The 56,003-nt window shown below is 68.9% G+C and carries 54 protein-coding genes and 2 pseudogenes (2 of these 56 running past the window's edge); 29 read left to right on the top strand and 27 right to left on the bottom strand.

What is annotated here, in order from left to right; translation table 11 throughout:
- A protein-coding gene (locus tag LKO27_RS09135) for a DUF2254 domain-containing protein (protein ID WP_227737085.1) crosses the window boundary here: on the top strand, positions 1-678 show its 3' portion. The gene continues 636 nt to the left of window position 1, outside the view; 678 of the gene's 1,314 nt are visible here — the last part of the coding sequence; its start codon lies off the left edge, out of view; the stop codon is at positions 676-678.
- Between the two features lie 10 nt (positions 679-688).
- Here LKO27_RS09135 and greA read toward each other — a convergent pair whose 3' ends face one another.
- Together greA and LKO27_RS09125 are read right to left on the bottom strand one after the other, a co-directional pair.
- Complete coding sequence (greA, locus tag LKO27_RS09130) at positions 689-1,189, bottom strand: transcription elongation factor GreA (protein ID WP_227737084.1); 501 nt, start codon at positions 1,187-1,189, stop codon at positions 689-691.
- Positions 1,190-1,223: 34 nt separating this feature from the next.
- Positions 1,224-1,640, bottom strand: a complete 417-nt coding sequence (locus tag LKO27_RS09125; protein WP_227737083.1) for a DUF4307 domain-containing protein — start codon at positions 1,638-1,640, stop codon at positions 1,224-1,226.
- Between the two features lie 61 nt (positions 1,641-1,701).
- On the opposite strand from LKO27_RS09125, the gene mca reads away from it, so the two are divergent.
- Positions 1,702-2,604: a mycothiol conjugate amidase Mca gene (gene mca, locus LKO27_RS09120; protein WP_227737082.1), complete on the top strand. Its 903-nt coding sequence runs from the start codon at positions 1,702-1,704 to the stop codon at positions 2,602-2,604.
- Positions 2,605-2,721: 117 nt separating this feature from the next.
- Here mca and LKO27_RS09115 read toward each other — a convergent pair.
- Positions 2,722-3,075, bottom strand: a pseudogene (locus LKO27_RS09115) (rhomboid family intramembrane serine protease); the annotation flags it as partial.
- Positions 3,076-3,198: 123 nt separating this feature from the next.
- On the opposite strand from LKO27_RS09115, the gene LKO27_RS09110 reads away from it, so the two are divergent.
- Positions 3,199-5,211: a thioredoxin domain-containing protein gene (locus LKO27_RS09110; RefSeq protein WP_227737081.1), complete on the top strand. Its 2,013-nt coding sequence runs from the start codon at positions 3,199-3,201 to the stop codon at positions 5,209-5,211.
- A 22-nt stretch (positions 5,212-5,233) separates the two neighbouring features.
- Here LKO27_RS09110 and LKO27_RS09105 read toward each other — a convergent pair whose 3' ends face one another.
- On the bottom strand, positions 5,234-6,028 hold the full coding sequence (locus tag LKO27_RS09105; protein ID WP_227737080.1) for an ABC transporter permease: 795 nt from the start codon (positions 6,026-6,028) through the stop codon (positions 5,234-5,236).
- Positions 6,025-7,023 (bottom strand): ATP-binding cassette domain-containing protein, encoded by a 999-nt coding sequence (locus tag LKO27_RS09100; protein WP_370629965.1) that lies wholly within the window; start codon positions 7,021-7,023, stop codon positions 6,025-6,027. The genes LKO27_RS09105 and LKO27_RS09100 overlap by 4 nt, the downstream gene beginning before the upstream one ends.
- Before the next feature lie 70 nt (positions 7,024-7,093).
- Here LKO27_RS09100 and LKO27_RS09095 point away from each other — a divergent pair, with 70 nt between their 5' ends.
- Positions 7,094-8,044, top strand: coding sequence for a YafY family protein (locus LKO27_RS09095; protein WP_227737079.1), 951 nt, complete (start codon positions 7,094-7,096; stop codon positions 8,042-8,044).
- Positions 8,045-8,060: 16 nt separating this feature from the next.
- Here LKO27_RS09095 and LKO27_RS09090 read toward each other — a convergent pair whose 3' ends face one another.
- Positions 8,061-9,407 (bottom strand): PhoH family protein, encoded by a 1,347-nt coding sequence (locus tag LKO27_RS09090; RefSeq protein WP_227737078.1) that lies wholly within the window; start codon positions 9,405-9,407, stop codon positions 8,061-8,063.
- Positions 9,408-9,589: 182 nt separating this feature from the next.
- Between LKO27_RS09090 and LKO27_RS09085 the strand changes: the two genes are divergently transcribed.
- The gene (locus tag LKO27_RS09085; RefSeq protein WP_227737077.1) at positions 9,590-10,744 is read left to right on the top strand and encodes an acyl-CoA dehydrogenase family protein; all 1,155 of its coding nucleotides are present in this window, start codon (positions 9,590-9,592) and stop codon (positions 10,742-10,744) included.
- Here LKO27_RS09085 and LKO27_RS09080 read toward each other — a convergent pair.
- Together LKO27_RS09080 and LKO27_RS09075 are read right to left on the bottom strand one after the other, a co-directional pair.
- Positions 10,731-11,390, bottom strand: coding sequence for a PIG-L deacetylase family protein (locus LKO27_RS09080; RefSeq protein ID WP_227737076.1), 660 nt, complete (start codon positions 11,388-11,390; stop codon positions 10,731-10,733). The genes LKO27_RS09085 and LKO27_RS09080 overlap by 14 nt on opposite strands.
- Positions 11,391-11,434: 44 nt before the next feature.
- Positions 11,435-12,088, bottom strand: coding sequence for a hemolysin III family protein (locus LKO27_RS09075; RefSeq protein WP_227737075.1), 654 nt, complete (start codon positions 12,086-12,088; stop codon positions 11,435-11,437).
- A gap of 70 nt (positions 12,089-12,158) precedes the next feature.
- Here LKO27_RS09075 and LKO27_RS09070 point away from each other — a divergent pair, with 70 nt between their 5' ends.
- Together LKO27_RS09070 and LKO27_RS09065 are read left to right on the top strand one after the other, a co-directional pair.
- A complete protein-coding gene (locus LKO27_RS09070; RefSeq protein ID WP_227737074.1) occupies positions 12,159-12,959 on the top strand; it encodes an isoprenyl transferase in 801 nt (266 codons plus the stop codon).
- A gap of 19 nt (positions 12,960-12,978) precedes the next feature.
- Positions 12,979-13,530 (top strand): DUF4245 domain-containing protein, encoded by a 552-nt coding sequence (locus LKO27_RS09065; RefSeq protein WP_227737073.1) that lies wholly within the window; start codon positions 12,979-12,981, stop codon positions 13,528-13,530.
- On the opposite strand, the gene LKO27_RS09060 is transcribed toward LKO27_RS09065, so the two are convergent.
- Positions 13,531-13,725, bottom strand: coding sequence for an exodeoxyribonuclease VII small subunit (locus LKO27_RS09060; RefSeq protein ID WP_227737072.1), 195 nt, complete (start codon positions 13,723-13,725; stop codon positions 13,531-13,533). It lies immediately after the preceding gene.
- Positions 13,718-14,941, bottom strand: a complete 1,224-nt coding sequence (gene xseA, locus LKO27_RS09055) for an exodeoxyribonuclease VII large subunit (RefSeq protein ID WP_227737265.1) — start codon at positions 14,939-14,941, stop codon at positions 13,718-13,720. The genes LKO27_RS09060 and xseA overlap by 8 nt, the downstream gene beginning before the upstream one ends.
- Before the next feature lie 40 nt (positions 14,942-14,981).
- Between xseA and LKO27_RS09050 the strand changes: the two genes are divergently transcribed.
- Positions 14,982-15,956 (top strand): 4-hydroxy-3-methylbut-2-enyl diphosphate reductase, encoded by a 975-nt coding sequence (locus tag LKO27_RS09050; RefSeq protein WP_227737071.1) that lies wholly within the window; start codon positions 14,982-14,984, stop codon positions 15,954-15,956.
- A gap of 5 nt (positions 15,957-15,961) precedes the next feature.
- On the opposite strand, the gene ilvA is transcribed toward LKO27_RS09050, so the two are convergent.
- The 5 genes from ilvA to LKO27_RS09025 all read right to left on the bottom strand — a co-directional run bounded on the left by ilvA (position 15,962) and on the right by LKO27_RS09025 (position 21,464).
- Positions 15,962-17,230, bottom strand: a complete 1,269-nt coding sequence (ilvA, locus tag LKO27_RS09045) for a threonine ammonia-lyase IlvA (RefSeq protein ID WP_227737070.1) — start codon at positions 17,228-17,230, stop codon at positions 15,962-15,964.
- Positions 17,227-18,759: a DNA recombination protein RmuC gene (gene rmuC / locus LKO27_RS09040; RefSeq protein ID WP_227737069.1), complete on the bottom strand. Its 1,533-nt coding sequence runs from the start codon at positions 18,757-18,759 to the stop codon at positions 17,227-17,229. The genes ilvA and rmuC overlap by 4 nt, the downstream gene beginning before the upstream one ends.
- A gap of 69 nt (positions 18,760-18,828) precedes the next feature.
- Positions 18,829-19,584 carry a DUF6576 domain-containing protein gene (locus LKO27_RS09035; RefSeq protein WP_227737068.1) on the bottom strand — a complete coding sequence of 252 codons (756 nt, stop codon included), beginning with the start codon at positions 19,582-19,584 and terminating at the stop codon, positions 18,829-18,831.
- 118 nt (positions 19,585-19,702) lie between these two features.
- Positions 19,703-20,830 (bottom strand): L,D-transpeptidase family protein, encoded by a 1,128-nt coding sequence (locus LKO27_RS15585; protein ID WP_227737067.1) that lies wholly within the window; start codon positions 20,828-20,830, stop codon positions 19,703-19,705.
- 43 nt (positions 20,831-20,873) lie between these two features.
- Entirely contained in the window at positions 20,874-21,464 is a 591-nt protein-coding gene (locus LKO27_RS09025) for a dienelactone hydrolase family protein (RefSeq protein ID WP_227737066.1), read from the bottom strand.
- Between the two features lie 94 nt (positions 21,465-21,558).
- Between LKO27_RS09025 and LKO27_RS09020 the strand changes: the two genes are divergently transcribed.
- The 5 genes from LKO27_RS09020 to LKO27_RS09000 all read left to right on the top strand — a co-directional run bounded on the left by LKO27_RS09020 (position 21,559) and on the right by LKO27_RS09000 (position 26,209).
- A complete protein-coding gene (locus LKO27_RS09020) occupies positions 21,559-22,323 on the top strand; it encodes an enoyl-CoA hydratase/isomerase family protein (RefSeq protein WP_227737065.1) in 765 nt (254 codons plus the stop codon).
- Positions 22,320-23,153, top strand: coding sequence for an NAD(P)-dependent oxidoreductase (locus LKO27_RS09015; protein WP_227737064.1), 834 nt, complete (start codon positions 22,320-22,322; stop codon positions 23,151-23,153). Before LKO27_RS09020 ends, LKO27_RS09015 begins: the two co-directional genes overlap by 4 nt.
- Positions 23,154-23,191: 38 nt before the next feature.
- Positions 23,192-24,451, top strand: a complete 1,260-nt coding sequence (locus tag LKO27_RS09010; RefSeq protein ID WP_227737063.1) for a M18 family aminopeptidase — start codon at positions 23,192-23,194, stop codon at positions 24,449-24,451.
- Positions 24,452-24,470: 19 nt separating this feature from the next.
- Complete coding sequence (gene ychF, locus LKO27_RS09005) at positions 24,471-25,544, top strand: redox-regulated ATPase YchF (RefSeq protein WP_227737062.1); 1,074 nt, start codon at positions 24,471-24,473, stop codon at positions 25,542-25,544.
- A gap of 101 nt (positions 25,545-25,645) precedes the next feature.
- Positions 25,646-26,209 carry a hypothetical protein gene (locus tag LKO27_RS09000; RefSeq protein WP_227737061.1) on the top strand — a complete coding sequence of 188 codons (564 nt, stop codon included), beginning with the start codon at positions 25,646-25,648 and terminating at the stop codon, positions 26,207-26,209.
- Positions 26,210-26,220: 11 nt separating this feature from the next.
- Here the strand turns inward: LKO27_RS09000 and LKO27_RS08995 are convergent, their stop codons facing one another.
- Positions 26,221-27,501, bottom strand: coding sequence for a glycosyltransferase (locus LKO27_RS08995; RefSeq protein ID WP_227737060.1), 1,281 nt, complete (start codon positions 27,499-27,501; stop codon positions 26,221-26,223).
- Positions 27,502-27,560: 59 nt separating this feature from the next.
- On the opposite strand from LKO27_RS08995, the gene LKO27_RS08990 reads away from it, so the two are divergent.
- The 4 genes from LKO27_RS08990 to LKO27_RS08975 are packed head-to-tail and all read left to right on the top strand — an operon-like array spanning position 27,561 to position 30,573.
- A complete protein-coding gene (locus tag LKO27_RS08990) occupies positions 27,561-27,764 on the top strand; it encodes a DUF6191 domain-containing protein (RefSeq protein ID WP_227737059.1) in 204 nt (67 codons plus the stop codon).
- Positions 27,761-28,390, top strand: coding sequence for a cation transporter (locus tag LKO27_RS08985; RefSeq protein ID WP_227737058.1), 630 nt, complete (start codon positions 27,761-27,763; stop codon positions 28,388-28,390). The genes LKO27_RS08990 and LKO27_RS08985 overlap by 4 nt, the downstream gene beginning before the upstream one ends.
- Positions 28,391-28,434: 44 nt before the next feature.
- Entirely contained in the window at positions 28,435-29,724 is a 1,290-nt protein-coding gene (locus LKO27_RS08980) for a DUF222 domain-containing protein (protein ID WP_227737057.1), read from the top strand.
- 27 nt (positions 29,725-29,751) lie between these two features.
- The gene (locus LKO27_RS08975; RefSeq protein ID WP_227737056.1) at positions 29,752-30,573 is read left to right on the top strand and encodes a sulfurtransferase; all 822 of its coding nucleotides are present in this window, start codon (positions 29,752-29,754) and stop codon (positions 30,571-30,573) included.
- Here LKO27_RS08975 and LKO27_RS08970 read toward each other — a convergent pair.
- Positions 30,570-32,489 carry a cation:proton antiporter gene (locus LKO27_RS08970; RefSeq protein WP_227737055.1) on the bottom strand — a complete coding sequence of 640 codons (1,920 nt, stop codon included), beginning with the start codon at positions 32,487-32,489 and terminating at the stop codon, positions 30,570-30,572. The genes LKO27_RS08975 and LKO27_RS08970 overlap by 4 nt on opposite strands.
- 94 nt (positions 32,490-32,583) lie before the next feature.
- Here LKO27_RS08970 and LKO27_RS08965 point away from each other — a divergent pair, with 94 nt between their 5' ends.
- Together LKO27_RS08965 and LKO27_RS08960 are read left to right on the top strand one after the other, a co-directional pair.
- A complete protein-coding gene (locus LKO27_RS08965) occupies positions 32,584-33,780 on the top strand; it encodes an amidohydrolase (RefSeq protein WP_227737054.1) in 1,197 nt (398 codons plus the stop codon).
- Positions 33,777-34,790, top strand: coding sequence for an LLM class flavin-dependent oxidoreductase (locus LKO27_RS08960; protein WP_227737053.1), 1,014 nt, complete (start codon positions 33,777-33,779; stop codon positions 34,788-34,790). The genes LKO27_RS08965 and LKO27_RS08960 overlap by 4 nt, the downstream gene beginning before the upstream one ends.
- An 8-nt stretch (positions 34,791-34,798) precedes the next feature.
- Here LKO27_RS08960 and LKO27_RS08955 read toward each other — a convergent pair whose 3' ends face one another.
- The 3 genes from LKO27_RS08955 to LKO27_RS08945 all read right to left on the bottom strand — a co-directional run bounded on the left by LKO27_RS08955 (position 34,799) and on the right by LKO27_RS08945 (position 39,265).
- Entirely contained in the window at positions 34,799-35,800 is a 1,002-nt protein-coding gene (locus tag LKO27_RS08955) for a deaminase (protein WP_304650891.1), read from the bottom strand.
- Positions 35,801-36,119: 319 nt separating this feature from the next.
- A complete protein-coding gene (locus LKO27_RS08950) occupies positions 36,120-36,683 on the bottom strand; it encodes a winged helix-turn-helix domain-containing protein (protein ID WP_227737052.1) in 564 nt (187 codons plus the stop codon).
- Between the two features lie 50 nt (positions 36,684-36,733).
- Entirely contained in the window at positions 36,734-39,265 is a 2,532-nt protein-coding gene (locus tag LKO27_RS08945) for an RNA helicase (RefSeq protein WP_227737051.1), read from the bottom strand.
- A 30-nt stretch (positions 39,266-39,295) separates the two neighbouring features.
- On the opposite strand from LKO27_RS08945, the gene LKO27_RS08940 reads away from it, so the two are divergent.
- Positions 39,296-40,081 carry a phosphotransferase gene (locus LKO27_RS08940; RefSeq protein WP_227737050.1) on the top strand — a complete coding sequence of 262 codons (786 nt, stop codon included), beginning with the start codon at positions 39,296-39,298 and terminating at the stop codon, positions 40,079-40,081.
- Here the strand turns inward: LKO27_RS08940 and LKO27_RS08935 are convergent.
- Positions 40,074-41,093: a cation diffusion facilitator family transporter gene (locus tag LKO27_RS08935; protein WP_227737049.1), complete on the bottom strand. Its 1,020-nt coding sequence runs from the start codon at positions 41,091-41,093 to the stop codon at positions 40,074-40,076. The genes LKO27_RS08940 and LKO27_RS08935 overlap by 8 nt on opposite strands.
- A gap of 56 nt (positions 41,094-41,149) precedes the next feature.
- Between LKO27_RS08935 and LKO27_RS08930 the strand changes: the two genes are divergently transcribed.
- Positions 41,150-41,608: an ABC transporter substrate-binding protein gene (locus LKO27_RS08930; RefSeq protein ID WP_227737048.1), complete on the top strand. Its 459-nt coding sequence runs from the start codon at positions 41,150-41,152 to the stop codon at positions 41,606-41,608.
- Positions 41,605-42,582: a cation diffusion facilitator family transporter gene (locus LKO27_RS08925; RefSeq protein WP_227737047.1), complete on the top strand. Its 978-nt coding sequence runs from the start codon at positions 41,605-41,607 to the stop codon at positions 42,580-42,582. Before LKO27_RS08930 ends, LKO27_RS08925 begins: the two co-directional genes overlap by 4 nt.
- Positions 42,583-42,609: 27 nt before the next feature.
- On the opposite strand, the gene LKO27_RS08920 is transcribed toward LKO27_RS08925, so the two are convergent.
- The 4 genes and pseudogenes from LKO27_RS08920 to LKO27_RS08905 form a co-directional block, all read right to left on the bottom strand.
- Positions 42,610-43,926 (bottom strand): TRAP transporter large permease, encoded by a 1,317-nt coding sequence (locus LKO27_RS08920; protein WP_227737046.1) that lies wholly within the window; start codon positions 43,924-43,926, stop codon positions 42,610-42,612.
- Position 43,927: 1 nt separating this feature from the next.
- Complete coding sequence (locus LKO27_RS08915; RefSeq protein WP_227737045.1) at positions 43,928-44,461, bottom strand: TRAP transporter small permease; 534 nt, start codon at positions 44,459-44,461, stop codon at positions 43,928-43,930.
- Between the two features lie 219 nt (positions 44,462-44,680).
- Positions 44,681-45,582 (bottom strand): annotated as a pseudogene (locus LKO27_RS08910) (TRAP transporter substrate-binding protein).
- Between the two features lie 338 nt (positions 45,583-45,920).
- Positions 45,921-46,487 (bottom strand): protein-L-isoaspartate O-methyltransferase, encoded by a 567-nt coding sequence (locus tag LKO27_RS08905; protein WP_227737043.1) that lies wholly within the window; start codon positions 46,485-46,487, stop codon positions 45,921-45,923.
- Between the two features lie 75 nt (positions 46,488-46,562).
- Here LKO27_RS08905 and LKO27_RS08900 point away from each other — a divergent pair, with 75 nt between their 5' ends.
- Entirely contained in the window at positions 46,563-47,855 is a 1,293-nt protein-coding gene (locus LKO27_RS08900; RefSeq protein ID WP_227737040.1) for an MFS transporter, read from the top strand.
- Here LKO27_RS08900 and LKO27_RS08895 read toward each other — a convergent pair.
- Entirely contained in the window at positions 47,830-48,675 is an 846-nt protein-coding gene (locus LKO27_RS08895; RefSeq protein WP_227737039.1) for a hypothetical protein, read from the bottom strand. The genes LKO27_RS08900 and LKO27_RS08895 overlap by 26 nt on opposite strands.
- Positions 48,676-48,712: 37 nt before the next feature.
- On the opposite strand from LKO27_RS08895, the gene LKO27_RS08890 reads away from it, so the two are divergent.
- From LKO27_RS08890 to LKO27_RS08865, 6 genes are all read left to right on the top strand, one after another.
- A complete protein-coding gene (locus LKO27_RS08890) occupies positions 48,713-49,243 on the top strand; it encodes a GNAT family N-acetyltransferase (RefSeq protein WP_227737038.1) in 531 nt (176 codons plus the stop codon).
- A gap of 106 nt (positions 49,244-49,349) precedes the next feature.
- Positions 49,350-50,741, top strand: a complete 1,392-nt coding sequence (locus LKO27_RS08885) for an alkaline phosphatase PhoX (protein WP_227737037.1) — start codon at positions 49,350-49,352, stop codon at positions 50,739-50,741.
- 54 nt (positions 50,742-50,795) lie between these two features.
- Positions 50,796-51,260, top strand: coding sequence for a phosphoribosyltransferase (locus LKO27_RS08880; protein ID WP_227737036.1), 465 nt, complete (start codon positions 50,796-50,798; stop codon positions 51,258-51,260).
- Positions 51,253-51,465: a hypothetical protein gene (locus LKO27_RS08875; protein ID WP_227737282.1), complete on the top strand. Its 213-nt coding sequence runs from the start codon at positions 51,253-51,255 to the stop codon at positions 51,463-51,465. The genes LKO27_RS08880 and LKO27_RS08875 overlap by 8 nt, the downstream gene beginning before the upstream one ends.
- 87 nt (positions 51,466-51,552) lie before the next feature.
- Positions 51,553-53,610 carry a transketolase gene (tkt, locus tag LKO27_RS08870; RefSeq protein ID WP_227737035.1) on the top strand — a complete coding sequence of 686 codons (2,058 nt, stop codon included), beginning with the start codon at positions 51,553-51,555 and terminating at the stop codon, positions 53,608-53,610.
- Positions 53,611-53,642: 32 nt separating this feature from the next.
- The gene (locus LKO27_RS08865; RefSeq protein WP_227737034.1) at positions 53,643-55,331 is read left to right on the top strand and encodes a S49 family peptidase; all 1,689 of its coding nucleotides are present in this window, start codon (positions 53,643-53,645) and stop codon (positions 55,329-55,331) included.
- Between the two features lie 3 nt (positions 55,332-55,334).
- Here LKO27_RS08865 and LKO27_RS08860 read toward each other — a convergent pair whose 3' ends face one another.
- Positions 55,335-56,003, bottom strand: the 3' portion of a protein-coding gene (locus LKO27_RS08860) for an MFS transporter (protein WP_227737033.1). The gene runs 534 nt beyond the window's last position; 669 of the gene's 1,203 nt are visible here — the last part of the coding sequence; its start codon lies beyond the right edge, outside the window; the stop codon is at positions 55,335-55,337.

The raw sequence follows: 56,003 nt of genomic DNA, 5'->3' as shown, positions 1-56,003 counted from the left end.
CGCTCCGGGTATCTCACTGAGGTGGATGCGCGGGACCTCGCAGACGACGCCGCCCGGGCCGGGTCCGCGGTGCGGCTTCTGAAGCGGGTGGGAGACCAGGTCATGGCCGATGAGCCGCTGGCCCTCGTGTGGCCACGGGACGCGGTGGAGGCGATGCAGCCGAGCGTCCGTGACCACGTCCACGTCGGTGCGTCGCGCACCACGGAGCAGGACGTCCGGTTCGCTGAACAGCAGGTTGTGGAACTGGCGGTGCGGGCGCTTTCGCCGGGAATCAACGATCCGTACACGGCGATCAACTCGGTGGAGGAGGTGGCGTCGGGAATCATCGGCGCTGTCGGGCGCCCCGAGACGGGATCGGTTCTCCTCGATGACGACGGCGCCCCGCGCCTGTACCTGAGGCCGGTGCGGGCGGCCCAGATCCTCGACATGCCCTTCGACCACATCCGGCCCTACGCACTCGGCTCGGCCATCGTGCTGCGGGCACTGGTGGATCTGGCCGCGAGAATTCGCGCCACCGCGGTGGACCCGGAGCATGCAGCAAGGGCAGACCGCCACGTGCAGACCATGCTCACGGAGGCCGAAGGTGTCCTGGCGGCCGGTGACCTGACCGCGCTGCGGGACTACGCGGAGGCGTCCCGGAGCGGGTCCGTGCTGCAGCCGCCGGCCGAGCCGCGATGACGACCCGGCGTCAGTGGACCTCGACCTTGAGAATGGTCACGCTCATCGTCTTGCCCGTGGGGGTCTCATAGGAAACCGATTCACCGACCTTGCGCCCGGTGACCGCGGCGCCGAGGGGTGACTGGGGGGAGACGGCGTTCTCGACGGAGGAGTCGGTGCCAAGCACCTCGCGGGAGCCGATCAGGAACGTGTCGGTGTCGTCCTCGTCGCCGTCGAAGGCCACCGTCACGATCTTGCCCGGGCCGGCCTCGTCGGGATCTCCCTTGGGTTCCCCCACGTGCGCCTGCCGGAGGAGTGCCTCCAACTGGCGGATCCGGCCCTCCATCTGCCCCTGCTCCTCGCGGGCCGCGTGGTAGCCGCCGTTCTCACTGAGGTCGCCCTCTTCGCGAGCCGCAGCGATGCGGGCCGTCACGTCAGTGCGGCCCACAGTCTTCAGTTCGTTCAGTTCGGCTTCGAGTGCCTCGTAGGCCTCTTGGGTGAGCCATACGGTTTCGGCGGTGTTGTCGGACATCGAGCCAGCTTATCCCAAACAATCACCAGCCCGGTCAATCCACGAGGTGGCAGTTCTCCAGGCTGACGGAGGCAGCCTCGCGGATGGTCCGGATGTCGACGAACACCTCGGTCAGCTCCTTCGTGCCCGGCGGGACCTCGACGTCCATCTCCCCGACCCGCTCATAGGTCTCGGCCTGGGCGAAGAGGAAGCAGCTCGCTGCCTGTGAGGGGTCACGGCGCTGCACCACGATCTCGACGGAGGTGACCTCGGGGCTGATCGTGTCGAAGGCGCGGATCATGCCGGCCACCGGTGGGTTGGAGCGGATGAAGCCCGACACCGCGACCAGACCCACGCCCATGAGGAGGGCCACCGCGGCCGCGATACCCACGACCAGGTCCACGGCGTTGCGCTTCGGATAACGGGCGGCGATCCGGGCGCGGTCGGCGTCGGTCAGCTCAGGCTTGGTCACGCTCCCATTGTGCCCGGGTGCAGGTGGCGAAGCGACCGCCGGGCGGTCCAAGATGGTCCCCATGAACTCGATGGGACCTGCCCCGCTTCGGTTGCTGCACGTCCACGCGCACCCCGACGACGAGTCCAGCAAGGGGGCCGCCACCACCGCCAAGTATGTGGCCGAGGGCGTGGAGGTTCTGGTTGTCACCTGCACCGGTGGGGAACGTGGCGACGTGCTCAACCCCAAACTGGCGCACGACCCCGACATCCTGCGCAACATCGCGGAGATCCGGCGCGAGGAGATGGCCCGGGCCCGCGAGATCCTCGGCGTGCGGCAGGTCTGGCTCGGGTTCGTGGATTCGGGCTTCCCCGAGGGTGATCCGCCGCCGCCCCTGCCCGAGGGTTGCTTCGCCCTGGAGGACGTGGCGGTCGCCGCCGGCCGGCTGGTCAAGGTGATGAGGGACTTCCGGCCGCATGTGGTGACCACCTACGACGAACGCGGCGGGTACCCCCACCCCGACCACATCCAGTGCCACCGGATCACCGTCGAGGCGTTCATTGCGGCGGCGGACCCGTCGCTGTGGCCCGAACACGGCCCCGGCTGGCAGGCCGCGAAGCTGTACTACCACATGGGTTTCCACCGTCGGCGCTACGCGGCGCTGGAGGCGTTGATGCACGAACACGGACTGGAGTCGCGCCAGCCCGCGCCCACCCGTGACGACGACCCCTTCTCAGACGGGCGGCTGACCACGTTCGTGCATTGTGGTGACTACTTCGAGGTGCGCAACGCGGCGCTGCGGGCCCACGCCACCCAGATCGACCCCGACGGCCCCTGGTTCGCCGTGCCGCTGGAGATCCAGCAGGCCGGCTGGCCCACCGAGGACTACCAGCTGGTGGTCTCGAAGGTCCCGACGATGATCCCCGAGGACGACCTGTTCAAGGGCCTGCGGCAGGTGCCCCTGGAGCCTGAGTTCGTCATCTGACATCCCGGCCGCGGCCGTGCTGCCACCAGGCGGACACCGCCCCGCCGATCGCACCGCCGTCGGGAGCAGGCCCACCAGGATGCCGCCATAGACCAGCAGCAGGGCGATGGCGACGACGATCTGCCCCGCGCGCCGCGTGAACAGCCCCCGGATCAGGAGGTAGGCCAGCCAGCCGAAGATCAGTCCCGAGGCGCCGGCCGTGATGGAGTACGCGGGTGCGATGAGCCAGACCAGGAGGCCGGAGGCGATGATCGAGACGACGGTGGTGACCAGCCAGCGGACCACGCCTGCCAGATAGGTGAGCACGCCGAGCACGAGGAACGGGCCGCTGTTGCTGCTGAGGTGGAGCCAGCCGTAGTGCAGCCAGGGGGCGACGAGGATGTTGTCCAGCGAGTCCACCTGCCGCGGCTGGATGCCGAGCGGGTCCAGGCTGTTGCCCGTCGCCTGGTCGAAGAACTCCAGGGCCCACATGAGCGCCAGCAGCGCGCCGACGACGAGCAGCGCCCTGAGGATGGGGTGGGGTTTGCGGTCCGCGGCGGCAGGTAGCGTCATGCCGCCATTTTCCCACCGGCGCCGAGCGCTAGCCTTCAACCCATGCCGAATCGACTCGCCGACGCAGCCAGTGACTACCTCCTCCAGCACGCGCACCAGAGCGTCGACTGGTGGCAGTGGGGACCCGACGCGCTGGCCCACGCCGAGGAGACCGACCGCCCGATCATGCTGTCGGTCGGGTACGCGTCGTGCCACTGGTGTCACGTGATGAGCGAGGAGTCCTTCGACGACGCGGAGACCGCGCGCTTCCTGAACGAGCACTTCGTGCCCATCAAGGTCGACCGCCAGCAACGCCCCGACGTCGACGCGGTATACATGGCCGCCACCCAGGCCCTCAACAACGGCTCCGGCGGCTGGCCCATGACGGCGTTCCTGACGCCCGACGGCAGGCCGTTCTTCACGGGCACCTACTTCCCGCCGCAGCCGAGGGACGGGATGCCCTCGTTCCGGCAGGTGCTCGAGGCCATGGCCCAGGCCTGGCGGGAGCGTCGTGACGAAGTGGTGACCTCGGCCGGCCAGATCGCCGAGCACCTCACTGGCGCGGGCGAACAGCCCGGGCTGGAGGCGGCGCCGGACCTGCGCGCCGCCGTCGACGCCATCGAGTCGCAGTTCGACATCATCCACGGCGGTTTCGGGCGTGCCCCTAAGTTCCCGACGGCGACGGCCCTGGACGCCCTCCTGGTCAAGGGGGACCCGCGTTCCCTGGACATGGCGCAACGCACCCTCGAGGCGATGGCGCGCGGTGGGATCCATGACCAGGTAGGCGGGGGCTTCCACCGCTACAGCGTCGACGCCGGCTGGGTGGTGCCGCACTTCGAGAAGATGCTCGACGACAACGCCATGCTGCTGGGCACCTACGTGCGGGCGTGGCGTCGCACCGCTGACCACGACACCACCCTCAGGACCCTGTTCGAGCGCACCGCATACGGCATCGTCAGCTGGCTGGCCCACGAGCTCAGGACCGAGGGCGGTGCCTTCGCCTCCGCCCTCGACGCGGACTCCACCGACATCCGCGGTATGACCTTCGAGGGCGTGTTCTACCTGTGGAATCAGCAGGTCCTCGATGAGGTCCTGGGTGAGGAACTCGGAGCCTGGGCGGGGGAGACCTTCCACGTGACCTCCGGCGGAACCTTCGACGACGGCCTGTCGGTCCTGCAGTTGCGCGGGCGCCCGGACCCCGAGAAGCTCGACGACGTGCGTGCCCGCCTGCTCGCCGAGCGGGCCACGAGGTTCCGTCCGGCGACCGACAGGTTGGTGGTGGCCGGGTGGAACGGGCAGGCGATCTCGTCGCTGGCCACGGCGGCCATGATCTTCAACGAGCCCAGGTGGCTCGACCTCGCACTTGAGGCGGCCAACTACCTGGTCGAGGTGCACCTGGCCGACGGTGATCTGCGGCGCAGTTCGCTGGCCGGGGTGGCGGACTTGGCGGTCGGCGGCGCGGACGACTTCGGTGGGGTCGCCGAGGCCTTCGCGATCCTGGCGGGCATCACCGGGGACGCCCTGTGGCTCCGTCGCGCCGAGACACTGCTGGAGCGCGCCGTCGAACTGTTCGACGCCCCAGACGGCGGCTTCTTCGACGCCGTCGATTCCGGGCTCTACGACCGTCCCCGATCGCTGACCGACCACGTCTCGCCCAGCGGGACCATGGCACTGGTGGCAGCCCTGCGACGCGTGGGGCTCCTGGCCGAGCGTCCGGAGCTGGTGGCCAGGGCCGACGAGGCGGCGGCCACCACCTGGCCGGCCGTCGCGTCGTCGCCGAGGTTCGCGGGCTCGGCCCTGGCGGACCTCATGGTTCGCGACGAGGCGCGCCGCGGGCTCAAGCCGGCCACCGTCGTCATCACCTCCGACGACCCCTTCGACGAACTCGCCCGCGCTGCCTGGCGGCTGGCGCCGGCGGGGTCCGTCATCCTGCGCGCGCAGCCGGACGCCGAGGGTTGGGGCAGCCACCTCGAGGGCAGGGATCGCAGGGCGGTTTACGTGTGCCGTGGGACCGTCTGCTTCGACCCGGTGACCGACTACACCGAGTTGAAGGATCCCCTCTGGCGCCGCGCGTGAGGCTCACGTGCCGTACCGGGCGTCAGTCGCTGTGCCGCATGGAACGGATGCCCACCACCAGTCCCACCGCCGCGGTGAGGCCCGCAGCCACGAAGCCACCCGCCACCGCCGGCGCCAGCAGGTCCCCGGCGAACAGCGCACGTTCGGCCTCGACCACGTGGCTGAGCGGGTTGAACCCGGCAGCCGTGCGCATCCAGCCGGGGCCGGCGTCGAGCGGCAGCAGCATGCCGGACAGGATCATGATCGGGAACAGCACGGTCTGCTGGACCACCCAGAACATCCAGTCCTGCTTGCGGACGGCGATGGCGAGGGCGTAGCTCAGGGAACTGATCCCGACGCCGAGGACGGCGAGCAGCACCAGGCCCGCGGCGGCGCCGAGGAAGCTGGGCCGGAACCCGAAGGGGAGCATCACGACGATGATCAACAGCGCCTGCGCGGCCAACGTGACGATCTCCTTGGCGGCCCGGCCGATCAGGAGCGAGGACCTAGACAGTGGCGTCACCAGCATCCGCTCGTGCGCGCCGGTCTGCATCTCGTAGAGGAGGTTGGAACCAACCACGCTGGAGCCGAACAGCGAGATCATCACGAGGATGGCGGGCACGAACCACATCCAGACCTCGCCGCCGGGTAGGCCGCCGCCCAGGTTCCCGGCGAGCAGGGGACCGAACAGTGCCAGGAAGACCAGGGGTTGGATGAGGCTGAACACCACCGAGAACGGGTCGGTCAACGTCGGGCGCAGTTCCCTGGCGGTGACGAGCAGGGTGTCGTCGACGAGGGACCGCCGGGCGGGGGCAGGGGCGGCATGGGTGGCGGTCATGATGCGGTCTCCAGTTCTGGGGAGCCGGCCTCGCGGAGGCTGCGGCCGGTGAGGTTGAGGAACACGTCGTCGAGGGTGGGCCGACGGACCTGGATGTCGGCGATGGAGATACCTGAGGCGTCAGCGAGGCGCACCAGGTCCGTGACGCGGGTGGAACCCCTGGAGATGGTGGCGGTCAGCATCTCTCCGGCGACGCTCACCTGCGTGGTCCCCTCCCAGTCCTCCAGTCGTGCGGCCAGGTGCTGCGCGCCGTCGGGTGCGACCGCGGTGACGGTGAGCCGGTCTCCGGCGTGGCGGGACTTGAGTGCCTCCGGGGTGTCGTCGGCGATGATGGCGCCGTGGTCGATGATCACGACGCGTTCTGCCATGGTGTCGGCCTCGTCGAGGTAATGCGTGGTCAGCAGCAGGGTGATGCCGTGCTCGGCGCGCAGGGTCGTGATGTGTTCCCAGAGGTTGGCGCGGTTGTGGGGGTCCAGCCCGGTGGACGGCTCATCCAGGACCAGCAGCTCCGGAGCGTGCATGAGGCCCATCGCCACGTCGAGCCTGCGGCGCTGCCCGCCGGAGAGTTCGGAGACCTTTGTCCGTTCCTTGCCGGACAGGTCGAGGCCATCCATCAGTTCCTGGCCGCGCCGCCGTGACTCGGCGCGGCTGAGCCCGAAGGTGATTCCCTGGTAGAAGAGCTCGTCCAGCGCCCGTTGGCCATGCCCCGCGCCGTTTCCCTGGCCGACGTAGCCCAGCCGGCGCCGGACCTGGGCGGCCTCCTTCACGACGTCGAAGCCAGCTACGCGTGCGGTTCCCGCCGTGGGAGTCAGCAGGGTGGTCAGCATCCGCATGGTCGTGGTCTTGCCGGCGCCATTTGGGCCGAGCACCGCCACGGTCTCTCCTCGCTCCACCGTCAGGTCTATGCCGCGCACGGCGTGGACGGTCTCCTTGCGGCTGACGAAGTCCTTCGTCAGTCCCTGTGCCTCGATCATGTGTTCCTCCAGTTCGTCCACCGGTTGTCACCTGGAACGCTATTCGCAGTAGCGGACAGGTTCTGGCCGCTACCTGGGTGAGAATGGATCCATGGCGAATCCCTCGGGAAGGCTGCTCGAACTGCTGTCCCTGCTGCAGGCGCGCAGGGACTGGCCCGGTGAGGGCCTGGCGCGACGGCTGGGCGTCAGCCCCCGGACGGTGCGTCGCGACGTGGACCGCCTGCGGGAACTCGGCTACCCCGTCCAGACCACCAAGGGCCCGGCAGGCGGCTACCGACTCGCTCCGGGACTCGACCTGCCTCCGCTGCTCTTCGACGACGACCAGGCTGTGGCCGTCGCCGTCGCCCTCCAGACGATCTCCACCGACGTCGCCGGGCTGCGGGACGCCTCGGACCGGGCGCTGGCCACCATCAGGCAGGTCCTGCCGTCGCGGCTGCGGCACCGCGTCGATGCCCTGCAGGTGACGGCGCTGGACCGGGATGGCGCGCCCGACGAGCAGGTGAGGGCCGAAACCCTCCTGCACATCGGCGCTTGCTGCAGGGACCACGAGGTGCTGCGGTTCGACTACGTGAGCAGAGACGGATCGGCGACCCTGCGAAGAGCCGAGCCCTACCGGCTCGTGAGCCGGGGGAGGCGCTGGTACCTGCTCGCGTGGGACCTCGAGCGTGTCGCGTGGCGGACGTTCCGGGTGGACCGTCTCAGTCCCCGCACTCCGAACGGACCACGCTTCAGACCGCGGGAGGTGAGCGAGGAACTCCTGGCCGAGCACTTCCACCAGGAGCCGGCCGCGCCATGGCCTGCCACGGGGACCGTGGTCCTCCAGGCACCGGCGCACGAGGTCACGAGGTGGCTGCGCGGAGACCGCGCCACCGTCACGGCGATCACCGAAGGCGCCTGCCGGGTGGAGCTGGGGGCTTGGTCCTACGGTTCCCTCGCGGCGATGCTCCTGATGTTCGAGACCGACTTCGACGTGGTGGAGCCGCCGGAACTGAAAGCGGCCCTCGCCGCGCTCGGGGCGCGAGTGGCGAGGGCCGCTTCCTGAGTCTGGGACGAGGGGGTCAGGGCAGGGCGTCCTCCTCCAGCATCTCCGTCACCAGGGCCGCGATCTGGGAGCGCTCCGAGCGGGTCAGCTTGACGTGGGCGAACAACGGGTTGCCCTTCAGCTTCTCGATCACCGCGACGATGCCGTCGTGGCGGCCCACCCGCAGGTTGTCGCGCTGGGCGACGTCGTGGGTGAGGACCACCCGCGAGTTCTGCCCGACGCGCGACAGCACGGTGAGCAGGACGTTGCGCTCCAGCGACTGGGCCTCGTCGACGATGATGAACGCGTCGTGGAGGGAACGGCCCCGGATGTGGGTGAGCGGCAGCACCTCGATCAGGTCGCGTTCCAGCAGTTCGTCGATCACGAACTTGTTGGTCACCGCGGAGAGGGTGTCGAAGACGGCCTGTCCCCAGGGCGCCATCTTCTCGCCAGCGGTACCCGGGAGATACCCGAGGTCCTGGCCGCCCACGGCGTAGAGGGGACGGAAGACCATCACCTTGGAGTACTTGTGCTGTTCCAGCACCGCCTCCAGCCCGGCGCACAGCGCCAGCGCCGACTTCCCGGTGCCCGCGCGGCCGCCCAGTGAGACGATGCCGATGTCGTCGTCCATGAGCAGTTCCAGCGCCACGCGCTGCTCGGCCGAGCGGCCCCTGACGCCGAAGACCTCGCGGTCCTGCTTGATGAGCTTCACCTCACCACTTGGGAGCTTCCTTCCCAGAGCCGTGGAGCCAGGGGCGTGGAGCACGATGCCGCTGTGGACCGGCACGTCGCGGGCGGCGTCGAGTTCGACGGTGCCCCGCTCGTAGAGTGCGCCCACGTCGTCGCTCGTCACGTCGAGGTCGACCATGCCGTTCCAGCCCGAGTCGACGGGGAGCTCGTTGCGGTACTCCTCGGCGGCAAGCCCGACGGCGGCGGCCTTGACCCGCAGCGGTACGTCCTTGCTGACCAGCACGACGTCGTGGCCCTCGTTCGAGTAGTTGAGGGCCACCGCGAGGATGCGAGAGTCGTTGTCACCGAGCCTGAACCCCGACGGCAGTGCCCCCGGGTCGGTGTGGTTGAGCTCGACGCGCAGGTTGCCGCCCTGCTCGTTGGTCGCCATCGGCGTGTCCAGCCGGCCGTTGGAGATCCTCAAGTCGTCCAGCAGGCGGAGGGCGGAGCGGGCGAAGTAGCCGAGTTCGGGGTGGTGACGCTTGGCCTCCAGCTCGGTGATCACCACTATCGGAAGCACGACGTTGTGTTCTGCGAATCTGAGGATGGCCAACGGGTCACTCAGCAGGACTGACGTGTCGATGACGTAGGTGCGGATTTTCTGGGAGACCTCGGTGGAGGTGGGGGAAGCCTGGGAATCGTTGACGTTGAGCACTTGTGCTCCCTTCGCAGGGGCAGACCCTAGGTCCGTCCCCCGTGGGTGGGTCAGGGGACCTGGGTGGCTGGGATGGAGCGGTTCTCCATGGAATGAATGTAACCGCTCGGGGGCCCGGTTGGAAGGAGAATCACAAGGTTGTCATTCGCCTTGCCCGCCAACCTCGCGCATAGGCTCGAGACATGACTGCCCCACTGCTGACAGACGAACTGCTGGACCGGATCCGCGAGCGGGCCGCCGGCCACGACCGGGACAACACCTTCCCCTCCGACGACCTGGCGGACCTGAAGGCGGCCGGGTACCTGACGGCGCTCGTCCCGAGGGAGTTCGGCGGTGCGGGACTGACCCTGGAGGAACTGACCCGCGAACAGATGCGGCTCGCCGGAGCCGCCCCGGCCACGGCCCTGGCGGTGAACATGCACCATGTCTGGGTCGGCGTGGCGAAGGTGGTCCACGAACGCGGTGAGGACACCTGCGACTTCATCCTCACCGAGGCCATGGCCGGTGAGGTCTTCGGCTTCGGCGTCTCCGAGGCGGGCAATGACCTCGTCCTGTTCGGTTCCGCAAGCGAGGCCGTCCCCGACGGCGAGGGCGGCTACTCGTTCAACGGCACCAAGATCTTCACCTCCCTCTCACCGGCCTGGACGCGGCTGGGAACCTTCGGCACCGACACCTCGGGCGACGACGGGCCCCACAACGTCTGGGGGTTCATAACCCGCGACGGTGGGGGCGTCGCGGTGAAGCAGGACTGGGACGCCATGGGGATGCGCGCCTCCCAGTCGTGCACAACTGTCCTCGACGGCGCCCACGCGCCCGCCGACCGCATCGTGCGTCGGATCCCTCCCGGCCCGACCATGGACCCATTCATCTTCGGGATCTTCGCGAACTTCGAGATCCTGCTGGCCTCCGTGTACACCGGCATCGCCCAGCGAGCCATCGACGTCGCGGTGGAGACCGTGCGCAAGCGCCGGTCACTGAAGAACCAGGGCGCTCCTTACAGCGACGATCCCGACATCCGCTGGCGGCTGGCCGACGCAGCCATCCAGCTGGACGGGATCTTCCCGCAACTGGAGAGGATCGCTCGCGACGTCGATGAGCAGGTGGACAGGGGAGCGCTCTGGCTGCCGCAGCTCTCCGCCGTCAAGGCCCGCGCGACGGAGACAGCCAAGGACGTCGTCGAGAAGGCGATCCGCGTCTCCGGGGGCTCGTCCTACTTCAACCGCAGCGAACTGTCCCGTCTGTACCGCGACGTGCTGGCCGGAATCTTCCACCCCAGCGACGACGAGTCGGTGCACGGAGCCTGGGCCAACGCCCTGCTCGGGCCTATTTCGCGATGAAGTCGACGCGCAGCAGCCCCTCGTCGGCGGTCACCAGCCGTTCGACGACCTCCCGCGCCTGATCGACGACGGGCTTGTCCGGGTCCAGCACCTCCAGGTAGACCTTGTGCTCCGCCAGCGAGGCCACGGCGCGCTGGACGTCCTCGGCCTCGACGTCGACGCAGTGGGTACCTCCCGGACCGCTCTCGAAGACGAACTCGGGACGGTGCTCGGCCTGTGCCACCACGTCGTGTACGGCGTTGCCGAACTCGATGTGGTCGGACTGGTTGGGGATCTCCTCGGAGTAGTTGGGCCCCGTGTAGCAGGTGATCACCACGTCGGGCGCTCTGGCGGCCAGCTGCTCGGCGACGGCGGCGCGCAGGGCCTCGTCGTTGACCAGCAGGCTGTCAGGGAAGCCGAGGAACTCCACCACCTGGACGCCGACGTGCGCGGCCGCGCGGAGCTGCTCCTGCTCGCGGAGGGGGCCCGCCTCATCGGGAGACATGCCCTCGATGCCGGCCTCGCCCCGGGTGGCGATGACGTACTCCACCGTCTTGCCGTTCCTGGTCCACTGGCTCACAGCCGGAGCCATGCCCCACTCCACGTCGTCGGGGTGCGGGACGAAGATCACTGCCTTGTTCCATCCGTCAGGAAATGCATTCGTCATGCATCGAGACTACGTCCGGGCGGGGTCGTCCGCTGGGAGTGGGCTCAGACGGCGAAGACGGCCAGTGCGATGGCCACCAGGTGACACGTCGCGGCCAGGACGGTGCAGGCGTGGAACACCTCGTGGAAGCCGAAGAAGCCGGGCTTGGGGTTGGGTCGCTTGGTGCCGTAGGCGACGGCGCCCAGCGAGTACAGGAGGCCACCCACGATGACCAGGAGCACCACGGCAGGACCGCCCTCGGCCCAGAACTGGCCGAGCCATCCGACCGCAGCCCAGCCCATCGCGACGTAGAGCAGCGTGTAGAGCCAGCGGGGGGCCGAGAGCCACACCACCCTGAACAGCACACCGAGGGCGGCGATGCTCCAGATCAGCGCCAGCAGCGCGAAACGGGCGCCACCCTCCAGCAGGACCAGGGAAAGGGGAGTGTAGGTGCCCGCGATGAACACGAATATGTTGGAGTGGTCGATCCGCCTGAAGATGGCCAGCGTCCGCGGACTCCAGTTCCCTCTGTGGTAGGCGGCGCTGGTGCCGAACAACTGCACCGCGGACAGCGTGAACACCCCGCAGCCGATCCTGCCGAGCAGTGTGGGAGCGAAGATGGTCAGCACCAGCCCCGCCACGAAGACCACAGGCGCGAAGCCGAGGTGCAGCCAGCCCCGGAGCAGCGGTTTGGCGGGGGCGTCCTGCAGGGTCTCCATGAAACCTACGCTACCGTAGGTTGGCGCGTTCCCGCCACGTCGCGTGGCGCGCTGCGGCTACTCTGATCCCATGTCCCTCCTCCGCCGTGCCGCAGAGCGAATGTGGCCTCCCCGGTGGTTGTACAAGACCTATGAGTCCCAGCTGCTGGACCAGCTGGACCGCGGCCGCCTGCCGCAACACGTAGCAGTGCTGGCGGACGGCAACCGCCGCTGGGCCCGCCTGAACGCGCCCGGACAGCCCTTGGTGGTGGGCTACCGCGCCGGCGCCAAGAAGCTGGAGCAGTTCGTGCAATGGTGCGACGACGTCGGGCTCAAGGTGGTGACCCTCTGGGTCCTGAGCACCGACAACCTCGACCGCTCGCCCGATGACGAACTGCAGCCGCTGCTGGAGGTCATCTCGGACCTCGTGAGCGACCTGGCTGCCACCCGCCGGTGGCGAGTGCAGGCCGTGGGCGCGCTCGACCTGCTGCCCCCCGCGTGCGCGGAGCAACTGCGCACGTCGGCGGCGTCGACGGACGGCGTCACCGGCATGCACGTGAACGTTGCGGTGTCCTACGGCGGCCGGCACGAACTCCGCGACGCGGTGCGCTCGCTGCTGGCGGACCGGGCCTCCGCGGGTGCCACGCTGGACGAGGTGGCCGCCACCCTTGAGATCGACGAGATCTCCGAGCACCTCTACACGAAGGGGCAACCGGACCCGGACCTGATCATCCGCACTTCCGGCGAACAGCGCCTGTCGGGATTCCTGCTGTGGCAGTCCGCGCACAGCGAGTTCTACTTCTGTGAGGCCCTGTGGCCGGACTTCCGGAAGGTCGACTTCTTCCGGGCGCTGCGCAGCTACACCCAGCGCGAGAGGCGCTTCGGCCGCTGAACATGGGACCATGGGCGCCATGGCTGGTAGGAACCCCAATGCGAAACCCCGGGACATGGCGATCTCGATGCTGGTGCTGCTCGTCCCCATCGCGCTGATCGCGTGGTTCTTCACCATGGACCCCGAACCGGAGGTGGAGGCCGTCGACGTCGCTGCGGTGCTGGCGACCGCGGAGGAGGAGTCGCCCTACCCGGTCCTGCGGGCCGTGAACCTGCCCGAGGACTGGATCCCGACGAGGGTGGCCTGGGCCGCCGACGGCGAGCGCTGGATCAATGGGGAGCCGGCCGTGGGGAACTCCTGGCAGCTCGGCTACCTGGCGCCCAACGAGATCTACGTCGGCCTCCAGCAGCGGGACCGCTCACCGTTGCAGTTCCTCGAGCAGGTGACCAGGGAGGGTCGGCCCGAGGAGGGCGAGGTCGAGCTCGCCGGACGTGAGTGGGAGCGTTGGGTCTCGCTCGATGGGCGCACCCGCAGCCTGGTCTGGCGCGACGGCGACCTCGCGGCTGCGGTGACGGGCGACACCGATTTCGCGCAACTCGAGGCGTTCGCCGGGAGCCTCTCGGAGGGCTGATCAGGCCTTCTGGTCGCGTGACCGGGCCACGAGGGCGCGGGCGTCGTCGAGGTGCTTCTGGCAGATCGCGGCCAGTTCCTCGCCGCGCTTCCACAGCGCCATGGAGTCGGCCAGGGGAGCCCCACCGGACTCCAGCTTCCTGACCACCTCGATCAGTTCCTCGCGGGCGGCCTCGTAGGTGAGTTGCTCAGCCATGGTTCTCCTGCTCGTAGGTGCCGACGACGTCGAGGTCGAGTTGTCCGTCGGAGAGGTGGGCGCTGATCCGGGTACCTGCCTCGGCGTCGCGCACCGAGGAAACCGAGTGCCCGGCGGCGTCCACGAGGACGGCGTAGCCGCGCTCCAGCGTCGCCTTGGGCGACATCGCGCGGATGCTGCTGATCCGTGACCGCAGGTCCGACTCCTCGGCCCGCAGCCTGCCCTCGATGGCCGAAGCCAGCCGGTGGCGCAGCAGTTCCAGCTTGTCGGAGTGTGCGCCGAAGGTGGTGGTGGGGTCCAGCAGGACCGGGCGGGTGCGGACGTCGTCGAGCCACCGCTGGGCCACCTCTATGCGGTTTGCGACGGCGCCGTCGAGGCGCAGCCTGGCCTGGGCGATGATGTCGGACTCCTGCTGGAAGTCCGGCACGACGTGCTTGGCGGCGTCGGTGGGGGTGGAGGCCCGCAGGTCGGCCACGAAGTCCAGCAGCGGTACGTCCTGTTCGTGTCCGATCGCCGACACCACCGGGGTGCGGGCCTCGGCGACGGCGCGCACGACGCCCTCGTCGGAGAACGCGAGCAGGTCCTCGAGGCTGCCGCCGCCGCGGGCGATGATGATGACGTCGACCTCCGGGTCCGCGTCCAGCCGTCGCAGGGCCAGCATCACAGACTCCGCCGCGTTCGGTCCCTGCACGGTGGCGTGGGCGACGGTGAACGCGGCCGGCCAGCGGCGCTCGACATTGCTGAGCACGTCGCGCTCGGCGTCGGAGTCCTTGCCGGTGATCAGGCCGATGCGACGCGGGATGAATGGCAGCCGGCGTTTGCGGTGCGCCTCGAAGAGCCCCTCGGCCTGGAGCTTGCGCTTGAGTTGTTCCAGCCGGGCCAGCAGGCGGCCCTCGCCGGCGACGCGGAGTTCCAGGCACTCGAAGCTCAAGGAGGAGTTGCGGTCCCAGACCCGAGGCCGGAGTCTGGCCGTCACCCGGGAGCCCTCCGGGATTGGGCCCGCGGCGTCGAGGACCATGGCGGAGACAGTGATGGAGGCCGAGACGTCGGCGATCCGGTCCCGGAAGGTGAGGAACTGGGTTGGGCCGCCGCGCCGCTTGATCTCGATGACCTGGGCGTCCACCCAGATCTCACCCAGCCTGCCGACCCAGTCCTTGACCGCCATGACCACCCGGCCCAGGGGTTGTGGCTCCTCGGCCGAGCTGCTCATCACCATGCCGGTCACCCTACCTCTGGCCTCACCTAGACTGGTGTGCATGAACGCCCCTCAGACCAGCAAGCAGGTCCTCCTCGCCGCCCCCCGTGGCTATTGCGCGGGCGTGGACCGGGCCGTGATCACCGTCGAGAAGGCGCTTGAGACCTATGGCGCGCCCGTCTACGTGCGCAAGCAGATCGTGCACAACCGCCACGTGGTGGAGACGCTGGAGGCGCGCGGCGCGATCTTCGTCGAGGAACTGGACGAGGTGCCCCCGGAGGCCATCGTCGTGTTCTCGGCCCACGGCGTCTCGCCGGCGGTCCATGCCGAGGCGGCCGCCCGCCAGCTGAAGGCGATCGACGCCACCTGCCCGCTGGTCACCAAGGTGCACCGGGAGGCCAAGCGGTTCGCGGCCGAGGACGTGGACATCTTCCTGATCGGGCACGCCGGGCACGAGGAGGTGGAGGGCACCACTGGTGAGGCGCCGGAGCGGATCACGCTCGTCGAGCACCCCGACGACGTCGACGCCCTCGACATCTCCCCGGACCGTCCGATGGCCTGGCTCAGCCAGACCACCCTCAGCGTCGACGAGACCATGGAGACCGTCAACCGGCTCCGGGAGAAGTTCCCCCTGCTGCTGGACCCGCCCTCCGACGACATCTGCTACGCCACGCAGAACCGCCAGCAGGCGGTGAAGCAGATCGCGCCCAAGGTTGACCTGATGATCGTGGTCGGGTCGCGCAACTCATCCAACTCCGTCCGTCTGGTGGAGGTGGCGCTGGAGGCCGGGGCGAAGGCCTCCCACCGGGTGGACTACGCCCACGAGATCGACGAGGCGTGGCTCGACGGCGTCTCCTCCGTCGGGGTCACCAGCGGCGCGTCCGTACCGGACGAACTGGTGCAGGGGGTGCTCGACTTCCTCCAGGAGCGCGGCTTCCCAGTTGCAGTGGAGGAGCGTCTCACGGAGGAGAACCTGCAGTTCTCCCTGCCGCCGGAGCTGCGCAAGGACCTGAAGGCCAGCGCCCTCAAGCACTGAGACGGCTAGATCAGGAACCGGAAGAAGGGGCTCTCGGCGGCCACCACTTCCACCTGCATACCTGAATCGACGATCCGGTGCAGCAGGAACTCGTAGTCTCCCGGGTTGCCCAGTTCCACCCCTACGAGCGCCGGACCGGTGTCCCGGCTGCTGCGCTTGACGTACTCGAAGTAGGTGATGTCGTCCTCCGGGCCGAGGATGTCGTTGAGGAACCGCCGCAGCGCTCCGGGCTCCTGCGGGAACTCCACCAGGAAGTAGCGCTTTCGGCCCTCGTGCACCAGTGAGCGTTCCACGACCTCGGTATAGCGGGCGACGTCGTTGTTCCCGCCCGAGACCATGGTCAGGACCGTTGAGCCCGGCTTCAGGCTCATGCGGGCCCCGACGCCACCGGTGGGCAGCGCAGCGGTGGCCAGGGCACCCGCCGGCTCGGCGATGATGCCGTCGATCTGGTACATGTCCAGCATCTCCGTGCAGACCTGGCCCTCGGGGACGCGGAGCAGCTCGGGAGCGGCCTCGCGGATCACGCTGAAGGTGTAGTCGCCCACGCGGCTGACGGCGGCCCCGTCGACGAACGTGTCGATGTCCTGAAGGGCGACCGGGCGCCCGGCGGAGATGGCGGCGGCGACGCAGGGAGCCCCTTCCGGCTCCACGCCGACGATCCGCACCCCGGGATGGTGGGTGCGCAGCCAGGCCGCGGCCCCTGCGATGAGGCCGCCGCCCCCGACGGGCAGCACCACGACGTCGGGCACGCCGGGCAGCTGCGAGAACGCCTCGACGATGGCCGTGGCCTGGCCCGCGGCTGTCAGCGGATGGTCGAAGGCGGGAACCAGGATCTGCCCGTTGGCCTCCGCGAACTCCTTGGCCGCGACGCCGGCTTGATCATAGGTGGAGCCTGCCAGCTTCAACTGGATGTGGCCCTCGCCCAGTTCGACGATCCGCTGCCGCTTCTGGCGCGGCGTGGTGGAGGGCACGATGACAGTGCCCTGGATCCCGAGCGCCGCGCAGCTGAACGCGACTCCCTGGCCGTGGTTGCCGGCTGAGGCGCACACCACCCCGGCAGCCTTCTGCTCCTCGCTCAGCTGGCTCATCAGGTTGTAGGCGCCGCGGACCTTGTAGGAGCGCACTGGCTGCAGGTCTTCCCGCTTGATCCAGATCTCGGAGCCGGTGGCCGCTGACAGCCTGGCGTTGCGGTGCACCGGCGTGCGGGCCGCGATGCCGGCGAGCCGCTCGACGGCGCTCGGCACCAGTTCGGCCAGTTCAGTCAGGGACGTCATTGGTCCATTGTTGCCGACGCCGGGATGGTGCGTCTCAGTTCCCGCACCCTGCCGAACGACAGGTCCGGCTCGTCCTCGAACAGGGAGGCCTCAAGGGCGCGCTGTTGCTGCTGGCCCTCCTGGTAGTCCACCATCTCCGGGACAGACAGCTCCCGGACGCTGGCGTCCACGACGGGGATCTCCTTGAGGTCCTCGTTCACCACGTCGAGTTCCTTCAACTTGCGGGCGGAGACCATCACGCGGGTCTCGAGGGTGCCCACGGCCTTGTTGAAGTTGGTGACGGTCGAGTTGATGGAACGGCCCAGCTTGTCGAAGTGCTCGCCCATGGTGGCGATCCGTTCGTGCAGTTCCCGGCCGATCTTGGAGACCTTGGCCGCCGACTCCGCCAGCGCGGCCTGCTTCCAGCCGTGCGCGACGATGTGCAGCAGCGGGATCAGCGTCCCCGGGCAGGCGAGCATCACGTTCTTGCGGGCGGCGTAGTCATGCAGGTCAGGCTGCTGCTCCAGCGCCAGCCGGTAGAACTCGTCGGATCCGAGGAACAGCACGACGAATTCGGGCGACCCGACATCGAGGTGCCAGTAGTTCTTCCCGCTGAGCGCGTCGATGTGACCGCGCACGTGCCGGGAGAACGTGGCCAGGTGCGCCGTCTGCGCGACGTCGTCCTCGGTGTTGTAGGCATCCAGCACCGCCTTGAGCGGCACCTTCGAGTCAACGAAGACGACCTTGCCGTCGGCGAGGTTGATGCGCATGTCCGGGCGGAACCGATCACCGTCGGCGCTGGTGTAGGAGGTCTGGTCGTCGAAGTCGCAGCGCGCGGTCAGCCCGGAGATCTCCACGATGCGGCGCAGGCTGTGCTCACCCCAGGAGCCGCGCACCTGGGGGGTCCGCAGTGCGTTGCTGAGGCTCAGGGCCTCCCGGCGGATGGTCTCCCCGGAGTCCTTGACGGCCTGCACCTGCTCGCGCAGTTCCGCAGCCAGTGAGGCGCGCTGCTTCTCCACCTCACCCAGGCGGTCATTGAGTTGCTTGAGGTGCTCTGCGAGCGGGGTGACCAGCTGCTGGGTGGCTGCCATCCGCTCGGATGCCGTCTTGTCCGCCTTGGCGGACTGGGCGTCCAGCGACTGGGTTGAGATCAGCTTGAACCGGTCCTCCATCGCGGCGCGGTCCGCCTTCAACTCGTCGGTCAGCCGCAGCGCGGAATCCCGTTCCGCCTCCGCCGTCGCCCGGCCGGCCACGGCCCGTGCGAGTTCGGTCCGCACCTCGGCCGTCTCGCGCTGGGCGTCGACCACGGCGGTGCGCAGCTCGGCCTTGTCCGTCAACTGGGCCGCGATCTCCGAGCGGGCGTTGGCGACTTCCTCGCGGGCGCGGCTGGCCTCGGCGCGCGCCGTCGACGCGTCCAGACGGGCGTCCGAAAGGGCCTTTTCCTGCTCCGCCGACGCCGTGGCCACCCGGCTCTGGCGGGCGAGGAGATACCCGACCACTGCGCCGATGACGAGGGCGGCGATGCTGACGATGATGCCTGGAACTGTCATGGGTCCACCATCTCAGGGACCACTGACAATTGCCGCCAGGCGCCGCCGCAGGTGGCCCGATCGCCCACGTCAGCCGCGACGTCGCAGCCGCAACTTCTCCAGCTCGGCGCGCTCGGAGCGGGTGAGGCTATCCATGCCGTGGGCGCTGATCTTGCCGAGCAGGTCGTCGAGGCGTTCCTCGTCCGAGGTGTGCCTGCGGTGCGCGCGCGAAGGGGCGCGGTGGCTCGGCCTCGTCGATGAACCGCCGGAGCGGCGACGCCGCCCGGGGATCCAGCCGTAGGCACCCAGCAGCCCCAGGCCGCGGGCGGCCACGGCCACCAGGAACAGGGCGATCAGGAGGCTGAACAGGCTGCCCCAGGCCCGGCCGGCAATCAGTTGCAGGATCTGGACGCCCAGGAGCACCGCCCCGATGACCCAGGCCGGAATGTTGAACAGGAAGCGGCGGGTGGGGTACTCGGCGATCCAGAGCAGGAGCACGAAGAACTCCACCAGGTTGAGGCCCACCACTCCCACTGACTCAGGAGCCAGAATCCCGACCAGCATCGTCGAGACCGTGAGGGCTCCCCAGATCCACAGGTACAGGCGCGCCATGGCAGCTCGGCCGATCGCGGCTTCCACTTGGGAGCCGAAGTACCACAGCAGGGCGAGGGTGAGCAGGCTCCACAGCGAGATCTGGTCCGGGACGGGCCAGGTGAACAGCCGCCACACCTCACCGCTGAAGACGGCACCGGGCAGCAGCGCGAGCAGCATCGGCAGCATCGGGAAGATCACCGAGGCCAGGATCCCGAACGCGCCCAGCGCCACGACGAATACGGTGGAGGTCACCTCCACCTTGCCGACACGGAACCATGCATCCCCCTGTGCCCGGGGTTCGAAAAGGCCACTCACAGGTACTAGGTTCGCACGACCTGCCAAATCAGGCGACGCCCGGGGCGGGTTCCCCTCACCGAATTGCTATCACGTCGCCCGGGTGGGCGTGCTGGAGCCAGGTGCGCATGTTCTCCTTGCTGATCGACACGCAGCCGGCGGTTGCGCCGGAGCCGTGGACGTGCAGGAAGATCGCACCTCCCTTGCCCTTGACGGCCGGGGAGCGGTTGTAGTCGATGACCGCCGCCAGGTCGTACTCGGGGTCATAGGTGATGAGGTGCTCGGACTCGGACCTGTCGAAGCCGCCGAGCCTGCCCTCGCGCCACTGGTTGTAGTAGGCGGAGAAGTTGTCGAGCACCCAGTAGGAGTCCTGGCCGACGTCGCGCCAGGCCAGCGCCGTGCCGGGGTTCGGGTCGGAACCGAACGCGTCGTGGACCGTGAACTCGCCAACCGGCGTCGTGAGCGTGTCCTGCTGCCGATCCGCTGCGGGCGCCGTCCCCCGGGCGCCGATCCGGCCCGTCGTGTCGCGCAGGACCGTGCGCACGTCGCAGGAGGTGCCGGGCACCCGCTCCACCATCGTCACGACGGCGCCCGTGCCGCTGGTGCGGACAGCGGTAGCGGTTGTGCGGGTGGCGAGCAGGTCCATCCGGATGCCGTCGACGGTGACGGTGCAGCTGCGGGGCGTGGCGACGTCGGGTGGGTTGGACGTGGTGCCGAACTGCACGATGTTGTTGAACACCCACAGGTCCTCCTTCACGTACCGTCCCGCACGCGTGACAACCACAGTGGCGCGGATGAACGAGCGGCAGCCGTTTGCGCCCGTCCACTCGTCCTTGCAGGAGGTCCGCCACTGCCTGCCGTTGGAGGTGAAGGTCCCGGTGTTCGCCAGGGGGTTGCCACCCCAGGCCGACTCGGGTGCGGGCAGGTAGGTCAGGTTGTTGAAGGCCCAGCCGTTCACCACCTCGTAGCCGACCCCGGGGTGCTCGTGGATCTGGGTGGCCCAGATCTCGCTCTCGCAGCGGTGGATGGTGGAGGTGTACTTCTCGCACCAGGTGCGCCACTTGCGGCCGTCCACGGTGTGCTCACCCGGTGTGGTGTAGACCGACCCGGAGTCCGCCGAGGCCTGGGGGAGCGGCGCCGCCAGGATCATCGGCCCGGCGGCCACCAGGAGTGCGAGGACGAGACGGGTGAGGGACCTTGTCACGAATTTGTTCCTTACTTGTCGTTGGGGTGGCGCAGCGGGCTGCTCAGTGGATCCGTTCCAGGAACTCCAGCGAGCGTTCCACCACCAGCGCCGTCGCGCGGGGGTCATGGGAGGGTAGTGAACTGTCGATGAACAGGTGCCTGTCGCCGGGATAGGTGTAGACCTCCACCAGTTCGGAGCCCACCGCGTCGCGGATCTCCAGGGCTGCGTCGAGGTCCCCCTCGTGCGCGAAAAACGGGTCATCGGCCATGCCGTGCACCTGCAGCGGCACTGTCTTCGGCCATGGGCCGAAGGCCCACTCTCCCGTGATGGGGATGCATGCCTCGTACAGCAGGGCACCCTTGGCGCCGGGCAGGGTCTGTGCGAGGCGCTGCGCGTGCATCGCGCCCCAGGAGATGCCTCCGAAGACCGCACCCTCGCGGACGTCGGCCAGGGCTGCCTCGACGCGCTGGCCGGCCGTCTCCTCGTCGAGGGCCTCGGCGAAGGCGACTCCCTCCTCGATGGAGTCCGGAAGGGCGCCGTCGAACAGGTCTGGTGTGAGGACACTGTGGCCGGCGGTGCGGAACTTGTCCGCGAACTCGCGGACGCCGTCGGTCAGGCCCTGGACGTGGTGGAACAGTACGAGTGTGGCCACGATGACTCCTTTGCCTGTGGAGTCCACACAGTAGTTCCCCGCAAGCTCATCCGCACCGTAGGGTTGAGGCCTCACCGCCGCGAAGGAGCGCTCCGTGACAGATCCAATCCTCGTCTCCCTCTCCGATGGACTCGCGCGCCTCACGCTCAACCGGCCGGAGCGGCTGAACGCGTTCAACGTCGACCTCGCGCACGCGTGGCAACGTGCAGCGGTTGACGTGACCTCACGCGACGACGTGGGCGCCATCCTCGTCGACGGCGCGGGCCCGGCCTTCTGCGCCGGTGGGGACGTGGTGGAGATGGCCACGGCGATGGGTTCGGGATCCGACATCACCGCGTTGGCCGAGACGATCAACGCCGGCATTCAGGCCCTGACCGAGTCCAGCATCCCGGTCGTCGCCGCCGCGCACGGCACCACCGCTGGCGGTGGCCTGGGGATCCTGCTCACCTCCGACTACGCGGTGGCGGGCACGGATTCCCGGATCGGCAGCCTGTATGCCCGCGTCGGGCTCACCCCGGACCTGTCGGTCACCGCTCAACTGGCGCGGGCCGTCGGCGAGCGCAGGGCACTGCAGCTCGTCCTGTCGGACCGGCTGTTGTCGGCCGAGGAGGCACTGGCCTGGGGGTTGGTGGCGGAGGTGGTGGAACCGGAACAGGTGCAGGCCCGAGCGGTGGAGGTGGCGCGGTACTGGCTGGACAACGCCACGGGCGCCTACGGCCAGGCCAAGCGGCTCATCCGTTCCCGGCCAGGGCGTTCCTTCGCGGCGCAGTTGACGGAGGAGGCGCGAACCATCGGCGCCATCTTCGACACCTCCGACGCCCGCGCACGCGTGGCCGCCTTCGCCCGGGGCAAGTCGTGACCGGCACGCTCGCCGGGCGCACCCTCCTGATCTCCGGCGGGAGCCGGGGGATCGGGCTCGCGATCGCGCTGCGCGCGGCCGCCGACGGCGCGAACGTCGCGCTGCTGGCCAAGACCGACACGCCCCACCCAAGGCTCGAGGGCACCATCCACACCGCGGCCGAGCAGATCCGGGCGGCGGGCGGACGGGCGCTGCCAGTCGTCGGGGACGTCCGCAGCGACGACGACATCGCCAGGGCCGTCGAGGCCACCCTCGCCGAGTTCGGCGGCATCGACGTCGTGGTCAACAACGCCTCCGTGATCGACCTTTCCCGCACCCTGGACCTGGCACCGAAGAAGTACGACCTCATGGCCGACGTCAACGTCCGCGGCACCTTCATGCTGTCGAGGGCCGCCATCCCCGCCCTGCGGGGAAGCAGCAACCCGCACATCCTCTCCCTATCGCCGCCACTCAACCTTGACCCGAAGTGGCTCGGAGCCCACACCGGCTACACGCTGGCCAAGTACGGCATGACAATGGCGACGCTCGGCCTGGCCGCCGAGTTCGCCGCCGACGGCATCGCAGCCAACACGCTGTGGCCCCGCACCACCATCGCCACCGCCGCCGTGCAGAACCTGCTGGGCGGCGACAGGCTGATGGCGGCCAGCCGAACGCCCCAGATCTACGCCGACGCCGCCTACGAGGTCATCATCCGGCCGGCCCGGGAGTTCACGGGGAACACACTGATCGTCGAGGACGTCCTGGCCGAGGCCGGCATCACCGACCTCTCCGGGTACGCCGCTGTGCCGGGTACTCCGGATGACAGGCTGTTCCCCGACATCTTCCTGTGACTGGTCAGGTGACGATGCTTCGGTGTTGACTGGGACGCATGCTCTCCGATGCCGCCAGCCACCTTGACGACCTGGCCTCGTACGTGGTCGCCTCACCCACCTCCTACCACGCCGCCGCCACAGCAGCGGAGCGGCTCGAGGCGGTGGGCTTTCTCCGCGTCGACGAGAAGCGCGCCTTCCCGAAGGTGGGCGGGAAGTACTTCGTGGTCCGCCACGGCGCCGTCGTGGCCTGGCTGCAGCCCAATGACCTGGGGGCCGACGCGGGCTTCCGCATCGTCGGCACGCACACCGACTCGCCGGCGTTCAAGGTCAAGCCCGGCGAACTGCTGACCAGCGCCGGCTGGAGCCAGGTTGGCGTGGAGGTCTACGGCGGCATGCTCCTCAACTCCTGGCTGGACCGCGAACTCGGGATCGCGGGGCGGATCGTGACCCGCGACGGCGCCCAGCACCTCCTGCGCACCGGGCCCATCGCACGGGTCCCGCAACTGGCCATCCACCTGGACCGCGGGGTCAACGACGGCCTGAAGCTGGACAAGCAGGGCCACACCCAGCCGGTCATCGCGCTCGCGCCCAAGGGCGGGCTGTTGCTGCACCTGTGCGAACTGGCAGGCGTGCGTCCCGCTGACGTGGCGCTCCACGACCTGTACCTCTTCGACGTCGCCCTTCCCGCACGCTTCGGGCTGCACGACGAGTTCTTCGCCTCGGGCCGGCTCGACAACCTGTCCAGCACCCACGCCGCCCTCGCCGCGATGGAGGCCGCCCAGCCGGGAGACGACGTCGCGGTGTTCGTAGCCTTTGACCATGAGGAGGTCGGCTCCGCCACCAGCTCCGGTGCGGCCGGCCCGATCCTCGAGGACGTGCTGGTCCGGATCGCCTCGGCCGCCGGGCTCGACGTCGACGGCACCCGCGCGATGCTCGCCCGCTCGTCGTGCATCTCCGCCGACACCGGCCACGTCGTGCACCCCAACTATCCCAACCACCATGACCCGGTGGTCCGGCCGCTGCCGAACAAGGGGCCGCTGGTGAAGCTGAACGCCAACCAGCGCTACGCGACCGACGCCGTCGGTGGAGCCATCTGGCTGGAGGCGTGCGACCGGGCCGAAGTCCCAACCCAGCCGTTCGTCTCGAACAACGCGGTGCCGTGCGGCTCGACCATCGGACCCATCACCGCGACCCGGCTGGGGATCACGACGGTCGACGTCGGCATCGGGCTGCTCAGCATGCATTCGGCCCGGGAGATGTGCGGCGCCGAGGACCCGCACCACCTCGCCCGGGCCATCGCCGCCTACTGGGCCTGAGCGCGTACACTGCTCGCTTGTGGCACTCACCATTGGAATCGTCGGCCTCCCGAATGCCGGCAAGTCAACCCTGTTCAACGCACTGACCCGCAACGACGTGCTCGCGGCGAACTACCCGTTCGCGACGATCGAGCCGAACGTCGGGGTGGTCGGGGTCCCCGACGACCGGCTGCCCCAGCTGGCGAAGGTGTTCAACTCCGAACGGATCGTTCCCGCGACGGTGAGTTTCGTCGACATCGCAGGCATCGTGAAGGGTGCCTCCCAGGGTGAAGGCATGGGCAACGCGTTCCTGGCCAACATCCGCGAGGCCGACGCCATCTGCCAGGTCACGCGCGTGTTCCAGGACGAGGATGTCACCCACGTCGACGGCCGCGTGGACCCCGCCAGCGACATCGAGGTCATTGCCACGGAACTGATCCTCGCGGACCTCGCCACCGTCGAGAAGGCGCTCCCGCGCGTCGAGAAGGAGGCGCGGATCAAGAAGGAGTCGCAGCCCAAGCTCGCCGCGTACCAGGCCGCGAAGGACGCGCTGGAGGCAGGCAAGGGCGTCCGCTCCGCGGGGCTGGACCTGGACGAACTGCGCGACCTGTTCCTGCTGACGTCCAAGCCCTACATCTACGTGTTCAACTGCGACCAGGACGAACTGGCCGACGAGGCGCTCAAGGACCGCATGCGCGAGCTTGTGGCCCCCGCCGAGGCGATCTTCCTCGACGCCAAGTTCGAGTCCGAGCTGGTCGAGATGGAGGAGGACGAGGCCCGCGAGTTCCTCGCCGAGATGGGCGTGGAGGAGCCGGGCCTCGACGTGCTGGCCCGGGTCGGCTACGACACCCTCGGCCTCCAGAGCTACCTCACTGCGGGGCCGAAGGAGTCGCGCGGCTGGACCATCCCCAAGGGCGCGACGGCCCCCGAAGCTGCGGGCGTCATCCACACGGACTTCCAGAAGGGCTTCATCAAGGCCGAGGTGGTCAGTTTCCACGACCTCATGGCGGCCGGTTCGATGGCTGCGGCGAAGGCGGCCGGCAAGGTCCGTCTCGAGGGCAAGGACTACGTCATGGCCGACGGCGACGTCGTCGAGTTCCGCTTCAACGTGTAGCCGCGCCATACCCCCGACGTCGTGACCCACGGGCGTGTAGCGTGCGCCCCATGAATATCATGCGCAGTCCTTTGATGCGCGGAATCGCTTTGGCGGCTTGCGTGGCGCTTGTCCTGATCTACTGGGAGGCGCGCGGGGTCTGGTTCTGGGTCGGGGTGGTACTGGGCGTGGGCAACGTGATCGGAATCCTGGCGGGCAGGATGACGGCAGGCAGTCAGGATACGGAAGTCGTGAAGTTGGAAGATCAGGAACGCGACAGCGAGTCGTATCGACTGGAGGATTTTCTCGGGTCACCGGGAGTGCGGGCGGCGTTGGGTGCGGGCCCGTCGCTCTGGCAACAGGTCAGCTACCTCGAGGACGAGGCCTTCGAACCGATCACGGCGGAGGAACTGGCGGGCTACGTCTGGCTGGAGAACCACGACGGCTGGGAGATCGGGCTGGACGACGACGCCAAGCCGTACCTGGACCTCGACGTCGACGAGGAGGACGACCGGGTGGTCAGCGTGTTGAAGTCCCATCCCGCGGTCGCTGACGCGTACCACGAGGACCGCGAGGTCTACCGCACGGAACTGCGCGGGCGCATCAGCGCGGAGGAGTTCGCCGCGCTGGCAGCGCGCGCCCTGGTGGAGCACCACAACCACGCCCGCTCGGGAATGGACGCCTAGCCTCCGGGCCCTCAGGCCCGGACGAGTTCACCGAGCAACTGCGCCCCGAGCGTCGCGGCGTCGTAGCTACGGCTTTCGCGAGCGAGGCGCTCGGAGGCCCTTCGCCGTTTGGCCGAGGTCATGACCCGCCGGATGGTGCGGCGCAGCAACCACGCCGGTGGCCGGGTGGTGCGCAGGCTGGCACCGACGCCCGCCCAGGCCACCCGCGCTCCGATGTCCGGCTTCTCCTCGGAGTTGCCCGCCTGCACGATCGGAACCCCGGCATCGACGGCGAGCGTCACGCCCGTGTATCCGCCGTTCGTGACGAACAGGTCGGCCTCCGCCAGTGCGCCGACGTAGTCCACACGGCTCATGGCGGTGACGCGGCCGGGCCAGCGGTTCCACGTCCCGTCGCCGACGCCCGCAACCAGCACGTCGAAACCCTCAGCCACCAGCGCCTGCGCCGCGGGCAGCACCAGCTCCCGAAGGTCCGGCCTCAGGGTCCCCTGCGTGACCAGCGCGAGCGGTCGGCTGCGGTTTGCGCGTGCCAGGCGCGGAGGCAGGGGGTCGCCGACGGCGTGCGCGGGGCCGAGCGCGCCCACGAAGCGGATTTCGGCGGGCAGGTTCTGCCGCGGGTACTCGAATCCAGGTGTGCAGCCCTGCAGGTGCAGCTGCGACGACATCGTCGCGTGACGCCAGGAGGTGGCGGGCTCCGCACCCACCGCGCGCCGGAGGTCGTGGAGGTCACCGAACAGCGGATCGAAGACCCAGCGATCGATCGCGGCCTGGACATGGCGGTTGCGGTGGCGCCCAGCCGGGCCGCCCAGCGGGGGCAGGCCGGTTCCGAACGGGGGAGTGTCCTCGTCCCACCACAACAGCGGCCCGTCGCCGAAGGTGGCCCACGGCACTCCCCATCCGACGGCGAACAGGCCGGCCGCCGGGATGAGGGTGTCGGACAGCACCGCGTCCACGCCGAGCCCACCGGCGAGGCTGCGCAGTTCCCCGAGTTGCGCCGCCGCCCTGCCCACCACCTGGTCGCGGTAGAGGCTGCGGACGCGTCGCAATTCACCTGTCCGTGATGAAGCCAGACCGGTCTCGAACCCAGCGGACGTGTCCCCGGAAGCCGACAGGTGCTCAGCCCCGCAGCGCGCGACCTGGTCGGCGAAGCGGTCGGCGGCGTACCAGAGAACGCGATGACCCGCACCCACGAGGCCGGTGACGAGCTTGCTGGCGTTGAGGGTGTGGGCCGTGATGGCTGTGCTGGCCACCAGGTAGGTCAGGGGCTTCCCGTACGATCCTTGGACGGGCGTCATCGCCACACACTAGTGCGGGCGTCTCCAGACGTATAGTCAGTGCATCCCAGGAGGCGCCAATGACCGACTTCTTCTCCATCTTCCAGCCAGGGATGCAGCACGTCCGCGAGCAACGAGATCTTGAGAAGGTCTTCTTCGTGGAGTCGCCCGACGGGGCCCCTGGCGGTCCGCAGTTGATCGACTTCGAGTCCGGCAGAGTCACCATCGTCGTGCCACCCAAGGACGATGATCCCGAGCCGGACGCCAGCGAAGGGGACAAGTGACGGAGGCGCTGCATCGTCGGGTGCGACTCATCGTCGCATTCACCATCGCGTACAACGTGGTCGAGGCGATCGTCGCCCTGTGGGCCGGCACGCTCGCCTCGTCGGCAGCCCTCATCGGCTTCGGGCTGGACTCAGTGATAGAGGTCACGTCCGCGGTCGCCGTCGCCTGGCAGTTCACACGGAGGGACCCGGAGCGCTGGGAGAAGGTGACCGTCCGGGCCATCGGGATCGCCTTCTTCGCGCTCGCCGCCTACGTGAGCGTGGACGCGGTCCTCGCCCTCTCCGGATTCGGTGAGGTGGAACACAGCCCCATGGGTATCGCGATTGCTTCCCTCAGCCTGGTCGTGATGCCGGCCGCCGCCTGGCTCGAGTTCCGCACCGGGCGAGAACTCGGCTCCCGCAGTGTGCAGGCCGATGCCAAGCAGTTGCTGCTGTGCGTCTACCTCTCGGCCTCCGTCCTGGTGGGGCTCGTGCTGAACTCCCTGTTCGGATGGGCGTGGGCTGACTCGGTCGCCGCCTTGGTGGTGGCCGTTCTGGCTGTCCGGGAGGGAATCGAGGCCTGGCGCGGCGACGTCGAGTCCCCGCTCGAAGTACTCGAAGCATTGGGCAAGGAACAGAAAATATAGAACAGGTGTTCCAATCTGACCCTCTTTCGTGGGACAATTGGAGCATGAAAGAGTTCGCGGCCGACGCGCTGGAGAGAGTTCAGGATGAGGCGCGCCTGATCAGGGCAGCCGAGGTCCGCCAGTCCATCGCCCTTGCCGAACTCGCCGAGTCCTACTCGGTGAACATGGACGCGCTTGTGCCTGAGCTCGCCGAGAAGACCATCCATCCCGGCGACGACGGCACCCCCGGCGTCTCGGAGTTCCTCTCCCTTGAGCTGGGGCCGGCACTCGGGATGTCGCGTCGGACCGCCTTGGAGATGGTGGCGGACGTGCTGAACCTCAAGCATCGGCATCCGGGCATCTGGGATGCCTATTGCCGTGGCGCCATTCCCAGATGGCAGGCGGCCCGTCTGGTTGACCTGGCCAGCAGTCTCAGCGCGGAAGCGGCCGCGTGGGTGGACCAGCAGATCGCCTTCAAGGTCGGCAGGGTGGCGTTCCCCAGGCTGAAGCGGATCATGAGGGGCCTGGTCGCGCAGGCGGATCCGGAACTGTTGCGCCGTCGCGAGGAACAGGCCCGCGACGGTCGTGAGGTGTTCATCGGGAACCACGACGCCGGCTCGGCCGACATGTACGCGCGCCTGGCGTCGAGGGACGCGAAGGCGCTGGACAAGACGTTGAACGAGTTGGCCTGCGCGATGGCGGAGGCTGGGGATGAGCGCAGCCGCCAGCAGCGTCGGGCATCAGCGCTCGGGCTGCTCGCGGACCCCGCAGCCGCCCTGGCCTGGCTCGAGGGGTCCGGGCCAACCACCGCCGGCGCGCCTGCAAGCGGCGGGCGCGGCCGCAATCGCGGGCGCACCGTCGTCTACGTCCACCTGTCCGAGAGGACACTGGCGGAGCCGGATTCCGGCGTCGCGCGGATCGACGGCCTGGGGCCACTGACCACCGCCTCGCTGCCCGAGTTCCTCTCCGGCACCAACGTCACCCTCCGGCCGGTCGTGGATGACGCAACGGTGGCCGCGGTGGACTCGTATGAGATCCCGCAGCGCATCCGCGACGCCGTCCATCGGCGCTCTCCGGCGGAGGTCTTCCCGTTCAGCTCGCTGTACTCGAAGTCGCTGGATCTGGACCACGTGGCTCCCTTCGCGAGGGGAACCGGTTGGCAGCCCGGTCAGACGGGGATCGACAACCTCGCACCCCTGTCCCGCCTGGTGCATCGGGCCAAGACGCTTGGCGCCTGGCGGGTGGAGAAGACCAACTACGGGCACTTCTGCTGGACGTCGCCCCTGGGGCGCAAGTACACCGTCGGGCCGGCCGGGATGACCCGGACGTCCCCGGTTCCACGCGTGCGCAGGTAGGCCGACTGGCCGGGTATCGTGACGGCAATGTCCACACTGATCTCCGCCGCCGAACTGCAGGCAGACCTGGTTGCCGGCGGCCGGCCGCGCATCCTCGACGTGCGCTGGTCACTCCAGCAGCCCGACGGCATGCCCCGCTTTCTCGACGCGCACCTTCCGGGCGCCGTCTACGTCGACCTTGAGACCGAGCTGTCCTCGCATGGCGAGCCGGCAGATGGCCGCCACCCGCTGCCCTCACCCGAGGACCTGCAGGCCGCTGCGCGGCGCTGGGGACTCGACGATGGCGACGACGTCGTCGTCTACGACGAGAACACGGGGGTCCCCGCCGCGCGCGCTTGGTGGCTGCTGCGTCACGCCGGGCATGAGCGCGTACGTATCCTCGACGGCGGCCTCGCGGCCTGGCGGGTGGCAGGGGGAGCGGTCGAGTCAGGACCGGTGGAGCCCACCGCGGGGACGGTGGAACTGTCGTGGGGTCACATGCCTGTCATCGACATCGACGCTGCTGCCCGTTTCCCCGAGCAGGGCACGCTGCTGGACGTGCGGGCCCCCGAGAGATACCGGGGCGAGGTGGAGCCCATCGACCCGGTCGCAGGCCACATCCCCGATGCCATCAACGCTCCCAACCTGGACAACCTGGCCGCCGACGGCCGGTTCCTGCCGCCGAGGGTCATCCGTGAGCGCCTCACGGCAGCCGGCGTGGACGATTCCCGCCCCGTCGCCGCCTACTGCGGGTCAGGGGTCAACGCCGCACACGCCATCGCCGCGCTGGAACTCGCCGGGTTCGAGGCCGCACTCTTTCCCGGCTCGTGGTCCCAGTGGAGCAACACCCCCGGACGCGCCGTCGCCTAGGAGTGGCCCGTTGCCTGGCCCGGCACCAGCGCGACCAACGTGATTCCGTCGCCCTTCAGCTTGCTCTCTGCTGTCACCACCTGAACCTGGCCATCCTCGAGCGTGAACAGGAGCACGACGTCGTCGCCCCAGCGTGAATGGAAGTCCGCAAGGGTGAACTCCGGTGTCAGCTTCGTCCTCTTGACGACGAATCCGCGGTCCATCAAGTCCTCCAGCTCCTCGTGAGTTCGGGCTGGCTGGAAGCAGATCCTGGCGTTCAGGTGAGATGCGGCCTTGGTTCGCGCTCCACCGAGGCTGCTCTTCTCCTCCGGGCGCTGAAGCTGGAAGACGTTGGCGCGCCCCAGGACGTGTGCGAACTCGCGGGCCGCAGTCGCGTTGACCTCGTCGTCGGGGGTGGCGGCGATGAGCGTCCTGATCCCCGCCAGTTCCATGTCCTTGACCGCGTAGTCACTCAGGATGTTTGCTGTGACCGATTTCAGCCCCGCACGCCTGGCCGCCGAGAGTCTGGCGTACTCGCGGTCCACGATCGTCGTCGTGACGTCTGCCTCGTCCAAGGTCTTGGCCATCTCGACGATCCACCTGGCCCCGCCCACGAACAACACTCCCTGAGGCGACGTGGTGGCCAGCCCGAGCCGCTCTGCGAGGCGTCCGACGCCGAGGCCGTAGATCGCCACGGTGCAGACGATCACCAGGAACACCAACGGGACCACGTCGGCTGCCTGCTCGGAAAGGACGGCCAGATTGGTGGCTCTCTCACGCAACCTTTCGGCCTCCTCCCCGGAGGCCAGAACCGCCTCCTCGACGGCACGCTCGGCCGCGTGGAGGAACTCGAGGCCGAAGATGCTCGCCACCGCCGCCGCGACGATGCCCCGCGGAGCCATGAACGCCAGCAGTCCGCGTTCCTCCCGGGACACGTTGGTTCCCCACAGCCCCAGCAGAATGCTCACCGGCCGCACCACCACCACGAGTAGGGCCACGAACAACAGGCCCTCAGGCGCGACGGCCAGGACCTCGGCGGGGGCGATCCGGCCCGCGAGGATCAAGAACAGGCCCCCCACGAGCAGGACCTGGAGGTGCTCGGTGAACTCCTGCACATGCCGCAGGTGGAGACCCGGGCGGTTGCCCAGGTAGATGCCGAGCACCGTCACGGTGAGCAGGCCGCTTTCCGGCTGGATGGCGTTGGAGGCCGCGAGGGCGCCGATCGCCACGGACAGGAAGACCACACCGTGCAGGAAGTCGGGGATCAGATGTCGCTTGACCAATTGTTCCAGTGCGAAGCCCAACCCCAGGCCAAGGACCGACGCGACCGCCACGGTCAGCGCCAGGGAGCCGACGAGCTGGGGCAGGGCATCGCCGCCCCGGCCGGCAAGCACCCCTTGAAAGACCAGGACGGCGAGGATCGCCCCGATCGGGTCCACCACGATGCCTTCCCATTTCAGCAGCGCCCCGACCCTCCGGGTGGGCCGAAGCGTTCGCAGGATCGGGGCGATGACGGTGGGCCCGGTGACCACGAGGATGGCGCCGACCAGTAGGGCGATCTCGAGCTGGAACCCGAGCAACCAGGCCGCCGCGGTGATGAGCGCCCAGGCGATGACGACGGTGATCGTGAACAGGCGCAGCAAGGGACGGCCCAGGTCCCGGGCGTCGCGCAGCCGCAGTGACATGCTGCCCTCGAACAGGATGATCCCGACGGCTAGCGTGACGCCGCCGAACAGCACGTCGCGCCCCAGGATCGCGTCTGGCCCCACGAGCTGGCCGAGGCCGAATCCGACCACAAGCAGCAGCAGGATGGAGGGCACGCGCAGCTGCCAGGCCAGCCACTGGCACACGGCGGCCACGACTGCGACGATCGCGAGGTAGCCCGCGGGGTCGAGCGTCGCCAGGGCCTGGGTGAGGGACAGCCAGATGTGCTCCACACCGCAACCATGCCAGTTGCGGGCCGGTTGGCGCGGAACCCCTGATGGCGCAGTAGCGTTTTTCTGACGGAGTGGCAACTGGTTGGAGGCAACCATGAGTGTGGCGGAAACCGTCCTCGCTGGACTCGAGGGCATCACGGGCTGGCAGGAAGAGCTGTACAAGGACCTGCACCGACATCCGGAGTTGTCGATGCGGGAAACCCGCACCGCGGGGCGCATCTCGTCGGAACTTGGCGCCTTCGGCTACGAGGTGCTGGAGGTCGGGGGCGGGGTGGTGGGCATCCTGCAAAACGGTGATGGTCCGTGCGTGCTCTTCCGTGCCGTCTTCGATGCGCTGCCAGTCACCGAGGCGACCGGCCTCGAGTACGCCTCCCAGGTCGACGGCGTGATGCACGCCTGCGGTCACGACGCCCACGCCGCGACGGCGCTGGGCGCCGCCCGGCTCCTGGCCGAGCACCGGGAGCTGTGGGCTGGCACCTACGTCGCGCTCTTCCAGCCGGGAGAGGAGACGGCTGAGGGGGCGCGGTCCATGGTCGAGGCCGGGCTGGTCCAGCAGATCCCGCGCCCGGACGTCGCGTTCGCCGCGCACGTTCTGGGAGTGGTCGACTCGGGCCAGCTCGCCACCGCCGCAGGGCCGGTGCTTTCTGCCGGGGACTCGGTGCGGATCACCGTGTTCGGGAAGGGTTCGCACGGCTCGATGCCGCAGCACGGGGTGGACCCGGTGGTGCTGGCGGCCTCCATCGTTATGAGGCTGCAGACAATCGTCTCCAGGGAGATCTCCCCGAGCGACTTCGGGGTGGTCACCGTAGGCAGCCTCCAGGCCGGCTCGAAGAGCAACATCATCGCCGACCAGGCGGTGTTGCTGGTCAATCTGCGGACCTACGACATGGCGGTGCGTGAGCGAATCATCGCGGCTCTGGAACGGATCGTGCGGGCGGAATGCGACGCTGCAGGCTCACCTCAACCTCCGACGTTCGAGTACTACGACCAGTACCCCCTCACCAGAAATGACCCGGCAACCAACGCCCGCGTCACGGAGGCCTTCCTGGCGCACTTCGGGCCGGACCGCGTGGCCCACCTGGCCCCAGTCCCGGCCAGCGAGGACTTCAGCACCATCCCCGATGCGCTCGGGATCCCGTACACCTACTGGGGGGTGGGCGCGTTCCTCCCGGGACATGAGGTGTACCCCAACCACAACCCCAGGTTCGCGCCGGCCATCCAGCCGACCCTCGCCACCGGCACCGAGGCCATCGTGGTGGCCACTCTTTCGGAGTTTGGAAAGCGCTCATGAAGAAGATCGGATTCCTGTCCTTCGGGCATTACCGCGACGTCCCCGGGTCCCCGGTGGCCTCCGCCGGCGCGACGCTGCGGCAGCACGTCGAGCTGGCGCGCGCGGCTGACGAACTGGGCTTCGACGGCGCGTGGGTGCGGGTGCACCACTTCGAGCAGTCGCTGGCCAGCCCGTTCCCGTTGCTGGCGGCCATGGCCGCGGTGACCACGAACCTGGACGTCGGCACCGGCGTGGTGGATCTCCGGTACGAGAATCCGCTCCACATGGCGGAGGAGGCAGCCGCCACCGACCTGATCAGCGACGGTAGGTTGCAGCTCGGAGTCAGCCGGGGGTCGCCCGAGCACGCCGCCGACGGCCAGGCCCGTTTCGGCTACAGCCTCGGCGACGGGGAGACCTGGTCCGACCATGCTCGGGCCAAGCTCGCGGTCTTCCGCCGCGCCATCGCCGGCGAACCCATGGCAAGGTCCCACGTCGCGGCGCGCAGCGGTGGCGACCCGGACCTGCCGGTGCGCCCCCTGAGCCCCGGGCTTCCCGCACGGATCTGGTGGGGCGCCGGGACGCTGACCTCAGGGGAGTGGGCCGGTGAGCAGGGCTTGAACCTGCTCAGCTCCACCCTGCTGCTGGCCGAGGACGGCCGGCCGTTCCACGTCCAGCAGGCCGACCAGGTCCGCTCCTTCCGGGAGCGGTTCGCCGCTGCGGGCCATGGCGCCGGCGGCCTGGCCGCCGTCACCCGGCCGGTCTTCCCGATCACGTCGGGCCTCGACCAGCGATTCTTCGGCCTGCACGGCGGGACCGGGGACTCGGTCGGGGTCCTGGAGAACACGCCGGCGCGTTCCGGGCCCGAGCTGGTCGGGTCCATCGACGAGGTGGCCGAGCAACTGCGTGCCGACGACGCCGTCGCCGAGGCCGACTATGTCCTGTTCGCCTGCCCCAGCCAGCTGGGCGTCGACTACGTCACCCACTGGATGGAGAACCTGGCGGCCGTCGCGCGTGAGCTGGGCTGGAAGTAGCCGTCTCGTCAGTAGGGGGTCCGGTCGTGCTTGGTCAGCCAATCGTCGAACACGTCCGTGGCGCCCTCGACGGCCACCTGGTGGAACGGCAGGGACCGCTGGTCCGGCGGCAGGCCGATCTCGTCGTAGATGAAGGCGTCGCTGAAGCCGGCACGTTCGGCGTCGTGCTTGGTGGTGGCGAAGTACACCGCCGCAGGGCGCGCCCAGTAGAGAGCCCCGAGGCACATGGGGCACGGTTCGCACGAGCAGTAGACGACGGCGCGGTGCAACTGGAAGTCCGCCAGCTTCGCGCACGCCGCGCGGATGGCCACCACCTCGGCGTGCGCGGTCGGGTCGTTGGTGCTGGTGACCTGGTTCCAGCCCTCGGCCACCACTTCGCCGTCGAGCACCACCACCGCTCCGAAGGGGCCGCCGTCGTCGGCGTCCAGGCCCCTTCGGGCGAGCTCGATGGCGTGCTGCAGGTGGCGGGTGTGCTCGGCGTCGGGTCCGTTCACGTCCTGCAGGTGATGTGTCAGTTCGTGGGAGAAGTACAGGCTCAGGGTGGCGACGGTGAACCCCGCCCCGTCGCTGCGCCGCCCCCGGCTGGCCCACTGCTGCGGGGTGAGGCCGCCGAGCACGGCTGTCGTCTTCTCGACGTTGCGGGCCAGCTCGTCGGCCACCGCCCCGGGCCTGGCCATCCAGTACCGCTCGTCGATGGCCACCTGGTCCCCGTCGAAGTCAGCGAAGACCGGATCCTTCGTGGAGAGCATGGCCGTGGCGCGTTCCTCCCAGACCGCGATGATGTCGCGGACGTGGCAGGCATATTCGAGCGGAGACCAGACGGCCTCGGTGGGGCGTTGTGCGGCGTCGGGCCGCGCGAGAACCGCTGCCCAGCGCCCCACCGAGTCCGTGAGCCGCTGCACGGACTCAGCCGGCTCGTGGGGACGCCAGCCGCACTCGTCGCAGCCACGTTCGAGGACCTCGAGCCAGTCCCGGGTGTCCGGAGGAGGAGGTTGGGGTGCTGAAGTCATGGCCACCACCATACGCACTGACCCCGCCACTGAACCTAGGCCGAGCAGACCAGCGGTCGTGCCGCGACGGAGCGGCGTCGCCGCGGACGGAGACGAAGCCAGCCCCAACCGAGACGCCGCCGCCTGGGCTGCGCCGGGGGAAAGTGTTCGTCATAGGTCAGATCTGCCATTGGGCGGCCGGTGTTGCGACCCACCAGGCCGAGAACATCAATTACGTGCGGTCCCATTTGCCCGTCCCTTCGAGCAGGAGGTGTGCTGACACGTAAAGGCTAGATCCTAAAGAGAGCTTTAGCAATAGGTATTGCGCAAGAAGTCTTGATCATTGCGGATCGGCGTAGATGAGGGACAGTGCGTGCACCCAGCGGGCACCGGCCGGACGCTGGGCGGCGTCGCGCCTGTCCTTGAACCGGACGAGGACCTCCATGATGTCGGCACCCAACTGGGCGGTCTCCTCGGCGGTGGCCCAGAAGCCGACGTTGGAGACCTGGGTGGCCTCGAGCCACTCCATCGACTCCTTCTCCACGTGTGCCATGGCGCGCTGGAAGCCCTGCACCCGGTGGGAGGCGCTGAGCACGGCGAGTTCGGTGGAGGCGTGCATCGTCTCCGGGACGTCCGGATCGGCCTCGGTCTTGAACCCGCCCTGGCCAGCTCGTCTCCAGGGCCGCTCCCGGCCCCGTGATTGCGCCCGCTCGATGTAGCCGTACTTCTCCAGCGTGCGCAAGTGGAACGAGCAACTGGCGACGGACTCCCCGGTGAACTCGGCGCATTGCGTGGCCGTCAGCTCGTCGTGCTCGGTGAGGAGGTCCAGGAGTTGCAGGCGAAGGGGATGGGCCAGGGCGCGGATCCGCTCCGGTTCGTGCACGATCAGCTGGTCAGCGTTCATCGGTAAAGCTTAAGCCTTGTTGCGCAACGATTCTTTAGCAGGGCGGCAACTCAGTCGTGTCGGGCGAAGCTCAGGGTCTGGAGACGGAGCTCGCCCGCCTCGTCGGAGGCGTCGAGGTCAACCTGGGCGTGGATGGCCCAGTCGCGGTTGCCCGCCGGGTCGTCGATGACCTGCCGGACGAGCCAGATCCTGCCGCTCCGCTGCGGTTCGACGTCGAAGAAGGCCGGCCCGCGCGAGTCCGGGCCGGTCCGGATCTCCGAGTGCTCGTCCCAGTAGCTGCCGAGCGCCTCGTCCCAGCGCTGGCGCGTCATGGCCGAGCCGGAATCGAGCGTGGCCAAGGCGTCGACGTCGTCGTCGGCTGCCAGTTCCACCCTCCGCCACAAGGCGTTTCGAACCATCACGCGGAAGGCCCGTTCGTTGCCGGTCACCGGTCGTGATGGCGGTGGGACGTCGTCGTCGAGCGTGACCGCGTCCTCTCCGGCAAGCGCGTTCAGCGCCGCCCACTCGTCCAGCAGAGAGGAGTCAACCAGCCGGGTGACCTCACCCAGCCAGGCAATCAGGTCGCCGAGTTCCTCGTTGCGGAAACCCTCCGGCACCGTCTGGCGCAGCGCCCTGTAGGCGTCGGACAGGTAGCGCAGCATCAGACCCTCGCTGCGCTGCACCTTCAGGTGCGCGACGTACTCGCCGAAGGTCATCGCCGCGGTGTACATGTCCCTGACGATCGACTTGGGGGAGACCGGCGTCTCGAGCAGCCAGGGGTGCAGCGCCCCGTACTCCAGGTGAGCGTGGTTCAGCTTCTCCTCAAGAGGCTTGGGCCAGGTCACCTCGTCGAGGATGGCCATGCGCTCCTCGTACTCGTAACCATCCGCCTTCAACTCGGCGACGGCCTCGCCACGGGCCCGGAACTGCTGCGCCAGCAGGATGGTTCGCGGGTCCTCAAGGGTGGACTCGATGACGCTCACGACGTCGAGCGCGTGCTCGGGTGCGTCGGGGTCCAGCGTCTCGATCACCGCGAGGGCGAACGCGGACAACGGCTGGTTCAGGGCGAAGTCGTGTTGCAGGTCCACATTGAGCTCGTAGCGTCGGCCGGTCGGGCTCGGCTCCGGCAGCCGCTGCACGACGCCCGCCCTGATGAGTGAACGCCCGAGCGACGCGGCCCGGCCCAGCAGCTTCCGCCGCGCCTTGGGGTCCTCCACGCAGCTGTCGACCAGCCGCACGACTGCGGCCGCGATGTCGCCGTCGCGCTGCAGCAGGTTCAGCAGCATCGCATGGGTGACGCGCATCCGGGCATGCAGTTCCTCGGGCTCGCTCTCGATGAGCTTGCCGAAGGTGGACTCGGTGTAGTTGACGAAGCCCTCCGGGGGCTTCTTGCGGCGCACGGACTTCAGCTTCTTCGCGTCGCCTTCGTGTCTGGCGAGGATCCTGGCGTTCTCCACCTCGTGCTCGGGGGCCTGGGCGACGACGTATCCCACGGTGTCGTAGCCGGCCCTCCCCGCGCGGCCGGCGATCTGGTGGAACTCGCGGCTGCGCAGCTGGCGCTGTCGTCGCCCGTCGAATTTCGTCAGCGAACTGAAGAGCACGGTGCGGATGGGCACGTTGATCCCCACACCGAGGGTGTCGGTCCCGCAGATCACGGTGAGGAGTCCGCGCTGGGCGAGTTGCTCGACGAGCCTGCGGTACTTGGGCAGCATCCCGGCATGGTGCACGGCTATTCCGGCCCGCAGCAGCTTGGACAGCGTCGCGCCGAACCCCGGGGAGAACTTGAACCCGGCGAGCGCCTCCTTGAGGGCCTCCGGGGTGGCGGTCCCGGCCTTCTTGATGACGCCCTGGCTGAGCAGTGCCTGCGCCTGCTCGGCCGCGGAGGCCTGCGTCGGGTGGACGACGTAGACGGGAGCCTGCTGGTCGGCCACCAGCTGGGTGATGGTCTCGTGGATCGGTTCGAGTGACCAGGAGTACTTGAGCGGCACGGGACGTTGCGCGCCACCGATCACCGAGGTGGGCCGCCCGGTCCGTTCCTCCAGGTCGTTCGCCAGCCGGCTCACGTCCCCGAGCGTGGCGGACATGATGATGAACTGCGCCTGGGGCAGTTCCACCAGCGGAACCTGCCACGCCCAGCCGCGGTCCCGGTCGGCGATGAAGTGGAACTCGTCCATGATGACCTGGTCAACCACGGCAGCGCGGCCCTCACGCAGTGCGATGTTCGCGAGGATCTCGGCAGTGCAGCACACGATTGGGGCGTCCGGGTTCACCGATGCGTCGCCCGTGACCATCCCGACGACCTCCGCGCCGAACGTCTCGCACAGCGCGAAGAACTTCTCGCTGACCAGGGCCTTGATGGGTGCCGTGTAGTAGGTGCGGCCACCGGTGGCCAGCGCGACGTAGTGGGCGCCGGTGGCGATCAGGGACTTCCCGGAGCCCGTGGGGGTGGTCACGACCACGTTCGCGCCGGAGAGGATGTCCACCAAGGCCTCGTCCTGGTGTGGGTACAACTGGAGCCCGTCGCGCCCGGCCCAGGCCACGAACGCCTCGTAGAGGGCGTCGGGATCCTTGCCGGTGGCCTGGAGGGTGTCAGTGAGAGTCATCGCACCTGTGATCCTGCCAGACTGGGACCCATGGTCGAACCGGACGAGGTGGAGAACCCGTTGTCGGGCGGCGACGTGACCGACGGAATCGTCCGGGTGGGCGACACCGTCCGGCGTCCAATGGGGCCGCATTCCAACTTGGTGCACCGCGTCCTGCGGCACCTGGAGGAGGCTGGCGTCGAGGGCGCACCCAGATTCCTGGGAATCGATGCCGCCGGTCGTGAGATCCTCTCCTTCGTCGAGGGCGACGTCGCGGGGCGCCCCTGGCCGAGCTGGGTGGGCGACCTCGAGCGGGGCTTGTCGGTGGCCCGCCTGGTGCGTCGCCTCGACGATGCCATGGTCCCGTTCGGTGTCCCGGCCGACGCCCCCAGCAGGCCTGGCCCGCCCGCCACCTTCATGGGCCACCGCGACATCACTCCCGAGAACACCGTCTTCACCGGTGGGGTGGCGCACGCGCTGATCGACTGGGATCTGGTCAAACCATCGTCACGGGTGGAGGAGGTCGCCAACCTGCTGCTGTGGTGGGCCGGCTGGATGGCGCCAGAGGATCGAGACCCAGTCTTCGACGGCGTGGACCCGGCCGAGCGTGGCCGCGCCCTGGTCGACGCCTACGGGCTGGGGGAGGAGGACCGAGTCTGGGTGGTGCCCGTATCGATCGCGATGGCGGACCGCAGCTGGCACACGATGAAGGACGCGGCCGAACGGCGCGGCGGCGGGTGGCGTCGGATGTGGGACGACGGCGTCGGCGACGTCATCCGGCGCCGGGGCAGGTGGTTGCGGGCGGAGCAGGCGGCGCTCCACCGCGCGCTCACCTGAGGCCGCAGGCGTGTACCGTCGCGTTGTCCAGGTGCGGAACCTCCCGCAGGAGGTGTTCCCGCACGCGGTGCGCCACGGCATCGCCGTCGACGTCGAACCCGGGCTCCACCTCGACCTCCACGTCCGCCTCCATCCGGTGCCCGAGCCAGCGGGCGCGCGCCCGGCGAACGCTCAGCACGCCGTCGACCCGCGCCGCCTGCGCCTCGATCAGGTCAAGGGTGCCGGGTTCCACGCCGTCCATCAGGCGGTGGATGACCGTGCGCATCGAGTTGTAGAGCACCGCGAGGATCACGGCGGCGATCACGAGGCCGACGATTGGGTCCAGCTGGGGCAGTCCGACCCAGGCGCCCACCACGCCGATGATGACCGCCAGCGAGGTCAGGGCGTCGGTGCGGGCGTGCTGACCCTCGGCCACCAGGGCGGCCGAGCCGATTCGCCGCCCCGCGCGGATGCGGTAGCGGGCCACCAGTTCATTCCCGGCCGCGCCGATGATCGCGGCGGCGAGCACCCAGCCCAGGTTGGTCAGGTCTCGCGGGTTGCTGATGGCGCGCACCGACTCCCAGATGATGATCGCCGCGGAGATCGCCACCACCAGACCGATGAAGAGCCCTACGAGGTCCTCGGCCCGCTTGAAGCCGTAGGGGAAACGACGGGTGGGCGCCCGGCGCCCCAGCCGGAAGGCGATGATCAGCGGGATGGTGGTGGCCAGGTGACCGAGGTTGTGGACGGTGTCGGCGAGCAGTGCGATCGACCCGCTGAGGGCGACGATGACGATCTGCAGCAGCGCCGTGGCGCCCATGCCGGCGAGACTGATCCAGGCTGCCCGGATCCCGACGGCGCTTGCCTGTTCCGCGGTCTGGATTGCCTCGGTGTGGTCATGGCTGTGGGGGATGAGCGCGTGCCGCAGGCGCGACCATGAGCCGGTGCCGGTGCCGTGGTCGTGGTCATGGTCGTGCTCATGGTGGTCGTGCTCATGGTGGTCGTGCTCGTGGTGGTCGTGCTCGTGGCTCATGGGGCCATTCTCCCAGCTTCCGAAGTGCGGACCCGCCACCACCCTAGGGTTGGCCCATGACGTCTAGGTGGTGGCTGGTCGTCGTCGCGCTGGTCGCGACGCTGTTTCTTCCAGGTTGCTCGGAGCCCGAGTTCCCACGCGATCCTGAGGGAACCTTGGTGCGCGCGATGGGGGGCGAGTTGCGCGTCGGCGTCTCGCCCAATGAGCCGTACACGGACCGGGAGGCGGAGATCATCTCCGCCTGGGCGGAGTCGATCGACGCCGAGATCGTCTGGAGCGAAGGCGCGGAGAGCGTGCTGATGGAGGAACTCAAGCTGGGGGAGCTGGACGTCGTCGTGGGGGGCCTCACGGCGAAGTCGCCCTGGACGACGCACGCGGCGCTCACCCGCCCGTACGCGGAGACCACCGGACCGGACGGGAAGAAGGAGAAGCTGGTGATGGCTGTCAGGATGGGGGAGAACGCCCTGCAGTCCAGCCTTGAGCGGTTCCTCATCGAGGAAGGGCTGCAGCCGTGACCCGGGGCATCCACTCCTCGCTCCCGGCCAAGCAGCAGGAACTGCTGCGAAAAGCCATCCGTCTGGAGTGGACAAGCATCGTGGTGATGTCCCTCATCGTGGTCGCGGTCGGCCTGGTGGCGGGGCAGTCCCAGGCCATGCGGACGGCCTTCGCCGAGGACATGCTGGCAATCCTGCCCCCGGCGGTCTTCCTGTTCGGGATCTGGCGGGCACGGATGAGCCGGGATCCGGAGCATCCCTACGGGCACCACCGCGCGGTCGGGGCGGGACACCTGGTAGCCGCGGTCGCGCTCCTGGTGATGGGGATCTCGCTGGTCTACAACGGCGCGTCCGGCCTGCTGAAGGGGGAGCATCCGCCCATCGGGGTCGTGCCCATCGGAGGCTTCACCATCTGGGCGGGCTGGCTGATGATCATCGTGATGGCGATCGTCGCGATCCCGCCCATGATCCTGGGACGGCTGAAGATGAAACTGGCCGAGCCGCTGCACGACAAGGTGCTGACCGCGGACGCGGACATGAACAAGGCTGACTGGACCACCGGGCTGGCCACCATCGCAGGCGTGACGGGCATCGGCTTCGGGTTGTGGTGGGCGGACTCCGTGGCCGCGATCCTGGTGGCGACGTCGATCCTGTGGGACGGCGTCACCAACATTCGCAGCGCGGTACGAGACCTCCTCGACGGCCGGGCCACACCCATCGACTCCGACGAGCCGCACCCCGTGGTCGGTCTGCTCCAACTGCAGGCTGACCGGACGGATTGGGTGGACCGTTCGACCGTCCGGGTGCGGGACATGGGGCATGTGTTCCACAGCGAGGTGTTCGTGGCGCCGACGCTGGGGACGGACCCCACGGTGGACCAGATCGAGGAACTCCAGCGCCGGTGCTCCGAGGTCGACTGGAAAACAAGCGACACCGTCGTGGTTGTCACCCACCACCTTCCGAAGGACTTGGTGCCTCCGGAAGGAGGGGCGTGACACCCACGACGGTGTCGTCGAGGGTTACTACTTGATGAGTCCCATCACACTCGGCAACCAGAGCGAGAGCTGAGGAACGAACGCGACGATGAACAGCGCACCGACCAGCGCCCAGAAGAAGGGCCACAGCCGGCTGATCAGTGCCTCGATCCGGACGTTCGCCACCCGGGCGGCGACGAACAGGTTGTTGCCGATCGGCGGCGAGATGTTGCCCAGGCACATGTTGAACACCATCATCGTGCCGAAGTGGATCGGGCTCACCCCCAGTTCGGTGACCACTGGCAGGAAGATCGGGGTGAAGATCAGGATTGCGGGGGTGGGGTCCATCACCGTACCCGCGATCAGCAGCACGATCATGATGATGATGATGATCAGGACCTTGTTGCTCGTGAACCCGAGGAGGCCGGCGGTGACGAGTTGGGGGATGCTCGCGAAGGCCAGGACGTAGCCGAGGATGCTGGAGACTCCAATGAGGAGCATGATGATGCCGGTCACCTTGGCGGCCTCGAGGAGGATCCTCGGCAGTTCCCTGACCGGCAATGTCCGCTGCACGAGACCGAGCACCAAGGAGTAGAGCACGGCGATGACCGCCGACTCCGTGGCGGTGAAGATGCCGCTCAGGATGCCGCCGATGACGACGAAGATCATGAGCAGGGCGGGGACGGCCTTCAGGAAGATGACCAGCGCCTGCTTGAAGGTGGGTCGCGCGGCGGTGCTCTTCAGCTCTGGGCGCTTGCGGGCGTACCAGGCCACCACCAGGATGCAGACGGCCGACCACAACAGGCCCGGGCCGACGCCAGCCATGAAGAGGGCACCGATGGAGGTGCTGGAGACCAGCGAGTACACGATGAAGGTGTTGCTCGGGGGGATCAGCATCCCGGCTGGCGACGAGGCGCCGTTGACCGCCGCGCCGAAGGCGGGGTCGTAGCCGGCCTTTCGCATCGGGGGACTGAGAACGGTGCCCACGGCCGCGGCGGAGGCGACCGACGCGCCCGATACCGCACCGAAGAACGTGTTGGCGACCACGGTGGTCTGCGCCAGCGCCGCGGGCATCCGGCCGGAGATCACCATGGCCAGGTCGATGAGCCGGGACGCGATGCCGCCGGTGTTCATCAGACCGCCGGCCAGCACGAAGAAAGGAATCGCGAGGAGGGCGAACGAGTTGCTGCCCGAGAAGATCTTCTGGGCCCCGGTGAAGGCGGCTCCGTCCCAGTCCCCGAGGAGGATGAAGACGGCCAGCATCGAGGGGAGGCCCATGGAGACGGCCACAGGCAGGCCCATCGCGATGCCGATCGTGATGCCAGCGACGAGCACGATCACTGCAAGCGTTGTCAAAGGATCCATGTCAGACGGCTCCTTCGAGCTCGGTGGAGGGGACTGGCTTCTCGACGCCCGCGAGGATGCCGACGATGTGCGTCAGCGAGTAGAAGCAGGTCAGTACGCCGGCCAGGGGCATGACGAGGTAGATCTGGCCGACGGTGAGCGGCAGGGTGGAGATTCCCTGTCCCCAGGCGTTCTCGGCGACCCGGAGGCCGCCCATGATGAAGACCGAGATGAAGAAGAAGATCACGACCAGTTCGATGATGATGCCCATGACCTTCTGCCCGCGCATCGGGAGCTTCTCCACCAGCATCTCGACGGCGATGTGGCCCCGCTCGGAGAACACGTAGGCCGCCGACAGCATGGCGAGGACAACGAAGGTGAACAGGGCGGCCTCCTGGGTCCACGGCGCCGAGTTCTTGACGATCTCACGGGTGAACACCTGCCAGGCCACGATGATGACCAGCAACACGAACAAGACGATGCACAGCAGTGCGAGGATCCGGTCCACGACCTTGCGGATGGTCCCGAGGACGGCGATCAGGCCGTGCCAGCGCACGGGCCCCGGTTGGGGTGTGGGGGCCGCTGGGGGTGCTTCGTCGCCAGGGACTGGCTCTCCGGGGAAGTTTGATTCCGGTGGTTTGGTGGTCAAGGTTGTCCTCCGTGGACGCGGGTGGTGCTGTTGCTTGGATTGATCGAAGCGAGGGCGCCGGCGGTCTGGGACCCCCGACGCCCTCGCTGCGGTTGTGTTGCGGTGCTGCTGGCTATCCGGGTGGAGTTACTTCGCGCCCTGGATGGCCTCGTAGAGGGACTTCTGGCTGTCCTCGGTGAGGAACTCGTCCAGCAGCGGGGTCAGGACCTCGGTGAAGGCCTCGCTGTCAACCTCTTCGAAGGTTGCGCCCGCGGCCTCGGCGTCGGCGATGGCGGTCTCGGTGTCGGAGACCCACTGCGTGGTGTGCATGTCCCAAGCGGCGTCCCAGGCCTCGTCGAAGGCTGCGCGATCCTCCTCGGACATCTCGGCCAGGGTGTCGGCGTTGATGATGACGAAGTCGGCGCCGATCAGGTGGCGGGTGAAGGAGAAGAAGGGGGCGACCTCGTGGTGCTTGTTCTTGAAGTAGGAGATCTCGTTGTTCTCGGCTCCGTCGACCACGCCGGACTGGAGGCCGGTGTAGACGTCACCGAAGGGCATCGGGGTGGGGGAGGCCTTGAAGGCGTTGATCATCGCGAGGAAGACGGGCTCTCCTGCACGCGGATCTTCTTGCCGGCCAGGTCCTCGGGGGTCTGGGCGATGGCGTCCTTGGTGTAGATGCTGCGAGCGCCCTGGGTGAGGCCACCGACGACCGTGATGCCGTTGCTGTCCTCGAGCGAGGTGTAGAGGTCTCCGACGATCTCGTCGTCGGCGAGGACCTTCATCTGGTGGTCGATGGACTCGAACACGGTCGGAAGGCTGAAGATGGTGAAGTCCTTGGAGAGGTTCTCCAGCTGCGGTGCGGAGACGACGGCCATGTCGATGACGCCCTGGCCGACGGACTGGACGTACTCGTCCTGGTTGCCGAGGGTGCTGTTGGCGTGCACCTCGATGTCCCAGCGCCCGTCGGTGGCCTCCTTGAGGTCCTCACCGAAGGCCTCGAGGGCGATGTAGGAGACGTGGTCCTCAGGCTGGTTGAGGGCCAGCTTCATGACGGTGGGCTCGACGTTCTCGGCCGGCGCGCTTTCCTCCTCGGACGCGGTCTCTCCGGCGGTTGCGGTGGTGGTCTCTTCGGGGTCCTCCGGCGTGGTGGTGCCGTTGCTGCAGGCGCCGATCATGAGTGCTGCGACGGCGCTCGAGGCGACGAGCGCGAATCGGGTGGTCTTCCGCATTGGTGGGTTCTCCTTCGAACTTTCAGGGCTTGTTCGGCATCTGTGCCGGCATGTTGCTGTAGAAGCAGCATGAGCCAGCCCTCAGTCAAGTGTCGAGGTTGTTGCCACCAGTTGCATCGATCCGCGTCCACCGTTACCGAGTCGTTACCGCAATCGCGTCAGTCCTCGATCAGTGGGACGAACACATAGAAGCCATGCCGGGTCACCAGCTGGTCGCCTCCGGCGCGCACCACCCGGGTCATGACGCCTGCGACCGGGACCACCATGACGCCGCCGTCGGCCAGCTGGTCCACCAGCGCCCGCGGCAGGCTGTCCGCTTCGGCCGAGACGAGGATCCGGTCGAAAGGCGCATCCGCCGGGGCGCCCAGGGTCCCGGCGGTGGCTTGCCGGATCTCGGCCCAGGGCCAGCTTCCGCTCTCCAGCGCCCGGCAACCGCCGGCCACCAGTTGCGGCACGCGCTCGACGCCGATCACCCTGCCCTGCGGACCAACGAGTTCCGCCAGCAGGGCAGTGGTCCAGCCCGAACCCGAACCCACGTCGAGGACCTTCATCCCCGGCTGGACGTCCAGGAGCTCCAGCATGGCCACGACGGTGCTCGGTTGTGAGTTGGTCTGGCCGTGTGACAGGGGCAAGGGGCGGTCCAGACGCCACAGGTCCCGGAGATTGTCAGGAAGGAAGGCGCTGCGTGGCGCTGCCCCCATCGCTGCGCGCACCCTGGGATCCATGTCGACCTCCTCGTCCGGGCTCTTCCATTGTGTCCCTTGGGCGGCGGGGATGGGAGAGTTGGGCAGGAGGTGGCGGTGACAGGACAACCCGATGGTGCGAGGCGGACGCTCGCGCGGCTGGTGTGGCCGATCTACGCGCCGGTGCTGCTGGAGGCGATCGGGGCGTCGGCGCTGCTGCCACTGATCCCGCTCATCGCTCTGGAACTCGGGTTCAGCGTCCCGGCGGCCGCCGGTCTCACGGTCGTCTCGGGCGCCGTCGGCGTGCTCGGCCCCATCCCCGCTGGATGGGTGATGACCGCGGTGGGCGAGCGCCTCTCGATGATCACCACCGGGATCGGGCTGGTGCTCTCGGCGCTGGCAGGCTTCGCCGTGGTGTCCCACGCGATGGCTGTCGGGGCGACCGGCGGTCACCGCGTCGGCTTCTTCCTGGCACTGCTGGCCACCGCCATCTGCGAACAGGTCTGGATGCTCGGCCGCCAGGCCTACATGGGAACGCAGTTGCCGGTGGCCGTGCGCGCGCGTGGGATGTCAACCCTCGGCGGCATGATCCGAATCGGCCATGTGCTCGGCCCCGTGGCGGGTGCGGCTGTGGTGCTGGTGCTCCACGAGGGGTGGGTCTTCGCGCTGGCCGCCCTCACCGCCGCCGTCGCCACGGTTCTGGTGATCGTGAACCTGGTGCCCTCTGATCGCGCGCCTTCCAGGACGCCGCTTCGGCAGCAGGCCCGCGAACCGATCCCGGACACCCCGTCGCCGTACGCGCCGGGACGTCCTGCCATCACCACGATGCTGCTCGCCGGCATCGGCGTCATCCCGCTCGCGATCAGCCGCACCAACCGACCGCTGATCCTGCCGTTGCTGGGTGCGGCACTCGGGCTGGATGCGGCCACGATCTCGCTCATCTTCGCCGTCGCAGCCGCGGTCGAGATCTTCATGTTCGTGCCCGGCGGCACCCTGATGGATCGCCGCGGCCGGACGGCGGTCATCGTCCCCGCGCTGTTCGTCTGCGGCTTCGGCTACGTCCTCCTGGCCGTGCTGGCCGTCACAGTCGGGCAGTCCTCCCGGACGGGCGCGGTGGCGGCGGTGGGGGTGTCGGCCATCTGCGTGGCGCTGGGCAACGGGCTGAGTTCGGGCATCGTGATGACGCTGGGGATCGACCTGTCGCCGGAACAGCACCGCACCAGACACATCGCGCGCTGGAACACGATCACCAGCGTCGGGAGGCTGGCGGGGCCGGCGATGGTGTCCCTGATCACAGTTGCGGCACCCATCGCCGTGGCAGGGCTGGTGACGGGTGTGCTGTGCGTCGCTGGCGGGGGTTGGCTCTGGCGGTTCCTGCCCGGTGTCACGCCCGAGGCGAATCGGGCCTAGCCACGGAGACTGTCATCGAGAGGGTGTGGGAGCCGCCCGCCGGCACCTTCACCGCATCGCCCTGGACGTTGCCCACCTCGACGCAGACCATGCGCGTCCACTCGTCGGGTCCGAATCCCGGCAAGGGCGCTGGGCCCGGGTTCCAGACCACGACGCTGGCGGCGTCGCAGGAGGTGACCGTGATGGTGCGGGAGGGTTCCTCGATGCGCACCGGTCCGCTCCACTGGTAGACCCGGTCGATGCTCCCGGCGGGCACGACGCTCTCCCCGGCGGCCACGCGCCGGAGCGGAGGATCGACGCTGTGGTCCCGGAACGGAGCGTCCTCGAGTTCGGTGATCCGGACGTTGCGGACATCTTCGACGGCGAAGTAGGTGTGGAGCGCCTCGTCGAGGACGAATCCCGTGCTGGGGGAGCCGACGGTGAGCCGCACCACGAGTTCGGCACCGAAGGTCACCTCGTGGCGGAACCGGATGTCGGAGGGGTAGTCGCCGGCCCCGGGGAGGTGGGCCACGGCCGCGCCGTCGAGTTCCCACACCAGCCGGGTTCCTGCCCGCCCGTCGGTCCGGGACACCAGTTCCCAGGGGACCCAGCGCACGAGGCCGTGCGGACGTGGCACATGGACGCCGTCGCGCCCGCGGCCGAACCAGGGCGCGCAGACCGGGATTCCGCCGTGGAACTCCAGACCGGGAACGGGGGCCGAACCTGAGCTCACGAACAGCACTTCCTCGCCGTCTGCGGGCCGCCAGGACGTCACCGTCGCGCCGAGGTCGAGGGCAGCTGCGCTGCAGTTGACGTTTGAGATGCTCCGCAGGGTGGACATGGTCAGCACGGTATCGCCGCCGCCTAGAATCGGTCACATGGCGCCCACCATCCGCTCGGCCACGCACGCCGACCTGCCAGCCATCGTCGCCATCTACAACGAAGCCGGGGTGGGGACCACCGCCTCCTATGACATCGAGCCCGTCGACCTCAAGAACCGACGGATCTGGTTCGACAAGCTCAAGGCCGCGGACTTCCCCGTCCTGGTCCTGGAGGATCCCGCCGAGGGTGGCGTCATCGGTTACGCCAGCTTCGGTCCCTTCCGCGAGAAGGCCGGGTATGCCTACACCGTCGAGCACTCGGTCTACGTCGCCGAGGGCCGGCGCGCGGCCGGCGCGGGCCGGATGCTCATGACGGCCCTCATCGACTACGCGCGCGGCCACGGCGTCCACGTCATGGTCGGTGTGCTGGACGCGGAGAATGCGGCGTCGCGGGCGTTCCACCAACGCCTGGGATTCGTCGAGTCAGCGGTGCTGCCGCAGGTCGGGCGCAAGTTCGAGCGCTGGCTGGACGTCGTGTTCGTGACGATGATCTTCCCCGACGGCCACCAGCACGTCCCATTTGAGTAACCGACTGTTCGTGCACGGTTCATCCGGCGGTCACCGAACTGACCGCTGTCTGGGAGAAGGATCACAGGTGCTCGCATCTGACCTCTTCGCAGAAAGGCGTTCTCCCATGAACATCAACCGTCGCCAGCTCCTCACCGGAGGTACCGCTCTAGGTGCCGGCCTGGCCCTTTCCGGACTCCCCGGACTCGCCCTGGCCGACCAGCACGTCCGCCCCGGCCACGCCGGCCGCGCCTTCGGGCACCTCGTCCCGGCGGGAGACATCGCCGTTCCCGAGGGTTTCCGGGTCACTGTCATCTCCCGCGTCGGCCAGACCCCCCTGCTGAGCGGCCCCGGCGGTGAGGTCATCGGCGTCACCCCCGGCAACGTGGACGGCGCCGGAGCCTTCAAGTTCGCCCAGAACCACCGCCTCGTGCGCAACCACGAGCTGCGCAGCAATGCCGCCTTCAAGGTGCCGACGATCCCGGGCACCGTCTACGACCCGTCGCAGGCCGGCGGCTGCACCGTCGTCGACGTGGACCGCAACAACGTCAACGTGGGCGAGTGGGTCGGCCTTTCCGGAACCATCCGCAACTGCGCCGGCGGCCAGACACCGTGGGGCTCCTGGCTGACCGCCGAGGAGGACACCACCAAGGCAGGGTCCACCACACCGGCCGGTGTTGCGGAGAAGGACCACGGCTACGTGTTCGAGGTCTTCCCCGACGCGCCTGACAAGCAGCTGCCGCTGCCCATCAAGGCCTGGGGCCGTGCGGTCTGGGAGGGTGCGGCCATCGATCCCTCCCGGCGCAGCGCCTACATCACCGAGGACACCGGCGACGGCCTCCTGTACAAGTGGGACGCCCCCGAGGGTGAGCAGCTCGCTGCCGGTATCGCAAGCCTCTTCGGCGAGAACGACGGCACCCTCTACGCCGCCGCGGTGCTCGCGGGCGACGGTTCGGTCTACCCGCACTTCGCGTCGATGACCGCAGCCGACCTCAACGATCCCAAGCAGGTCCGCTGGGTGCTCCACGACGGTGACCGCCAGGCGCAGGAGACCAACCTGCGACACCAGTTCGAGATGACCGCGGTCACCCGGCACCCGAAGATCGAGGGCTGCTGGTCCGACGGCAAGGGCCTGTGGTTCACCTGCTCCTACGCCAACGAGGCACAACTCGCCAAGGGCGCCGTGGCCACCAACCGCGGGATGGTCTTCCGCTACGACTTCAAGGCCCAGACCATGACGCTCAAGATCTTCTACGACATGGACAGCGAGTTCGACGGTCCGGACAACATCACGATCTCCCCCTTCGGGACGGTCACGCTCGCCGAGGACGGTTCCGGTGAGCAGCACCTCATCTCCTGGACCGAGGGCCTCGGCTCGCAGGCCATCGCGCTGAACCTTCTGGACGGCGGCGAGTTCGCCGGGCCGGTCTGGAACCACTTCGGCGACACCCTGTTCGCATCCCTGCAGGGACACGCCACCTACGCCATCTCCGGCCCGTGGCGCAAGTACCTGGGCTGACCAGTCGGCGTGCTGCCCGCGGCCGGGAAACCGGTCGCGGGTAGCATGGCGCCCATGTCCTCGCCATCCGACGCCTCGCTCACGTGGAAGGGGTTCGGCGGCGCCTGCACCGACCTCGCCCACCAGGTACGGGAATCCGGCTTCAAGCCCACTGTCATCGTCGCCGTGGCGCGCGGCGGGTTGCTGCCGGCCGGTGCTCTGGCCTACGCGCTGGGAATCGACCTGGCCGATGCGATCAACGTCGAGCGCTACACAGATCCCAACGAGCCGACGGCGGACCCGATCCTGCTGGCGCCCCTGCTTGACACCGCGGCCATCGCGGGCCGCCAGCTGCTCGTGGTGGACGACATCACCGACACCGGACGCACGCTCGGTCTGGTCACGAAGCTCCTGCGTGGCTTCGGGGCGGACGTGCGCAGCGCCGTGCTGTTCTCCAAGCCGAACACAATTTTCGCGGCTGACTACGTCTGGCAGCACACCGACGGCTGGGTCACCTTCCCGTGGGGTCAGGATGGCTGAGATCCGCAAGTTCGACCCGGATGCGGGCGAAGGGATCGCCAGGCTCGTTCGGGAGGCGATGGGGGAGAGCATCCGACCAGTCGAACCGGGGTCGCCGAAACCCGAACTCACTCCCGAGCCGGACGAGCCGGACGAGCCGGACGCGGACACCGGCCCCGCTGCATCGTGGAGCTGGGACGAGTCGGGTCCGACGTTCCAGTTCTGAGCCCCGAACGACGGTTGGCGGCAGGGGCCCATAGAGTAGGCCTGTGCATCTGGGCTGAGCGCCCGGCGTCAACTGATAGGAAACATCGTGACTCTTGATTGGACCGAACTGGACTCGCGCGCCGTGGACGTGGCCCGCATCCTTGCCGTCGATGCGGTGGAGAAGGTCGGCAACGGCCACCCGGGAACGCCCGTCTCCCTGGCGCCCCTGGCCTACCTGCTCTACCAGAAGGTCATGAACATCGACCCGACCGACGACATGTGGCTGGGCCGTGACCGCTTCGTCCTCTCCGCGGGGCACGCCTCGCTCACGCAGTACTGCCAGCTCTACCTGGCCGGTGCGGACATGGAACTGGATGACATCAAGGCGCTGCGCACCTGGGGTTCCAAGACCCCCGGCCACCCCGAGTACCACCACACCCGGTTCGTGGAGTGCACCACCGGTCCGCTGGGCGCAGGCATCTCCAACGCCGTCGGCATGGCCATGGCGGCCCGCCGCGAACGTGGTCTGTTCGACCCCGAGGCACCCGCCGGTGAGTCCGTGTTCGACCGCTACGTCTACGCGATCGCCGGCGACGGCTGCCTGCAGGAGGGCGTCTCCTCCGAGGCCTCCTCGCTGGCCGGGACGCAGAAGCTGGGCAACCTGATCCTGTTCTACGACGACAACCGCATCACCATCGAGGGCCACACGCCCATCTCGTTCACCGAGGACGCCTCCGCCCGCTACGAGGCCTACGGCTGGCACGTGCAGCACGTCGACTGGACCAATGGCGGCACCGAGTACGCCGAGGACCTCGACGCGCTGCTGGCGGCCATCGAGGAGGCCCAGTCGGTGACCGACAAGCCGTCGTTCATCAAGCTGACCACCGTGATCGGCTGGCCCCTGCCCAACAAGGCCGGCAGCCACGACGTCCACGGCAGCAAGATCGGCGGCGACGAGGTCGCGGCACTCAAGGAGAAGCTCGGCTTCCCGCAGGAGCCTTTCGCGATCGACCAGGACGCCGTCGACCACGCGCGGGCCAACGCCTCAGAACGTGGGCGCGCCGCCCGCGAGGAATGGGACGCGAGGTTCGCCCAGTGGCAGGAGGCAAACCCGGAGCGCAGCCAGCTGCTCGAGCGGGTGCGGGCCCACAAGCTGCCCGAGGACCTGTCGCTCCCGGTCTTCGAGGAGGGCAAGATGTCCACCCGCAAGGCCTCTGGCGAGGTCCTCAGCGCACTGGCGGACCAGCTGCCCGAGCTGTGGGGCGGCTCGGCCGACCTGGCCGGCTCGAACAACACGACGATGAAGGGCGAGCCGAGCTTCCTGCCCGAGTCCCGCCAGACCGAGGAATGGCAGGGCAACGAATACGGCCGCACGCTGCACTTCGGCATTCGTGAGCACGCCATGGGCGGCATCGTCAACGGCATCGCGCTCTCGGGACTGACCCGTCCCTACGGTGGCACGTTCCTGGTGTTCTCCGACTACATGCGCCCCGCCGTCCGCCTTTCAGCCATCATGGGCATCCCCAGCACATTCGTGTGGACCCATGACTCCGTCGGCGTCGGCGAAGACGGTCCCACCCACCAGCCCGTCGAGCACTTCGCCGCGCTGCGCGCCATCCCCAACCTCGACGTCGTGCGCCCAGCCGACGCCAACGAGACCTCCGTGGCCTGGGGCGAGATCCTGCGTCGCAACACCAACCCCGCCGGACTCCTGCTCTCGCGCCAGGACCTGCCCACCGTCGCCCGCGGTGACAAGTACGCCTCCGCGGAAGGCGTCGCCAACGGCGCCTACGTCCTCAGCGAGGCCTCGACCGACCCGTCTGTGATCCTGATCGCCACCGGCTCGGAGGTCTCCGTGGCAGTCGCCGCGCAGGACGAGCTCGAGGCCGAGGGGATCCCGACCCGCGTGGTCTCGATGCCCTGCCAGGAGTGGTTCGACGCGATGGACGACGAGTACAAGGAGTCCGTCCTGCCCGCCGCCGTGACGGCGCGGGTGAGCGTCGAGGCCGGCATCGCGATGGGCTGGGCGAAGTACGTCGGTCCCAAGGGTGCGTCGGTCTCCCTGGAGCACTTCGGTGCCTCCGCCAGCGGGGCCAAGTGCTTCGAGGAGTTCGGCTTCACGGCCCAGAACGTGGCCCAGACCGCCAAGGCACTGCTCGCCTGAGCGCAGGGTGTCGGGTGGGTACCCTTGGGGACATGCGCCTCAAGGACCTGCTCGACACCCTTCCTGTTCTGGACTCCAGGACCGTCGTCCTGGAACTCGACCTCGCGCGCGGCCTCATCGAGGTCAGGCCCACCAACCCGCTGAAGGCGCTCCAGTCCCTAAACGCGGCCACCATGGGCATGCTCAGGGACCACCTCCATCAGGCAGCCACGGACAGCCGGGTGGCAGGTCTGGTGATCCACGCCGTGGACCCGAGCCAGCCCATGGCCGTGCTGGATGAGGTCGGCCAGCTCATCGAGGAGTTCGGGCGGCACAAGCCCACCGTCGCGTGGGCCGAGTCCTTCGGGGAACTCGCCAACAGCCTCGCCGCCTACAAGCTCGCGACGGCGGCCGGGCAGATCTGGCTGCAGCCCACCGGCGACGTCGGCATAGGCGGGGCCGAGGTCAACATCGTCCTGTTGAAGGGGCTGCTGAACAAGGCCGGCGTGGAGCCACAGTTCGGGCAGCGCAAGGAGTACAAGACCGCTGCCGACCAGTTCTCGGCCTCAGAGGTCTCCGAGGCCAACCGCGAGATGATGACCCGCATCGGGCAGTCCGTCGTTGACGACGCCGTCGCCACCATCGCCCGGCGCCGGAGCCTCGACGCCGCCACGGTCTGGGAGGCCGTCAACGACTCGCCGCTGAGCGCTCAGCGCGCCCTCGAGCTCGGCCTGGTCGACCACCTCGGTTACCGTGACGAGGTCTACGCCGCCAGCCTGCAGGAGTGGTCCGCTGCGCCGGAGAACCTGCGCTACGTGCAGCGCTGGACCCCGAAGCCCTCGCTGCCCCGCCTGCGCAACAAGCATCGGGCGAAGGTCGCCGTCGTCTCGTTGCGGGGCGCGATCGTGACTGGCCGCGGCGGTCCCGGAGGGCTGGCCGGCGAGATGGCGGGTTCCGACGTCGTCGACGAACACCTGCGCGCCGTGCTGCGCGACGACGACGCCAAGGCGGTGGTGTTCGAGATCGACTCACCCGGGGGTTCCGCCGTCGCATCCGACTTCATCCGCCGCGCCGTGCTCCGCGTCAAGGAAAGCGGCCGTCCGGTCGTGGCCCGGATGGGGTCGGTCGCGGCTTCGGGCGGGTACTACGCGGCCATGGGTTGCACCGAGATCGTCGCCCAACCCACCACGCTCACCGGCTCCATCGGAGTCCTCGCCGGGAAGATGGTGACCGCCGGGCTCTACGACAAGCTGGACCTCAAGCGCGAATCGATCCGGATCGGGGCCCGGGCCGGCATGCTCTCCTCGGCCACAGAGTTCAGCCACGAGGACTGGGCCAAGCTCGATGAGTCACTGGACCGCATCTACCACGACTTCACCAGCTTCGCCGCCGCCGACCGGGGCATGGCCCACGAGGAACTCGAGCCCCTGGCCCGGGGCCGCGTCTGGACCGGAGCCGACGCCCTGGAGCGCGGCCTCGTCGACCACCTGGGTGGCTGGCGCACGGCTTTCGAGCGCGCCTGCGCCCTCGCGGATGTGGACCCCGAGGAGGTCTCCGCGGAGCGCGTGGGGCACCTTGGCGCCATTGAGCGCCTGCTGCCGGCCAACTCCAGTGAATCCCGTTCCGCGGCCGGGACTGCCGGTCCCGTGACGGCGGAGGACCTGCTCGTGCGGGCCGCCGCCTGGCTCGGGCTGTACGTTCCCGGCGCGCTCAGCCTGCCGTTCCGTATCGAGGTCCGCTGACTCTCAGGTGTTGGCCGTCCTGAAGGACAGGTCGAGCGACTTGGGGATGAACATCGCGTACAGCGCGCCGGCGATGAGGATGAAACCGCCCACCATGAAACCGGCCTCGAAGGACACCGCGTCGATGATGGCGCCCGCGATCAGCGGGCCGAGGATGCTGCCGATGTCGGTGACCATGGAGAACACCGCCACCGGCGCCCCGCCCCTGCCGTGGGTGGCGTCCGCCACGGCCGCCGTCGGGGCGGTGCCCTGGAAAGCGGCGCCGACGCCGTAGACGCAGAGCGCGGCGATCAGGAACCCGATCCCGGGGGAGTAGGGGATGGCTATCGTCGCTACACCGCAGATCAGTCCGGATGCGATCATGACCGGCTTGCGGCCGATGCGATCCGTGGCGTTGCCGGCGGGCGCCAGCATCAGCGTCTGCGCCACCGCGGCGACGGCGAAGGCGATGCCGGTCCACGCCGTCTCCAGCATCAGGCCCTCCATCACGAAGATGGGAATCAGGGCGTTGCGCACGCCGTAGGACTGCCACCCCTGGCCGAGCGCCACCACGCACGCGGCCTGGTAACGGACGTCCCTCATCACGTCGGCGAAACGCCGGGGCGCGCGCTTGTGGCTCTGGAGAACCGGGGCCCGTGCGGGCAGCATGAGAGCCGTGAACACGGCGGCGAC

Source organism: Tessaracoccus sp. OS52, assembly GCF_020687685.1.
In the GTDB taxonomy this organism is placed as follows: Bacteria; Actinomycetota; Actinomycetes; order Propionibacteriales; family Propionibacteriaceae; genus Arachnia.
The sequence above is the reverse complement of the archived record's forward strand: the minus strand, read 5'-3'. Positions and strand labels throughout refer to the sequence as shown.

Coding starts and splice junctions, on each gene's coding strand:
- greA (WP_227737084.1), bottom strand. CDS start 1,189: ATGTCCGACAACACCGCCGAAACCGTATGGCTCACCCAAGAGGCCTAC.
- mca (WP_227737082.1), top strand. CDS start 1,702: ATGAACTCGATGGGACCTGCCCCGCTTCGGTTGCTGCACGTCCACGCG.
- LKO27_RS09110 (WP_227737081.1), top strand. CDS start 3,199: ATGCCGAATCGACTCGCCGACGCAGCCAGTGACTACCTCCTCCAGCAC.
- LKO27_RS09105 (WP_227737080.1), bottom strand. CDS start 6,028: ATGACCGCCACCCATGCCGCCCCTGCCCCCGCCCGGCGGTCCCTCGTC.
- LKO27_RS09095 (WP_227737079.1), top strand. CDS start 7,094: ATGGCGAATCCCTCGGGAAGGCTGCTCGAACTGCTGTCCCTGCTGCAG.
- LKO27_RS09085 (WP_227737077.1), top strand. CDS start 9,590: ATGACTGCCCCACTGCTGACAGACGAACTGCTGGACCGGATCCGCGAG.
- LKO27_RS09080 (WP_227737076.1), bottom strand. CDS start 11,390: ATGACGAATGCATTTCCTGACGGATGGAACAAGGCAGTGATCTTCGTC.
- LKO27_RS09075 (WP_227737075.1), bottom strand. CDS start 12,088: ATGGAGACCCTGCAGGACGCCCCCGCCAAACCGCTGCTCCGGGGCTGG.
- LKO27_RS09070 (WP_227737074.1), top strand. CDS start 12,159: ATGTCCCTCCTCCGCCGTGCCGCAGAGCGAATGTGGCCTCCCCGGTGG.
- LKO27_RS09065 (WP_227737073.1), top strand. CDS start 12,979: ATGGCTGGTAGGAACCCCAATGCGAAACCCCGGGACATGGCGATCTCG.
- LKO27_RS09060 (WP_227737072.1), bottom strand. CDS start 13,725: ATGGCTGAGCAACTCACCTACGAGGCCGCCCGCGAGGAACTGATCGAG.
- xseA (WP_227737265.1), bottom strand. CDS start 14,941: ATGGTGATGAGCAGCTCGGCCGAGGAGCCACAACCCCTGGGCCGGGTG.
- LKO27_RS09050 (WP_227737071.1), top strand. CDS start 14,982: ATGAACGCCCCTCAGACCAGCAAGCAGGTCCTCCTCGCCGCCCCCCGT.
- ilvA (WP_227737070.1), bottom strand. CDS start 17,230: ATGACGTCCCTGACTGAACTGGCCGAACTGGTGCCGAGCGCCGTCGAG.
- rmuC (WP_227737069.1), bottom strand. CDS start 18,759: ATGACAGTTCCAGGCATCATCGTCAGCATCGCCGCCCTCGTCATCGGC.
- LKO27_RS09010 (WP_227737063.1), top strand. CDS start 23,192: ATGCTCTCCGATGCCGCCAGCCACCTTGACGACCTGGCCTCGTACGTG.
- LKO27_RS08995 (WP_227737060.1), bottom strand. CDS start 27,501: ATGACGCCCGTCCAAGGATCGTACGGGAAGCCCCTGACCTACCTGGTG.
- LKO27_RS08990 (WP_227737059.1), top strand. CDS start 27,561: ATGACCGACTTCTTCTCCATCTTCCAGCCAGGGATGCAGCACGTCCGC.
- LKO27_RS08980 (WP_227737057.1), top strand. CDS start 28,435: ATGAAAGAGTTCGCGGCCGACGCGCTGGAGAGAGTTCAGGATGAGGCG.
- LKO27_RS08975 (WP_227737056.1), top strand. CDS start 29,752: ATGTCCACACTGATCTCCGCCGCCGAACTGCAGGCAGACCTGGTTGCC.
- LKO27_RS08965 (WP_227737054.1), top strand. CDS start 32,584: ATGAGTGTGGCGGAAACCGTCCTCGCTGGACTCGAGGGCATCACGGGC.
- LKO27_RS08960 (WP_227737053.1), top strand. CDS start 33,777: ATGAAGAAGATCGGATTCCTGTCCTTCGGGCATTACCGCGACGTCCCC.
- LKO27_RS08955 (WP_304650891.1), bottom strand. CDS start 35,800: ATGACTTCAGCACCCCAACCTCCTCCTCCGGACACCCGGGACTGGCTC.
- LKO27_RS08950 (WP_227737052.1), bottom strand. CDS start 36,683: ATGAACGCTGACCAGCTGATCGTGCACGAACCGGAGCGGATCCGCGCC.
- LKO27_RS08945 (WP_227737051.1), bottom strand. CDS start 39,265: ATGACTCTCACTGACACCCTCCAGGCCACCGGCAAGGATCCCGACGCC.
- LKO27_RS08940 (WP_227737050.1), top strand. CDS start 39,296: ATGGTCGAACCGGACGAGGTGGAGAACCCGTTGTCGGGCGGCGACGTG.
- LKO27_RS08935 (WP_227737049.1), bottom strand. CDS start 41,093: ATGAGCCACGAGCACGACCACCACGAGCACGACCACCATGAGCACGAC.
- LKO27_RS08930 (WP_227737048.1), top strand. CDS start 41,150: ATGACGTCTAGGTGGTGGCTGGTCGTCGTCGCGCTGGTCGCGACGCTG.
- LKO27_RS08920 (WP_227737046.1), bottom strand. CDS start 43,926: ATGGATCCTTTGACAACGCTTGCAGTGATCGTGCTCGTCGCTGGCATC.
- LKO27_RS08905 (WP_227737043.1), bottom strand. CDS start 46,487: ATGGATCCCAGGGTGCGCGCAGCGATGGGGGCAGCGCCACGCAGCGCC.
- LKO27_RS08895 (WP_227737039.1), bottom strand. CDS start 48,675: ATGTCCACCCTGCGGAGCATCTCAAACGTCAACTGCAGCGCAGCTGCC.
- LKO27_RS08890 (WP_227737038.1), top strand. CDS start 48,713: ATGGCGCCCACCATCCGCTCGGCCACGCACGCCGACCTGCCAGCCATC.
- LKO27_RS08885 (WP_227737037.1), top strand. CDS start 49,350: ATGAACATCAACCGTCGCCAGCTCCTCACCGGAGGTACCGCTCTAGGT.
- LKO27_RS08880 (WP_227737036.1), top strand. CDS start 50,796: ATGTCCTCGCCATCCGACGCCTCGCTCACGTGGAAGGGGTTCGGCGGC.
- LKO27_RS08875 (WP_227737282.1), top strand. CDS start 51,253: ATGGCTGAGATCCGCAAGTTCGACCCGGATGCGGGCGAAGGGATCGCC.
- LKO27_RS08865 (WP_227737034.1), top strand. CDS start 53,643: ATGCGCCTCAAGGACCTGCTCGACACCCTTCCTGTTCTGGACTCCAGG.